Origin of the sequence: Pseudoalteromonas spongiae UST010723-006 (assembly GCF_000238255.3) — a bacterium.
Taxonomy (GTDB): domain Bacteria; phylum Pseudomonadota; class Gammaproteobacteria; order Enterobacterales; family Alteromonadaceae; genus Pseudoalteromonas; species Pseudoalteromonas spongiae.
The window spans coordinates 811,716-869,386 of record NZ_CP011039.1 but is presented as its reverse complement, the minus strand read 5'-3'; the positions used below and the strand labels follow the sequence as shown (position 1 = coordinate 869,386).

Annotated in this window: 60 protein-coding genes and 1 tRNA gene (2 of these 61 cut by a window edge); 13 read left to right on the top strand and 48 right to left on the bottom strand. The window is 40.4% G+C overall.

Annotated features, from left to right (window positions below; genetic code table 11):
• The 6 genes from PSPO_RS04080 to PSPO_RS04055 form a co-directional block, all read right to left on the bottom strand.
• A protein-coding gene (locus tag PSPO_RS04080; RefSeq protein WP_010560703.1) for a hypothetical protein crosses the window boundary here: on the bottom strand, window positions 1-106 show its start. 191 nt of this gene lie to the left of the window's left edge; only the first 106 of its 297 coding nucleotides appear in the window; its start codon is at window positions 104-106; its stop codon lies beyond the left edge, outside the window.
• Window position 107: 1 nt separating this feature from the next.
• Window positions 108-572: a cyclic nucleotide-binding domain-containing protein gene (locus PSPO_RS04075; RefSeq protein WP_010560704.1), complete on the bottom strand. Its 465-nt coding sequence runs from the start codon at window positions 570-572 to the stop codon at window positions 108-110.
• Between the two features lie 12 nt (window positions 573-584).
• On the bottom strand, window positions 585-1,493 hold the full coding sequence (locus PSPO_RS04070; RefSeq protein ID WP_010560705.1) for a M14 family metallopeptidase: 909 nt from the start codon (window positions 1,491-1,493) through the stop codon (window positions 585-587).
• Window positions 1,494-1,705: 212 nt separating this feature from the next.
• Window positions 1,706-2,761 (bottom strand): hypothetical protein, encoded by a 1,056-nt coding sequence (locus tag PSPO_RS04065; RefSeq protein WP_010560706.1) that lies wholly within the window; start codon window positions 2,759-2,761, stop codon window positions 1,706-1,708.
• 211 nt (window positions 2,762-2,972) lie between these two features.
• The gene (locus tag PSPO_RS04060) at window positions 2,973-4,421 is read right to left on the bottom strand and encodes a sigma-54 dependent transcriptional regulator (protein WP_010560707.1); all 1,449 of its coding nucleotides are present in this window, start codon (window positions 4,419-4,421) and stop codon (window positions 2,973-2,975) included.
• A 136-nt stretch (window positions 4,422-4,557) separates the two neighbouring features.
• Window positions 4,558-5,343: a flagellin N-terminal helical domain-containing protein gene (locus PSPO_RS04055; RefSeq protein ID WP_010560708.1), complete on the bottom strand. Its 786-nt coding sequence runs from the start codon at window positions 5,341-5,343 to the stop codon at window positions 4,558-4,560.
• A gap of 182 nt (window positions 5,344-5,525) precedes the next feature.
• Here PSPO_RS04055 and pseB point away from each other — a divergent pair, with 182 nt between their 5' ends.
• From pseB to PSPO_RS04015, 8 genes are all read left to right on the top strand, one after another.
• Window positions 5,526-6,527 carry a UDP-N-acetylglucosamine 4,6-dehydratase (inverting) gene (gene pseB, locus PSPO_RS04050; RefSeq protein ID WP_010560709.1) on the top strand — a complete coding sequence of 334 codons (1,002 nt, stop codon included), beginning with the start codon at window positions 5,526-5,528 and terminating at the stop codon, window positions 6,525-6,527.
• On the top strand, window positions 6,524-7,681 hold the full coding sequence (pseC, locus tag PSPO_RS04045; protein ID WP_010560710.1) for a UDP-4-amino-4,6-dideoxy-N-acetyl-beta-L-altrosamine transaminase: 1,158 nt from the start codon (window positions 6,524-6,526) through the stop codon (window positions 7,679-7,681). The genes pseB and pseC overlap by 4 nt, the downstream gene beginning before the upstream one ends.
• Window positions 7,674-8,525, top strand: a complete 852-nt coding sequence (locus PSPO_RS04040) for an aldo/keto reductase (RefSeq protein WP_010560711.1) — start codon at window positions 7,674-7,676, stop codon at window positions 8,523-8,525. Before pseC ends, PSPO_RS04040 begins: the two co-directional genes overlap by 8 nt.
• A gap of 12 nt (window positions 8,526-8,537) precedes the next feature.
• The gene (locus PSPO_RS04035) at window positions 8,538-9,290 is read left to right on the top strand and encodes a cytidylyltransferase domain-containing protein (protein WP_010560712.1); all 753 of its coding nucleotides are present in this window, start codon (window positions 8,538-8,540) and stop codon (window positions 9,288-9,290) included.
• A gap of 3 nt (window positions 9,291-9,293) precedes the next feature.
• A complete protein-coding gene (locus PSPO_RS04030) occupies window positions 9,294-10,574 on the top strand; it encodes an aminotransferase class III-fold pyridoxal phosphate-dependent enzyme (protein ID WP_010560713.1) in 1,281 nt (426 codons plus the stop codon).
• Window positions 10,575-10,578: 4 nt separating this feature from the next.
• The gene (gene pseI / locus PSPO_RS04025) at window positions 10,579-11,634 is read left to right on the top strand and encodes a pseudaminic acid synthase (protein ID WP_010560714.1); all 1,056 of its coding nucleotides are present in this window, start codon (window positions 10,579-10,581) and stop codon (window positions 11,632-11,634) included.
• Between the two features lie 285 nt (window positions 11,635-11,919).
• A complete protein-coding gene (locus tag PSPO_RS04020) occupies window positions 11,920-12,624 on the top strand; it encodes a TylF/MycF/NovP-related O-methyltransferase (protein WP_010560715.1) in 705 nt (234 codons plus the stop codon).
• A 3-nt stretch (window positions 12,625-12,627) separates the two neighbouring features.
• Window positions 12,628-13,944: an MBL fold metallo-hydrolase gene (locus tag PSPO_RS04015; RefSeq protein WP_010560716.1), complete on the top strand. Its 1,317-nt coding sequence runs from the start codon at window positions 12,628-12,630 to the stop codon at window positions 13,942-13,944.
• Window positions 13,945-14,175: 231 nt separating this feature from the next.
• On the opposite strand, the gene PSPO_RS04010 is transcribed toward PSPO_RS04015, so the two are convergent.
• The 27 genes from PSPO_RS04010 to PSPO_RS03880 form a co-directional block, all read right to left on the bottom strand.
• Window positions 14,176-14,763: a formyltransferase family protein gene (locus PSPO_RS04010; RefSeq protein WP_010560717.1), complete on the bottom strand. Its 588-nt coding sequence runs from the start codon at window positions 14,761-14,763 to the stop codon at window positions 14,176-14,178.
• Window positions 14,760-15,818 carry a UDP-2,4-diacetamido-2,4,6-trideoxy-beta-L-altropyranose hydrolase gene (pseG, locus tag PSPO_RS04005; protein WP_010560718.1) on the bottom strand — a complete coding sequence of 353 codons (1,059 nt, stop codon included), beginning with the start codon at window positions 15,816-15,818 and terminating at the stop codon, window positions 14,760-14,762. Before pseG ends, PSPO_RS04010 begins: the two co-directional genes overlap by 4 nt.
• Window positions 15,819-16,478 (bottom strand): class I SAM-dependent methyltransferase, encoded by a 660-nt coding sequence (locus PSPO_RS04000; RefSeq protein ID WP_010560719.1) that lies wholly within the window; start codon window positions 16,476-16,478, stop codon window positions 15,819-15,821.
• Between the two features lie 5 nt (window positions 16,479-16,483).
• On the bottom strand, window positions 16,484-18,487 hold the full coding sequence (locus PSPO_RS03995; RefSeq protein WP_267890926.1) for a motility associated factor glycosyltransferase family protein: 2,004 nt from the start codon (window positions 18,485-18,487) through the stop codon (window positions 16,484-16,486).
• A 133-nt stretch (window positions 18,488-18,620) separates the two neighbouring features.
• Entirely contained in the window at window positions 18,621-18,950 is a 330-nt protein-coding gene (locus PSPO_RS03990; protein WP_010560721.1) for a hypothetical protein, read from the bottom strand.
• A gap of 8 nt (window positions 18,951-18,958) precedes the next feature.
• On the bottom strand, window positions 18,959-19,381 hold the full coding sequence (gene fliS / locus PSPO_RS03985) for a flagellar export chaperone FliS (RefSeq protein WP_010560722.1): 423 nt from the start codon (window positions 19,379-19,381) through the stop codon (window positions 18,959-18,961).
• Window positions 19,382-19,390: 9 nt separating this feature from the next.
• The gene (gene fliD / locus PSPO_RS03980; protein ID WP_010560723.1) at window positions 19,391-20,788 is read right to left on the bottom strand and encodes a flagellar filament capping protein FliD; all 1,398 of its coding nucleotides are present in this window, start codon (window positions 20,786-20,788) and stop codon (window positions 19,391-19,393) included.
• A 12-nt stretch (window positions 20,789-20,800) separates the two neighbouring features.
• Window positions 20,801-21,202: a flagellar protein FlaG gene (locus PSPO_RS03975; RefSeq protein ID WP_010560724.1), complete on the bottom strand. Its 402-nt coding sequence runs from the start codon at window positions 21,200-21,202 to the stop codon at window positions 20,801-20,803.
• Between the two features lie 110 nt (window positions 21,203-21,312).
• Window positions 21,313-22,128, bottom strand: a complete 816-nt coding sequence (locus tag PSPO_RS03970) for a flagellin N-terminal helical domain-containing protein (protein ID WP_010560725.1) — start codon at window positions 22,126-22,128, stop codon at window positions 21,313-21,315.
• Between the two features lie 208 nt (window positions 22,129-22,336).
• The gene (locus PSPO_RS03965; protein ID WP_010560726.1) at window positions 22,337-23,155 is read right to left on the bottom strand and encodes a flagellin N-terminal helical domain-containing protein; all 819 of its coding nucleotides are present in this window, start codon (window positions 23,153-23,155) and stop codon (window positions 22,337-22,339) included.
• A 211-nt stretch (window positions 23,156-23,366) separates the two neighbouring features.
• Complete coding sequence (locus PSPO_RS03960; protein ID WP_010560727.1) at window positions 23,367-24,185, bottom strand: flagellin N-terminal helical domain-containing protein; 819 nt, start codon at window positions 24,183-24,185, stop codon at window positions 23,367-23,369.
• 331 nt (window positions 24,186-24,516) lie between these two features.
• Window positions 24,517-25,332, bottom strand: a complete 816-nt coding sequence (locus PSPO_RS03955; protein WP_010560728.1) for a flagellin N-terminal helical domain-containing protein — start codon at window positions 25,330-25,332, stop codon at window positions 24,517-24,519.
• A 206-nt stretch (window positions 25,333-25,538) separates the two neighbouring features.
• Window positions 25,539-26,357 carry a flagellin N-terminal helical domain-containing protein gene (locus tag PSPO_RS03950; protein ID WP_010560727.1) on the bottom strand — a complete coding sequence of 273 codons (819 nt, stop codon included), beginning with the start codon at window positions 26,355-26,357 and terminating at the stop codon, window positions 25,539-25,541.
• Window positions 26,358-26,493: 136 nt separating this feature from the next.
• A complete protein-coding gene (locus tag PSPO_RS03945) occupies window positions 26,494-27,315 on the bottom strand; it encodes a flagellin N-terminal helical domain-containing protein (protein WP_010560729.1) in 822 nt (273 codons plus the stop codon).
• A gap of 167 nt (window positions 27,316-27,482) precedes the next feature.
• The gene (gene flgL, locus PSPO_RS03940) at window positions 27,483-28,718 is read right to left on the bottom strand and encodes a flagellar hook-associated protein FlgL (protein WP_010560730.1); all 1,236 of its coding nucleotides are present in this window, start codon (window positions 28,716-28,718) and stop codon (window positions 27,483-27,485) included.
• A 5-nt stretch (window positions 28,719-28,723) separates the two neighbouring features.
• Window positions 28,724-30,733, bottom strand: a complete 2,010-nt coding sequence (locus tag PSPO_RS03935; protein WP_010560731.1) for a FlgK family flagellar hook-associated protein — start codon at window positions 30,731-30,733, stop codon at window positions 28,724-28,726.
• On the bottom strand, window positions 30,733-31,722 hold the full coding sequence (flgJ, locus tag PSPO_RS03930) for a flagellar assembly peptidoglycan hydrolase FlgJ (RefSeq protein WP_010560732.1): 990 nt from the start codon (window positions 31,720-31,722) through the stop codon (window positions 30,733-30,735). The genes PSPO_RS03935 and flgJ overlap by 1 nt, the downstream gene beginning before the upstream one ends.
• A 134-nt stretch (window positions 31,723-31,856) precedes the next feature.
• Window positions 31,857-32,951 (bottom strand): flagellar basal body P-ring protein FlgI, encoded by a 1,095-nt coding sequence (locus tag PSPO_RS03925; RefSeq protein WP_010560733.1) that lies wholly within the window; start codon window positions 32,949-32,951, stop codon window positions 31,857-31,859.
• Between the two features lie 8 nt (window positions 32,952-32,959).
• Complete coding sequence (flgH, locus tag PSPO_RS03920; RefSeq protein ID WP_010560734.1) at window positions 32,960-33,643, bottom strand: flagellar basal body L-ring protein FlgH; 684 nt, start codon at window positions 33,641-33,643, stop codon at window positions 32,960-32,962.
• A gap of 12 nt (window positions 33,644-33,655) precedes the next feature.
• Entirely contained in the window at window positions 33,656-34,444 is a 789-nt protein-coding gene (gene flgG, locus PSPO_RS03915) for a flagellar basal-body rod protein FlgG (RefSeq protein ID WP_010560735.1), read from the bottom strand.
• 18 nt (window positions 34,445-34,462) lie between these two features.
• On the bottom strand, window positions 34,463-35,209 hold the full coding sequence (locus PSPO_RS03910) for a flagellar basal body rod protein FlgF (RefSeq protein WP_010560736.1): 747 nt from the start codon (window positions 35,207-35,209) through the stop codon (window positions 34,463-34,465).
• 152 nt (window positions 35,210-35,361) lie between these two features.
• Window positions 35,362-36,684, bottom strand: a complete 1,323-nt coding sequence (flgE, locus tag PSPO_RS03905) for a flagellar hook protein FlgE (RefSeq protein ID WP_010560737.1) — start codon at window positions 36,682-36,684, stop codon at window positions 35,362-35,364.
• A gap of 79 nt (window positions 36,685-36,763) precedes the next feature.
• Window positions 36,764-37,450, bottom strand: a complete 687-nt coding sequence (locus tag PSPO_RS03900) for a flagellar hook assembly protein FlgD (protein WP_010560738.1) — start codon at window positions 37,448-37,450, stop codon at window positions 36,764-36,766.
• 12 nt (window positions 37,451-37,462) lie between these two features.
• Window positions 37,463-37,885 (bottom strand): flagellar basal body rod protein FlgC, encoded by a 423-nt coding sequence (gene flgC / locus PSPO_RS03895; RefSeq protein ID WP_010560739.1) that lies wholly within the window; start codon window positions 37,883-37,885, stop codon window positions 37,463-37,465.
• 2 nt (window positions 37,886-37,887) lie between these two features.
• The gene (gene flgB, locus PSPO_RS03890) at window positions 37,888-38,292 is read right to left on the bottom strand and encodes a flagellar basal body rod protein FlgB (protein WP_010560740.1); all 405 of its coding nucleotides are present in this window, start codon (window positions 38,290-38,292) and stop codon (window positions 37,888-37,890) included.
• A 63-nt stretch (window positions 38,293-38,355) separates the two neighbouring features.
• The gene (locus PSPO_RS03885; protein ID WP_010560741.1) at window positions 38,356-39,180 is read right to left on the bottom strand and encodes a CheR family methyltransferase; all 825 of its coding nucleotides are present in this window, start codon (window positions 39,178-39,180) and stop codon (window positions 38,356-38,358) included.
• Window positions 39,181-39,197: 17 nt separating this feature from the next.
• On the bottom strand, window positions 39,198-40,130 hold the full coding sequence (locus PSPO_RS03880) for a chemotaxis protein CheV (RefSeq protein WP_010560742.1): 933 nt from the start codon (window positions 40,128-40,130) through the stop codon (window positions 39,198-39,200).
• A gap of 140 nt (window positions 40,131-40,270) precedes the next feature.
• Here PSPO_RS03880 and flgA point away from each other — a divergent pair, with 140 nt between their 5' ends.
• The 3 genes from flgA (at window position 40,271) to flgN (ending at window position 41,856) form a co-directional block, all read left to right on the top strand.
• On the top strand, window positions 40,271-40,987 hold the full coding sequence (gene flgA / locus PSPO_RS03875) for a flagellar basal body P-ring formation chaperone FlgA (protein ID WP_010560743.1): 717 nt from the start codon (window positions 40,271-40,273) through the stop codon (window positions 40,985-40,987).
• Window positions 40,988-41,118: 131 nt separating this feature from the next.
• A complete protein-coding gene (gene flgM, locus PSPO_RS03870; RefSeq protein ID WP_010560744.1) occupies window positions 41,119-41,439 on the top strand; it encodes a flagellar biosynthesis anti-sigma factor FlgM in 321 nt (106 codons plus the stop codon).
• Between the two features lie 3 nt (window positions 41,440-41,442).
• Window positions 41,443-41,856 (top strand): flagellar protein FlgN, encoded by a 414-nt coding sequence (gene flgN, locus PSPO_RS03865; protein ID WP_010560745.1) that lies wholly within the window; start codon window positions 41,443-41,445, stop codon window positions 41,854-41,856.
• 28 nt (window positions 41,857-41,884) lie between these two features.
• Here the strand turns inward: flgN and PSPO_RS03860 are convergent, their stop codons facing one another.
• Entirely contained in the window at window positions 41,885-42,352 is a 468-nt protein-coding gene (locus PSPO_RS03860) for an LPP20 family lipoprotein (protein ID WP_010560746.1), read from the bottom strand.
• 111 nt (window positions 42,353-42,463) lie between these two features.
• Here PSPO_RS03860 and PSPO_RS03855 point away from each other — a divergent pair, with 111 nt between their 5' ends.
• Window positions 42,464-43,612 (top strand): flagellar assembly protein T N-terminal domain-containing protein, encoded by a 1,149-nt coding sequence (locus PSPO_RS03855; protein WP_010560747.1) that lies wholly within the window; start codon window positions 42,464-42,466, stop codon window positions 43,610-43,612.
• Between the two features lie 186 nt (window positions 43,613-43,798).
• Here PSPO_RS03855 and PSPO_RS03850 read toward each other — a convergent pair.
• The 10 genes from PSPO_RS03850 to rppH form a co-directional block, all read right to left on the bottom strand.
• Window positions 43,799-43,875 (bottom strand) — tRNA-Arg (locus PSPO_RS03850).
• Window positions 43,876-43,955: 80 nt separating this feature from the next.
• Window positions 43,956-44,516, bottom strand: coding sequence for a FlgO family outer membrane protein (locus tag PSPO_RS03845; RefSeq protein ID WP_010560748.1), 561 nt, complete (start codon window positions 44,514-44,516; stop codon window positions 43,956-43,958).
• 10 nt (window positions 44,517-44,526) lie between these two features.
• Window positions 44,527-45,168, bottom strand: a complete 642-nt coding sequence (locus PSPO_RS03840; protein ID WP_082428491.1) for a FlgO family outer membrane protein — start codon at window positions 45,166-45,168, stop codon at window positions 44,527-44,529.
• An 11-nt stretch (window positions 45,169-45,179) separates the two neighbouring features.
• Window positions 45,180-45,779, bottom strand: coding sequence for a FlgO family outer membrane protein (locus tag PSPO_RS03835; protein WP_010560750.1), 600 nt, complete (start codon window positions 45,777-45,779; stop codon window positions 45,180-45,182).
• An 88-nt stretch (window positions 45,780-45,867) separates the two neighbouring features.
• On the bottom strand, window positions 45,868-46,746 hold the full coding sequence (gene galU / locus PSPO_RS03830) for a UTP--glucose-1-phosphate uridylyltransferase GalU (RefSeq protein WP_010560751.1): 879 nt from the start codon (window positions 46,744-46,746) through the stop codon (window positions 45,868-45,870).
• 24 nt (window positions 46,747-46,770) lie between these two features.
• The gene (locus PSPO_RS03825; protein WP_010560752.1) at window positions 46,771-47,622 is read right to left on the bottom strand and encodes a thymidylate synthase; all 852 of its coding nucleotides are present in this window, start codon (window positions 47,620-47,622) and stop codon (window positions 46,771-46,773) included.
• Complete coding sequence (gene lgt, locus PSPO_RS03820; RefSeq protein WP_010560753.1) at window positions 47,619-48,410, bottom strand: prolipoprotein diacylglyceryl transferase; 792 nt, start codon at window positions 48,408-48,410, stop codon at window positions 47,619-47,621. Before lgt ends, PSPO_RS03825 begins: the two co-directional genes overlap by 4 nt.
• 19 nt (window positions 48,411-48,429) lie before the next feature.
• The gene (locus PSPO_RS03815; protein ID WP_010560754.1) at window positions 48,430-49,233 is read right to left on the bottom strand and encodes a sulfite exporter TauE/SafE family protein; all 804 of its coding nucleotides are present in this window, start codon (window positions 49,231-49,233) and stop codon (window positions 48,430-48,432) included.
• A gap of 14 nt (window positions 49,234-49,247) precedes the next feature.
• Entirely contained in the window at window positions 49,248-51,524 is a 2,277-nt protein-coding gene (gene ptsP, locus PSPO_RS03810; protein ID WP_010560755.1) for a phosphoenolpyruvate--protein phosphotransferase, read from the bottom strand.
• 14 nt (window positions 51,525-51,538) lie between these two features.
• Window positions 51,539-52,048: an RNA pyrophosphohydrolase gene (gene rppH / locus PSPO_RS03805; protein WP_010560756.1), complete on the bottom strand. Its 510-nt coding sequence runs from the start codon at window positions 52,046-52,048 to the stop codon at window positions 51,539-51,541.
• A gap of 421 nt (window positions 52,049-52,469) precedes the next feature.
• Here rppH and mutH point away from each other — a divergent pair, with 421 nt between their 5' ends.
• Window positions 52,470-53,147 (top strand): DNA mismatch repair endonuclease MutH, encoded by a 678-nt coding sequence (gene mutH / locus PSPO_RS03800; RefSeq protein ID WP_010560757.1) that lies wholly within the window; start codon window positions 52,470-52,472, stop codon window positions 53,145-53,147.
• Window positions 53,148-53,341: 194 nt separating this feature from the next.
• On the opposite strand, the gene eno is transcribed toward mutH, so the two are convergent.
• The 4 genes from eno to relA all read right to left on the bottom strand — a co-directional run.
• The gene (gene eno, locus PSPO_RS03795; RefSeq protein ID WP_010560758.1) at window positions 53,342-54,634 is read right to left on the bottom strand and encodes a phosphopyruvate hydratase; all 1,293 of its coding nucleotides are present in this window, start codon (window positions 54,632-54,634) and stop codon (window positions 53,342-53,344) included.
• 105 nt (window positions 54,635-54,739) lie between these two features.
• Window positions 54,740-56,374 carry a CTP synthase gene (locus PSPO_RS03790; RefSeq protein ID WP_010560759.1) on the bottom strand — a complete coding sequence of 545 codons (1,635 nt, stop codon included), beginning with the start codon at window positions 56,372-56,374 and terminating at the stop codon, window positions 54,740-54,742.
• Window positions 56,375-56,479: 105 nt separating this feature from the next.
• Window positions 56,480-57,271, bottom strand: a complete 792-nt coding sequence (gene mazG, locus PSPO_RS03785) for a nucleoside triphosphate pyrophosphohydrolase (protein WP_010560760.1) — start codon at window positions 57,269-57,271, stop codon at window positions 56,480-56,482.
• Window positions 57,271-57,671, bottom strand: the end of a protein-coding gene (gene relA, locus PSPO_RS03780) for a GTP diphosphokinase (RefSeq protein WP_010560761.1). 1,786 nt of this gene lie beyond the right edge of the window; 401 of the gene's 2,187 nt are visible here — the last part of the coding sequence; its start codon lies beyond the right edge, outside the window — the gene reads right to left on this strand; it ends in the stop codon at window positions 57,271-57,273. Before relA ends, mazG begins: the two co-directional genes overlap by 1 nt.

Genomic DNA, 57,671 nt, shown 5'->3' with positions numbered 1-57,671 from the left:
AACGTTCACCATTACATTCGATTTGATTGCTATTTCTTGGCGCAGTACTACACGCACTTAACGCGACAATCGCGCTTACCAAAGCCAATAATTTATATAATTTCATGCTAACTTCCTTGCAGTTTTTCAATCACTACGCCAAGTTTTTCAATGCGTTGGCTCATGCCTAAAATAATGCGATCTTTTATCTTATCGCGAATTGCGTAAGGCAATTTTTGCATCGCCGTATGTGAAATAGCCAACACGATAGTTTCTGCGTTCGCTTTGGCATTAATACTGCGATTATGTGTTTCGACAAATGATCCTTCACCAACAAAATCGCCTGGCTGAATAGAAACAAGCGATGGTTTATGCTGCTGTTTATACAACACTAGCTCACCGGACAACACAATATATAGGTGGTTATCGTGTTCATTTTGCCTAAATACCATTTTGTCTTTTTTGAACAAATGCAATTCAGAAAATGACTCAACCACCATTTGCCTTTCTGCTAATGTAAGCGTTTTAAAAAATGACAGGCGATTAACCAACTCCATTTTTTTGATTAGGGGAATTTGTGTGATCAGTGCCACTAATTCTCTCCGTTACAACGCGTTCAAGTAGTTTAACCCGCCACGAATTGCGGCAACTTGTGCATCAATGCAATTTTGCTCATCCGCTTTAGGGCTATCCGGATAAACTTCTGTGGTAGTGACATATGTCGCATCAGTAATACCAGCGCACAGAGATAAACCTTTACAGTCGTAGTTGCATACACCAAATTGTGAAATCGCTACGCCGATTAATTCACCATTTTCATCCGCTGGCGCAATATGAGTGACTTGTTCAACAGACTCGATAATGGCTTTTTGAAACGCCGCTTCTGGACGTTTAGAATCGCCTACCAAATAAAACCCATCAGGAATATTCCAGTTGGTGTGCTGAGCGCCATCACGCGCTGCTAATGCTGGGCGAAATTCAGAATTGTCGGTGTCTGTGGTTTCATGCAAATCGATATGCATTAAGAAGTCACAATTAAGTTTGCTTAGGTAATTTAATACCGCCTGAGATTCGGGAGCAGGTGAATCATTAAAGAAAGATCGATTTGGATCGACGGCATAGGAATTCCAACGATTAATGGTTTCAAATCCCCACGGGCTAATACAAGGTAAAATCACAAAATTAAACGCATCTTCAAAGTCTTTGACATCGTTTTTAGCAAATGCCAGAGCCCCCATTACGCCGCTAGTTTCGTAGCCATGTACTCCACCTGTAATTAATACACATGGCTTATCTTGTTGCCAAGATTTAGAGCGCAGAGCAAAAAGAGTAAGATCATCACCGTAAGGCAGCTGCCCATAACTTTCAATATCAAATGCATCGGTTAGTTGGTTTATTTGTAAAACCACCAGCTGATTGTAATCACGCTTTTTTTGTTGCTGATTTAACCATTGTGACTTTTCTGCGTCATTCCACTTTTGGCCAGGAATACCAATTGGATAATGTGAACTCAAACTACACCTACTATTCAAAAATACAGAGTTACTATCATATCAACTGGCTGAATAAATGACATAAAAAAAGCGGCCATTGCCGCTTGTATTAATATCTGTCGCTTTTTACTGCACTACTTTTGCTTTGTTTTAATGCATTTGTATTGCAACGTTCGATGTTTCGCCTCACTGCGTGCGTGCAACAAAAAGAAGACTAAGCTCACTACTACCTGCTATAAGATGCCAATATTTGGCGTTGCACGATACATATCTTTTTTCAACGACATCATCAGTGAGTTAAGTTGGTCATTCGGTTTTAAATCAGACTTCTGCACTTTTTCGCTGTAGTTGTAGCGTTCTTTTAATTCTTCGGTCACGGCCGCTAACTTGTTACGTGCCATACGAGATTTAGCCGCGAAGTTTGAAAATTCATCAGGCTCGATTGTGTAACCTTCGTATGCCTTTAATAAACGATGACAATCTTTTGCGATGGCGTAATCTCTAATTTTTTCATCCAGTACCATGCACGTATTATTAACCAGCTCGTAGCGCCATAAGTTCTTTTGCTGCCATGCGTACATATCTGGTTTTAACATTTGTCTGGCTTTTTCTGCACGAACACCTGCTAGAATGCGGTCTGCGTCTTGTTCAATTTGTTTTTTATCCGCATAAAAATCTTCCTTATTGGTCTCACTAGCCTGAACCAATATAAAAACGATTTCTTGTAGTTCTTGATACTCACGTGCAATGGCTCTATCTAACCACTTTCTTAACTCTGGGTTGTTATTTTTCTTCTTAACATTTTTACCTTCATCAACCGCATGTAAAACCTGCGCATTGTATTTTACTTGCTGTATTACCGAGTAAATATCCCATGTATCTGCCGTAGTGGTATAAATAAAGTCCGCTGTTTGTTCGTTTTTAAAATAAGGCTCAATGCGACGATATAGCCCAGTGACGTCCTCTAATTTCTTGGCACTCACTACGGCTTGATAGTCAGATTCATCGGTATAGTATGCATCACGGGCAAGAAAACTATGATGGTACGAGGAAAAGCGGTCTTTCTCAGTTTTACTTTGCTCAAGTAATTTATAGCTTGTACTAATTTTTTGATACAGCTCTTGGTGCTGCTTCGAGCGATCTTTCGTAAGCTCAATTGTCAGTAGCTTTTCGTGTAGGTTTTTATTTTCTAAATTACGTTTAACAAATTCAATGTTATCCAAGCTGTCGGGATCGCCACAACCAAGTAAAGACAAGGCTAAACATGCCGTAATTGTTAATTGTTTCATACTACCAACCTTATAATTATTATTTTCCTCAACCTCGATACAAAAAATTAACAATTATTACAGTTGAATTCAATATAATTTATCTTAGGTACAATAAATATAGAGTCTAGACTCTAATTATCGTTTAGATTTATATAGGGGAAATGCCGACTAAATGGCCTACTGTTAACGCCAAAATGAATTAACAAGCAAGCCATTACTGTGAACTTATTTAGTTGTTTAGATTATACTTTTTCATCTTTTCAACTAACGTTGTGCGCCTTACACCAAGCACTTCAGCAGCGCGCGCTACCACGTTTTCATTGCGCTCAAGTGCTTGTTCAATTAAACACACTTCTAACTCTGCTAAATAGCTTTTTAATTCGATACCTTCAGCAGGCAGTACTGCAGGTTGACTTGTATCAAGTGGAACATCAAAAGTATCTCTGTCGTTTTCTTCAAATTCACCAAAGCCTTCACTAAAAATATCGTTGAGGGCCTGACGCTCTAAAATCTCTTCTGGATACTCTGGAATATACTCTTCCACATCAATATGCTGATATTTTTTTGGCAGATCAGACACATCAACCACTTTTTCCGGAAACATAATTTGCATACGTTCCACTAAATTAGAGAGCTCCCTAACGTTACCTGGCCAACCATGTTCTTTTAAACTATCAAGCGCTCGCTCGGTAAACTTTACATTTGCACCACCAACTGCAACGTTGCGCTTAATTAACTCTTGTAATAATAAAGGAACATCATTTTTACGCTCACGCAATGATGGATTTTCAATGGGAAATACATTTAAGCGATAATATAAATCTTCACGAAACGCGTCTTCTTCAATCATGGTTTCTAGATTACGGTGCGTGGCAGCGATGATACGAACATCCGCTTTTATTGGCTTACCGCCACCAACGCGCTCGTATACACGCTCCTGCAAAACTCGTAGCAGCTTAACCTGCATTTGGCTTGGCATATCACCGATTTCATCAAGGAATAAAGTTCCTCCTTGTGCCATTTCAAATCGCCCTTTGCGCGTAGAAATAGCCCCAGTGAAAGCCCCTTTTTCATGACCAAATAACTCACTTTCCAGTAAATCGCCTGGAATCGCGCCACAGTTAACCGGAATAAATGGCCCGCTGTTGCGATTAGACAATAAATGAATATTGCGTGCGACAACTTCTTTACCTGTGCCCGACTCACCTAAAATAAGTACATTCGCGTTTGTTTTCGCAACTTGTTGGATTAAAAAACGAATATGCTCAATTTCAGACGTCGCGCCAATTAAGCCGTCAAAGCGCTTTTCATTCTGCGAGCTCGTTAAATTAGGTAAATGACGTTTGTATTCTTGGCAGTCGCGTAGCAACTCAGTGGTTGGCGCATAAGCGAAGGGCTCCGCTAAAATGCCTATCACATTAGCCAACGATAATAGCGGTCGTAGCGTTTCACCAATTAGAATAAAAGGAGTCTCTGGCTGGCTTTTTATCAGCGTTTCATGGTCATGACCTGTTAACGCACCTAAAAAAACCGTTTCCACATGATGCAATGCTGATTCTTGCACGTCTGTTGCTGTTGCCACTTTCGCGTGTTCACCAATAAAACACAGTGATGCAACTAACTTATTTGCTCGATTCTCGTTTTCGTCAATAACCCAAGTGGAATTGGTAAAGCTCATATACGGGCACAATTATAATGTTATTCTAATTATTGTTTTATTGTAACGGCTTAGACCGATGTTGCAAGGTACAAGTGGCGGGATTTTGGCGTCAATTCAAAAAATTGACACCAAAGTTTGATATATCACAAGCAAATTAAAGCAAGCCCAGTACTTGGCTGGCATTCTGATTTGCCTGCCCAGCAAGCGCTACCGATGCCTGAGATAAAATATCACTAGCAGTGCGTTGAGAAATTGCTTGAGCAAAATCAGTATCTTGAATACGGCTTTGTGACGCAGCAATGTCAATTACACTGTTTGTATTGCTGCGTATTGACTGTTCAAATAGATTTTGACTAGCCCCTAAACTTGCACGTGTATCATTGATGTCATCTCTTGCTTGCGCGGTCACCCCCAGTGCGGCTTGTGCTCCTGACTGTGTTGAGACATCAATACTGAGCACATTAGTGACCAAGTTACTATCACCTGCGTTTATCGACTGCACTTGATTAGCATTATCGCCAACTTGAAACTCAACATCGTTCCCCGAAAATACCGCCTGACCGCCAAAAGTCGTATCACTCAAGGTATCGCTAATCAAATCTTGAAGTTGCGTAATTTCTTGTTGAATTGCACTGCGATCTGAATCTGTAAGCGCGCCATTTGACGCTTGCAGTGATAATTCTTCAATACGAAGTACTGATTCATTGACTCCTGACAACGCACTTTCAGCCACTTGCGAATATGATACCCCGTCATTGGCATTACGAATTGCCTGACTTAGTCCAGATTGCTGCGCTTGCAAGCGTTCAATAATATTTAATGCGGCAGCGTCATCTGACGCACTATTAACACGCTTACCACTGGCTAACTGTTCAATTAACGTTTTTTTTGACTCTTCGGCTTTATTCAAGAAATTAAAACTTTGATTCTGCACTTTCATGTTTAAGTACCTTCAAATTGGATTGAGAGCAAAACACCTCGTTTAATTATAGTACAGCACGATGCTTTTTTAACCACCAATCAAGGAATTATTGACAAACCATTGGCATAAATACTGCTTAGTAAGCTAAAGTAATGAAAGTACTCTTTTATTTAAAAACTCTTGGATGCATGGGACACACTATGTTTAACAACAAAACAATTTTAATAACTGGTGGTACGGGGTCGTTTGGCAAAAAGTACGTTAATACGTTGCTCAAACATTTCCAACCCAAGAAAATCATCGTTTTTTCGCGCGACGAACTCAAGCAGTTCGAAATGCAACAAGAGTTTAATCAAGATTGTATGCGTTACTTTATAGGTGATGTAAGAGATAAAGAGCGCCTAAACAGAGCAATGAGAGGCGTAGATTACGTAATCCACGCAGCGGCACTAAAACAAGTTCCTGCAGCCGAATACAACCCAATGGAATGCATTAAAACCAACATAAATGGTGCTGAGAATGTTATTGATGCAGCACTTAATAATGATGTTGAAAAAGTCATTGCTCTTTCAACCGACAAAGCTGCAAACCCAATAAACCTATATGGCGCAACCAAGCTTGCTTCAGACAAATTATTTGTAGCCGCCAATAACATTGCAGGTGGCCATAGAACTACATTTTCAGTAGTGCGTTACGGCAATGTTGTTTGTTCACGAGGTTCGGTTGTACCAGTTTTCGAAAAATTCATTAACGAAGGCAAAGACCACATTCCAATTACCCACGAAGATATGACACGCTTTTGGATCAGCTTGCAAGAAGGGGTAGATTTCGTTCTTAAAAACTTTGAACGTATGTTAGGTGGTGAGATTTTCGTGCCTAAAATTCCATCGATTAAAATAACCGATTTAGCATCTGCAATGGCCCCGAATTTACCTCAAAAAGTCATCGGCATTCGCCCAGGAGAAAAATTGCACGAAGTAATGTGCCCTGCCGATCTATGCTATGACACATTTGAATATGACGACCATTTTGTTATCGCGCCAGGCATAAAATTTAGTAGCCGAAGCAACGATTTCACAATTAATGCAATTGGTGAAAAAGGACGACCAGTAAAACCTGGTTATGAATACAATTCAAAAGATAATCCACACTTTTTAAGTGTCGATGAAATAGCCGAATTCAATGCACAGGCTGTAAAATGATCCCATACGGCAAGCAGCACATTGATCAGCAAGATATAAATGCAGTTGTTAAAGTTCTAAAGTCTGACTTTATTACACAAGGGCCTGCTGTTTCATTATTCGAAAATGCTATTGCAGAATATGTCGGTGCAAAACATGCGATTGCTGCCAGCAATGCAACAGCTTGTTTGCACCTTGCGTGTCTAGCGTTGGGGATCGGTAACAACGACACAGTTTGGACATCACCTATTTCGTTCGTAGCATCAGCCAACTGTGCATTATATTGTGGTGCGCAAATTGACTTTGTAGACATAGATCCGCAAACAGGCCTTATGAGTGTTGAATCACTCGCAAAAAAGCTCGCTGACGCCGAACAACAAAATGAATTACCAAAAGCGATTATTCCCGTACACTTAGCGGGTCAATCGTGCGATATGCAAGCGATTTATAATGCCGTAGCGCCATATGACATTCATATTATTGAAGATGCTTCTCATGCCATTGGGGCAAGTTATCAAGATAGTAAAGTCGGCAATTGTAAGTTTTCTGATATATGTGTATTTAGCTTTCATCCAGTTAAGATAATTACAACTGGCGAAGGCGGTATCGCAACAACCAACTGTGATGTATTAGCGAAAACGCTAAAACAATTATCAAGTCATGGGGTTACACGAAACCCAGCTGAACTCACCGAGGATCACGGCCCTTGGTATTATGAGCAGCACATTCTTGGATTTAATTACCGCCTAACCGACATTCAAGCTGCTTTAGGGCTTAGCCAATTAAGCAAGCTCGATGAATTTGTTGCTAAGCGCAATAAACTCGCTTCATTGTATGATTCGCGTTTAAAGCACGTCGACGTAACTCAATTACAGCGTGATAAACAATGTTATAGCAGTTTCCATCTCTATATTATCAATTTAAATAATCCAGCTAAACACAAGCACTGCTTTGAGCAATTACGTCACAATAAAATTGGCGTAAACCTACATTACATTCCGATACATATACAGCCCTATTACAAAAAATTAGGCTTTAAATTAGGTGATTTCCCTCATGCTGAGCGTTACTACCAAAGCGCGATAAGTTTGCCGCTCTACCCTGATTTAACCGAGCAAGAAATCACTTATATTTGTAATACCCTTGATAAAATACTAAATACCTGCGATGCCTAAGTTAGCACTTGGAACAGTACAGTTAGGACTTGATTACGGGATCAGTAATAATCAAGGTAGAGTCTCAATTAAAAACGCTCAGCAATTACTTATGCAAGCTGAAAGTTTATCTATTGATATGCTTGATACTGCAGCAATGTATGGCAGTAGTGAACGTGTTTTAGGCCAAATTGCTAATGATAGTTTTAAGCTTGTTACAAAACTTGCTATTGACACCGATGCAACGATCAACGTGAGCCAATTGCTTCAGGAATCTCTTATTAAACTAAGAAAACGAACAATTTACGGTGTAATGTTGCACGATGCAAACGTGTTAAACAGCCCACAGTCCATTGAAATCGCTTTGCAACTCGCTGAATTAAAGGCAAAAGGATTAGTGCATAAAATTGGAATGTCACTTTACTTTCCAGAACAAATAAAGCTATTTGAAATACTCAAACCCGATATAATTCAAATACCTTTAAATGTATTAGACCAGCGTTTTTTACAAGATGGTTTATTAACCAAAATGAAAGAGCAAGGTATTGAAATTCACGTACGTTCCGCATTTTTGCAAGGATTGCTCCTAATGTCACCAAAGTCACGCAGTCATTTTTTTTCGCAATTCAGCGAATTAAATGCCTTCGACAGCTTTGTTGATTCAGTATCTCACTCTAGGCTCGAAATTTGCTTAAGTTTTCTAAAATCAATTGATGAAATTGATCGAGTTGTTGTTGGCTGTTGTTCGGCATCAGAGTTAGCACAAATTCACACCGCCTGGCACATCAAAGTTAATGTCAGTTACCACCAATTAGCTTGCACCAATAACTCGCTCATTATACCAAGTAACTGGCCAAACCTTTAAAATAGAGGAAGTATGATAGGCATTATTGTTCAAGCTCGAATGAGTTCAACACGATTACCCGGAAAAGTATTACTGCCTATTAATGGCGTACCAATGCTAGAGATTCAACTTAAGCGTCTTACACAGACAAAAGTTGTGGACAAAGTTGTTGTGGCGACATCAAATGAAGCGCTAGATAGTCCTATTGAAACACTATGCCAAAAACTTAATATAGAATGCTACCGTGGCGATTTAAATGATGTACTAGCACGATTTTATCATTGCGCTAAAGCGTTTAATTTTTCTCATATTATACGCATATGTGGAGATTGCCCACTGATTGACCCCGAGTTAATTGACCAAATAGTTAGCACACATATTACAAACAACACAGACTATACTAGCAACTGTGTTACAAGGTGCTTTCCTGATGGGCAAGATGTCGAAGTGTTTAGCTTTAATGCGCTAGAAACCGCTTATGAGAAAGCAAAAAAACCTTCAGAGCGTGAACACGTAACACCTTTTATTCGCGAATCTAATTTGTTTTCATTGGAAGATTTCACCATAGATCAAGATTATTCTGAATTTCGAATTAGCGTCGACCATCCACAAGACTTTGAGGTCATTTCAGCAATCTATCGTCATTTCGATGGGCAACAATTTGGTTATCAACAAATCGTTGAGTATTTACAATCACACCCGCAAGTTAATGCGCTCAATGCCGATATAGAGTTAAATGAAGGCTACAAATTGTCGCTGCTACAAGACAAAGAACAAGGTTTCTAATTAATGACTATCAGCTTTTCTGAATCACTAAATTGGTATGAAAAGACGCAAAACATCATACCACTAGCAAGCCAAACCTTTAGTAAAAGTAAAATGGCTTTGCCTTTTAAAGCTGCACCACTTTTTATTAAGTATGGTAAGGGCGCTCAGGTTACCGACCTCGATAACAATATTTATACCGACTACATTAATGGCTTGCTCTGCGTTAGCTTGGGCTACCAAGACCAAGAAGTTGATGATGCAATCAAAGCACAACTTTTATCAGGCATAAGTTTTTCACTTCCCCATACTTTAGAAGCTGAAGTGGCAGAGCTCTTAGTTGACCTTATTCCCTGTGCTGAAATGGTTCGCTTCGCTAAAAATGGCAGTGATGTTACCAGTGCTGCCGTGCGTCTAGCACGAGCTTATACAGGACGAGAACACATTGCTGTGTGTGGTTACCATGGTTGGCAAGACTGGTATATAGGTTCGACCACACGTGATATAGGTGTGCCTGAAGCCACTAAAAAGCTAACTCATGGCTTCACTTACAACGATATCTCTTCACTAGAAGCGCTCATTGAAAATCACCCAGACGAACTTGCAGCAGTCATTATGGAGCCACTTAATATAGCGCCTCCTGAAGACGGTTTTTTAGAGAAAGTACGAGAAATATGCTCTCGTAATGGCATCGTGCTTGTTTTTGATGAAATCATCACTGGGTTTAGATATCACTTAGGTGGCGCTCAAAGCTACTTTGGTGTAACACCCGATTTAGCAACCTTTGGTAAGGGGATGGCTAACGGTATGCCGCTATCTGCAATCGTTGGTAAACGTGAAGTTATGATGTTAATGAATGATATCTTTTTTTCAGGAACTTTTGGGGGCGAAACTTTATCTCTTGCAGCAGCTAAAGCAACTATCGGAAAGATGAAGAAAATTGAATTCAGTCAATATATTTGGACGTTAGGTAATTACTTGGTAGAGCAATATCAAAAATATTGCTCAGAGTTTACAATGTTTGAATTAAAAGGACTCGCCCCTTGGACATTTTTAAACATTACTAACGACAGAGTTAACTCTGCAGACACAATTAAATCTTGGTTGATTCAAGAGCTCTGCAAACGCGGTGTTTTATTTATCGGAACACACAACCTTTCCTACGCGCATAGTTTTGAAAACATAGATCAACTTATAATGCATTATCAGGAATTATTTACTCAATTAAATGATTTGGATAAACAAGGTAATTTAGCAGCGCATCTTGATGGTAAACAAATAGAGAATGTCTTTAAGGTCAGATAACACTATGAAAATTGGTGAAAGAGAAATATCAAGCAACACGCCTCCTTACATCATAGCGGAAATGTCAGGGAATCATAATGGCGACATAAATAGGGCATTAAAGCTAATTGATGCAGCAGCAGAAGCAGGCGCAGATGCTGTTAAATTACAAACATATACCGCGGATACACTAACGTTAAACTCTAATAAAAAAGATTTTTGTATATCTGAAGGATTATGGCAAGGTAAGAGCCTCTATCAATTATACGATTGGGCACATACACCTTGGCAGTGGCATCAAGCGCTATTTGATCGAGCAAATAAGCTAGGAATTGATATTTTTAGTTCACCATTCGATGAAACTGCTGTTGATTTTTTAACTCAATTTGACCCACCTGCATACAAAATTGCTTCATTTGAGTTAATTGATCATGAGCTAGTTAAAAAAGTTGCTGAAACAAAAAAGCCAATGATTATGTCTACCGGTATGGCAAATATTCAAGAAATTGAAGAGGCGCTTGCTGTTGCCTTAAATTATGGTAACGGTCAAGTAACACTACTTCATTGCGTGAGTGGTTACCCTACCCCGATAGAGCAAACTAATTTAGCAACAATAAAAGCCCTTGCAGAAAAGTTTGATCTCCCAATTGGCTTATCAGACCACACGTTGGGTAATACAACCGCTATTGCATCAGTAGCTTTAGGTGCAAAAGTTATCGAAAAGCACTTTACGTTAGCACGAGCAGACGGGGGGCCAGACGCAGCATTTTCTTTAGAGCCCGAAGAACTAAAAGCTTTATGTAAGGATGTTCGTGACGCTTGGCACGCGATTGGTAAACCAAATTTTACCCTAGCGCAATCAGAACAACCTAACCTTATATTTCGACGCTCGCTATACATCAGCAAAGATATAAAGAAAGGAGAAGTGTTCTCCAAAGACAATGTTCGCTGCATTCGACCGGGCTATGGACTTGCTCCAAAATACCTAGATGTTGTTTTAGGTTTGGAAGCTACAATGGATATAGAAGCCGCTACAGCATTGACATGGGATATGGTCAATAGGCAGACGACAAATATATAAGTTATTATATCATGGTTTAATTTTGTCTTAGGCCCATTCAACCTGTACTTCAGCCAATCGACAAAGGTATTCAGTTTACTTTCAGGTTTTGTGGCTCTGTTGTTAGCAAAGCTTATTCATATTGAATCAAGCCTTGATACCATAGACCTATTTAAGCACTTTATAGAAAAGACTGACTGTTCTCTATATTAAGGTTGAGCGGTAATATAATTAAGCTCAGTCTAATTTCATTTAATGGCGATATAAAATTAAAATTTAATTATTGTTCTAAAACAGGATCCAATTATGAAACCAGATAGCTTTATAGCTAATAGAACCAGCTTCGCGGAAGATATTGGCCAACCGAACCTTTACGATATGATCGATCACTATGCTTTGTATGCAGGCGTACATACAATAGCAAATAAACTTTGGACTTTTGAATTACTGAAAAGTACTCAAGGAGTTCCTGGAGACATCATAGAGTTTGGCTGTTGGAAAGGTGCAAACTTAATGTTTTTAGCGAAAATGAGCTCTCTCTTAGAACCATATGCGCCAAAAACAATAATTGGGTTCGACAATTTTTCAGGCTTACCGACAGGTGTAAAAGAAGACGGAGAGTTCGCTAACACGCAAACAGGCAAGTACTGCGGTGATGAACAGACACTAAAAAAAGCGATTTCATTATTCGAACTGGAAGACAAGGTAAAACTTATCCCTGGCGATGCGCTAGTCACTATTCCCGAATACGGAAAAGAAAATCCACACTCTTTAATTTCTTTTGCTTACTTAGATTTTGATTTATACGAGCCAACTCGTGCTGCATTAAAGTTACTCTCGGATTCAATTAGTATTGGTGGTGTAATTGTTTTTGATGAAGCATGTACTACAGAGTGGCCTGGAGAAACGTTAGCAATGAAAGAGTTTTTAAAAGAAACAAACAAAAAGTTTGAAATGCTTAGTAACCCCTTAAGCAAACAACCTACCGTTGCAATCAGACGAGTGGCTTAAAAGATGATCGTTACTCACCTACAAAGCTCAACACAAATTGTTGAGATGGGAGAAATCCGAGTTTTAACAGATCCATGGCTAACGGAAGGTGAATATTATGGCAGTTGGTATCATTACCCACCATTTGCTGAATCTGAGCTAAGCTTACTTCAATACGATTATATCTATGTATCTCATATCCACCCGGACCATTTAAGTGAAGCGACATTAAACAAATTACCTTATAAAAAACCTATACTTATTCACAAATACAGTTCCCCGTTCTTAAAACGTAAATTGGAATTATTGGGTTTTGAGGTCATTGAGTTGAACAACACTACACCCTATAAATTTAAGAATGGTAGTCAATTAACTATTTATGCCGCTGACAATTGTAATCCAGAGCTCTGCTCAAAATTTTTGGGGTGTGGACATATTGAAACTAAATTTGGCAGCACTCAAATTGATTCCCTAGCACTGTTTTCACATGGAGGTAAACATTTACTTAATTTAAATGATTGTCCTTATGAATTAGCTAGTCATACAATTTTAAAGAATGGTCTTGATCAACTGGATATTGACCTCTTAATGGTCGGCTATGCTGGTGCAGGCCCTTATCCACAATGTTTTCAGTTTGACTCAATCGAGCTAAAAAACAATGCTGCAAAGGCTAAACAAATACAATTTTTGCAACAAGCGCTAAACTTCATTGAACTTGTTAAACCTAAAGCCTTTGCACCATTTGCCGGTACTTATATATTAGGCTCCCGTTATGCCCATATGAATGAGCATCGTGGCGTGCCGAGCCTAGGAGATGCCACCTGCTATTTAGAAGCCAACACCCCGAGCAATTGTAAGGGGTTACTGTTAAATCAGCATGATAAATACGATTTAACTATTCAGCAGTTAATAAAAAGCACCAAGGCAGTACCAACATTAAAGCAGTATATGAACCACATTACCAAACAGCCTCTCGCCTATGATAATGATGTCTGGGATGATAACGAGCTTGAGGACTTAATGTTAAACTCCTATTTTCGCTTTAAATCCAAAGCTGATGAAATTAACTACTCGTCGACCACTTATTTAGTGATCGAAAGTGAGAAAGTATGTTTTACTATGTCTCTTGATAAAAAGCCCACCCAAACATTCAAAGGCTCTCAGGTACCGCAACCATATGTTCGATTAACGGTAGAGCATAACTTGCTTCACCGTCTACTTCGCGGTCCAAAATATGCGCATTGGAACAATGCTGAAATCGGTTCACACATTCAATATGAGCGAAAGCCCAATACGTTTGAGCGTGCTCTCTACCATTGCCTTTGTTTCTTCCACCAATAAATAGAAGTCATTCAATTAATCTCGCTTGTGCTTTGTTATAGGTTAATAAGTGTTGTGGTCAATTAATCGTGGCCACAATCTAATTTTTTTACCTACCACTTTCTATTTAGGGGAGTTCACAATAGACATATAACTAAGAATGGACGTATTCAAGTGTCGACAGATTTGCAACTAAGGAAAGTAAGATTATAGTTTATATGAATATCACAAGTGAAATGAACTAGTTTGTCTCTACTTCTGTTCTAACTGCTTTTTCAAAAGTACGATGTCGCATAATCGTGTATCCCAACTAATATTATGCTTTTCAAAAATCTCATTTTTGTCAGAGGTGTTATGATAAGTACCTACACCTATTTGCGGTTTAGCTATAAGTTTACCAGTGACAATATCTTGCCACGATTGAATAAACAAATTTAAAATCGACTTCTGCAGTATCGCGTATGATGATGCTAGTGTCTCTTTTTGTAAATTAAAGTCAAGTTCACATTGTGCCAAAATATCACCAGTATCCAGCTTATCATCAACTAGATGAATAGTTACGCCCTTTGGCGTATTATCGTAAAAGCTCCAAAAATTTGGATCTGCACCTTTGTTCCAAGGTAAATAACTAATGTGTAAGTTAATTATTTTACCAAAATACTCAGCAACAATATCTGGTCCAATAATGTGGCGATAACCATGACTAACGATAAAATCAGGCTCGATTTGGATTACTTTTTCAATGCTTATAGCAGTGGATGTAAAAAGCAACTCGTAATCGAAATGCTTTAACCATTGATACACCGCAGTTTTTTCAGTGCCTAAAAAGAGTACTTTCAACCTATCGCTTCCATTACCTTATTATATATCTGCTCAACCCCTTTGGCGTCACAAATTTTTAGGCCATTAAACTTCAAATCATCATATTTTTCAATCAGTTCAGATACCGCGAAAGGGAGTTTATCTTCTATTTGTTCAAGTTTAATTTGAATCGCAATGTTCTCTAAAGCAAGGGCATCACAAATATCGCGCTGATTATCAGCAATGGGCACGATTATGCTTGGTAACCCGATACAAGCACGCTCCCAACATGAAGATCCAGCGGCACCTATTGCAACATCGTGTTCTATCATAATTTCTGCCATATTATCAATATGGTCAAAATGTTTAATAAACTTAGGGTATCTGTTTACAAACTCTTTAACCAATTGATAGTTTATTGCACTAGGTCTTAATAAGACTGTTGCCTGAAAATTAATGCGAGCTGCAACCAGGGTTTGTAATACACGCAATGTACCGTTAGGCTCATCACTTGCTCCAAAACTAATTAGCACTCTGAGAAAACCATCAAGTGAAGATTTAGTCACAGTGTTACGATAATTTAGCAGCTTTGGATTGAGCATTGCGTATCTTGTGCCCGTTAAGATACACCTGCTGTCAGAGTCGGAATAAGCGGCAGGTGTGCAATTAAGAGTTTGGTCAATTACCACATCGGCAACATGTCGTCTTTTTAAATCATCGATTGCAACCATTTTACAATTAAAATGCTGCTGCACTTGTGACTGCCATTTATAATCAAGGGCATAATTATCAACAATTACTATATCAACCTGCAGATTATATGAACAAAACTGTTTAGCATCTTGTTGCCAACTTACCCCTATCCAGTTTTCATATGAAGAAAGTAACTGAGAAGATGATGGCTCTTGATTGTGCAGTGTAACCACCTCAAATTCAAGACTCTTCAAAAAGGGGGTTAAATTACCGGGCAAATCTCTGCATACAAATGCGATTGTGTGACCATGCTCACGAAAGCAACGAGCTAAGTTAAGACAGCGCATAACATGCCCCGCACCAATTTGACTTGACGAGTCAACTCTAATCGCTATGTGCATCTATTTTTGCTTATTTGGATATGCATCGTCGATTTGTTTATATAGTAAGCTTATACCTACACGCTCATCTACATCTGTTCTCAATTCACGCGCAGAGTGAGTAGAAATATCTGTTGCTAGCGTCGAATAAAGCGGATTCCATGTAAACATTCTACTATGATCAAATTTGTAACTATATAGCCCTTCACAGTGGCTATATTTATTTTTATAAGGGTAAGGAGGAAGAAAGTCTTGAATAATAATATACCCACCATTCTTCAAAACCTTATCAACCTTTGCTGCAATGGTAAATAAATCTTCTCTGTCACATAGATAGAGACAAAAGCCAAGAATTACAAAATCAAAACTGTCTTTTTCGAAATCAATTGAATCAGCTGTCGCAACCGACAAATGTAAATGTGGATAATTTTTTTTACCAGTTTCAATTGCGAAAGATGACGGATCTACGCCGTACCCGTCCGAACCGAACTCCTTGTACAAAGAATGAAGCCTTAGACCACTCGCACAACCAATCTCAAGTACACGTTTAGGGGTCAACTCCTGTGCTTTAATAAAATCGATTACCTTGTCTTCATGAGTCTCACTATAAACTTGTTTATTCCGTTCAAACCACTTATCCCCTTCTGAGGAAAGAAAAATATCACGCTGATCTATTTTCATAATATTTACTCTATCCAAATGTGAGAATCATCGACAAGATCAATTTTAAATGGACTTTCTAAATATTCTTTTTTCATTTCAAGTACATATTCTTGAACAATTTTTCCTGCTTCAGTGAAACGCTGTAAACTTTCTTGCTCACTGTTGTATGAATTTAAAATGTTCAAAAGCACAGAGTGCGTATGTAATAAACTGCCACGGAGTAAATCGTTAAAATGAGATACATTACTAGCGTTAAAACCTTCTAATCGTTGTAATTGCTCTTCTAAAACAGCAATTGCGGCATCTTTTGAATCTGGTATTTCATCAAACTTTTCAACAATGAGATCACATAAATCTGCAAACATCTCTTGCTGTAAATTATTCTCAAATGTTTTCAGATCTGTATCTGAAATTGGCTTTGTGAGCTTAGAGAATATACTCTCAACAATTGTGTTTTTATCAAGTTCTTTTAGTTCAGGTAGATCTCGCGAATGTATTCCTTGAGTGCCTTTAATGTTCGCACCGTTGCTGCAGTTAACTACATTTAAATGAGGCTGTAATCTAAGAAACTCTTCTATAACCATTCTAGAATAGTTATAGATTAAGTCAGTGTTAACCGTGTCAACAAAGTTACCCGCAACTTGCAATTCAGAGCCCGACGCATCATAAAGTTTACGATCACTGCCTGAGTCAGTACTATAATAGATACTCTTTTTTGAGTGATGTTGTGAACCTACATAGCCCATATCAACACCAAACAAATAAACATTTTCAAACCCCATCTTTTCAACAAATGCTAATGCACAATTTGACACTGTAGGGTTACAATAATTTAAGTACGCTAAACTGCTCGGATTTGATTCTTTATTTTGTATATATAAAGCAGTTCCCGCCTCACCCGTCTTCATTGCTTGAATTGAGCGTTTAAATAACGGAAAAACTTCGGGCTGTACTGTATTTAGTGCCAGCAGATTAATTGATTTAACGTATTCGGGATCATCAACTGCATCAATAACCGTTTTCGTAATTAAACAGCGTTCCATTTCACAATGAAAGTCTGGTGTAATTTGATATTTATGCAATGCACCGATTGCGGAACCACACCTAATAATGATTGCGTGATTTTGCATGGCTCGCACCACTTCTATGTCATTATCTAGTGATGGGCCATTCGCTACTAAGAAAACAGGGACTTGTTTTAAGCTTTCAAGCGGACCACTTTTTAATAAAGGCACCGAATTTTTCATATTGTAGTAAAAATGCCCAACACTCATCAAAGCGTCATCATAAAAGCCAAAGCCAAGCATATTTTCATGAAAGCGCTTTGTTACCTCGGCAACGGCCTCTGTTAATATTTTATCGGTATAATGAACATAAATATAAGAGTGAGCCGCATGAAATCGCCCTATTTTAATAAACACATCTGCAATTTCTTTAACTAACTCTTTATCACTTTCAGCCTCACCCAAGCTTAAATGCAATTGAGCTTCATCGGCATTTAATTGTTCTAAAATTTTTGTCCAATCTGTTAAAAATAAGCTTAAATAAAATAAATCCAAATGTGGTTCGTAAAGGTACAAGTTTTTAACGCGATGTTCTTCAAGCATTGCCTCGATATGGCTACCAGCACCAATACCAAATATAAGCATTGACGAAATAGTATTTGGCAGCTTATCCAACTCTTCTTCTTCCAGCCCTTCTAGATAAAACTTAGTAAGTTTTTTTAAATACCTAGTATGTAAAAAGCGATCAATTTTTTCTTCTCGTTCCGCGAAGTTATTCTTAATATATTGCGGTTCACTTTTAAATCGCTTGTATTGTAAATAAGAGCTTTTAAACACGTTTTCTGCATACATGTACTTATTTGTTTGTGTATCAAATATATTGACACCGAACTCTTCATCAAAGCGTAATTCGTATCGTTCAAGCTTATAATTTAAAAAGCTATGGTAAATATCTGGGTAAAAACTCAAAAAGGAGTTCATATTGCTTTGAAAGCGCGCCTCGAGATCGAAATCAGGAGACATAAAATTATCGGAAAGTGATTGCAGTTCGCGCTCGAGCTTTACCCTCTTTTGCAATACTTTTTGAACACCTTCTAATCGCTCAATTTGTGCTTGGATATTTTTATCTAAACTATCTTTCATTTATAAAAGCCCTTTACACCTTGTGGTCTAGGTACGTTAAGATTGCTTTTTGCGCTTTCACGCCAGCACTTAACTTAGTTTGAATCTCTTTTTTCTGATTAGAAGCATTTTTTAAGCCAACACTATCAATATGTTCAACTTCATTCAGCATTTCAACTGCTTGTTCAAGTACATTATTTGAAATTGTGAGTGATTCTAATGGGGGGATAGTCTTGAGCAGAATTGAACGCTCAACCAACACAGATTCAGCATAAGTTATATTTCTATCGTAAAGGGCTGTTTTTATATCTTGAGATAAAGTATTTACCTTTGTCAAAGCGTCAATTAATTGTCGTTCATCCATAGCTTAGATTACTGCTTATGTTCTGCAATTAACTGGAATCCCTTTTGTTTATCTTCTTCGCTGATCCCATCCCACGCCTGCTTGATAGGTAAAAATAGGTTTTTCACTTCTTCCACCATATCCGCTGAGCTATTCAAGTTTGCCTCACTTAAACGAATAACCATATAGTCATATAAATTGTTAAGATTATCAGCAATCTCTCCACCTGCTTCCATGTTTAGTCCACCTTTGAGGCCACCAATCAAATCAATCGATTTATTAATGGCCTGCGAGCGCGCTTCGATGTCTGCACGATCAATGCTTGCTTTCGCAATATACAACTGTGTCATCAGTTCTTTCATTAACACTTGAATAATTTCATACGGATTAGCTGCAAGCAATGACAGCTCATTTTGCGCTTTCTTGTATTTATTGACCTGATGATTAACCATACTTTCCTCTTAATCTTTACTGCTTTTTGTAACAGGTAATATATTTGCTATATACGAACCTGCCACTTGATACTGAGCCATAACGCGATCTAGGGCTGCATATTGGCTTCGCAACGACGCTTCTAACTCATCGAGCCTGACTTCCAGTTTTTCTCGCTCTATCGTAATGTCTTCCATTGATTCGTTTAATGTGGTCTCACGTTCAACTAGCGAGCCCTTTTTACCAGTAAACAATTCAACATAATCGTTAACCTGCTTACCAAGACCTGTATCACCAACAAATAAACTTTGAACTTCTGAAAAATTATCAGATAAGGCTGACTCAAAACGTTCTGTGCCACTTGGATTAGTTCCCAGTGCAATACTGGAAATTTCCATTTTACCTTCACGGTCAAAGGTAATACCTAAATCATAAAGTGATTTAACATTAGTATTTGTACCAGATATTTCACCTGTAAACATTCTCTGCAATTGCTGTTCCACAATTCGAATACTGCCATCAGCTGCAAGTAATCCATTTTCAGGATCAGATAGTCCGTCTAACTGTGATTTAAGTTCGTTATATGCATCAACAAACCCTTTCAGTTTTTCCTTTGCTTCAGATTGGTCAACACCAATGGTAACCGTTTCTGCACCTGTTGTTGTTTCTTTAAGAGTTATGACCGTGCCCTGAATTTTATCTGATAACTTATTATCACTATCAGTGACAAGCTGGCCATTTATCAATGCTCGTGCATTTCCCGCGGCTTGCGTCTCTGTAAGACCTGCTGCGGCTGTAGGTGCAGATGTTGCAATTGAAGCAAGCGAATCATCATCCGCAGTTACTGTAAGTGAATTACCGTCACCGGTCACGTCTGAGTTAAATGTGAGAACAGCACCGGCATCTGAGTTAATAATGTTGGCACTTACACCAAAATTATCGCCTGCAGCATTAATTTTCTCACGAATATCTTCTAAAGTGTCAGCCGCATCAACTGCAATCGAAAAACTGTTTCCGCCTGCTGCAAATGTCAAGTTGCCACTTCCTACCGGATCTGTCGCACTACCTAACGCAGCAGATTCAAGTTTTGAGCCTTGAGCAAGAGCCTGCACTTCAATGGCAAACTCACCCGATTGAACAGTCGAACTAGCAAAAATCTCAAACGCCTGCTTATCTTCTTCAAGGCCGTTTTTAAAACTCACCGTGCGTGCAGTAAAGGTTTCTTCTTTAGCTAGTTCAGCCAAAGCAGAATTAAAGTTGTCTAACGCCGATTTAAACGTACCAACACCTGATAGCTCAGTTGCATATTGAATTTCACGTTTATTTAATTGTTGCTCTTTAGGCGTCTTTTCAGCAAGAAGCGTTGTTTTTATTATCGTTTCGAGATCAAGACCTGAGCCAACACCTGCCGCTGTAATACCAGCCATAAATCACCTCAATTACACTTTTTTATCAAATAACATACCTGAGCTCGCGCCTAGGATTTCTGTTTGCAACTGTTCAATCTTTTTCGATACTTCAATCATTTCTTCTGATGGGATCTGCCTTAACACTTCCTGTGTTTGTGAATCAGAGACCACAACCACTGATAGCCCATCAAAACGTTCGATTGAAAAATCTACATTTTTTGATTGCAATTGAGCAAATTGCCTTACTTTATCAATAGTTTCAAGCAAGGTTTGCGCCAATTCGTCATCAGATAGAGGTGTCGGTACCTCTTCGATAACACTTTTATCCTTAGCCTCAACATCATTTTTAGGCTTGACCATTGTATCTTGATTAACGGCATCTACAGGGTCACGGATTGGATTGGCCGTCATTGAAATATCACTTAAATTCATAGCAACTCCAAAATTTGGAATGAGCAGCTTTAAACACAATTATAGTCCTATAACGTGCTTAAAGCTTACTTACATTTCTGTAAAGTGAAAGCTACCTCACTTTACCTGAATTACAGCAGTGACAACGCTATTTGCGGCTGCTGATTAGCCTGCGCTAGCATTGAGCTTGAAGCCTGTTGTAATACTTGGTTACGCGCCAATGCCGCACTTTCTGCTGCAAAGTCTGTATCCATAATACGTGACTTAGACGCTGCTACATTTTCTGCTACGTTGTTTAAATTACGAATAGTCGAACTAAAACGGTTTTGTTTCGCACCAAGATCAGCACGTACACCGTTCACTGTTGACAACGCATCATCAAGAGCGGTAATTGCTGTTTGAGCTTGTGAGGCTGTTGCAATAGTATCATCATTTAATGCAAGGCCTGTTGCGCCCATACTAGTACCAATACTTACTGTAATCGTTTGACTTGCGTCTGCACCCACTTGGAACGCTGCGGTAAATGAACCATCTAAGATATTCACACCACCAAAGCTCGTATCTGTAGCAACGCGGTCAATCTCGCTCGACAGTTCAGAAAATTCTTTTTGCAGTGCTGCGCGGTCAGATGCTGTATTTGAACCATTCGCTGATTGAATTGCCAATACACGCATACGTTGCAACATATTTGAGGTTTCTTCTAACGCACCTTCTGCTGTTTGCGATAGTGAAATACCATCGTTTGCATTACGTGCACCTTGGTTTAAACCTTGTACCTGCGCGTTTAAACGCGTACCAATTTGTAAGCCAGCCGCATCATCTGCTGCACTGTTTACACGTAAACCAGACGATAAACGCTGGAATGATGTTGATAATGCCTCGCTCGAACGAGAGAGTTGTCTTTGAGAATTCAAAGACATTATATTTGAGTTAACACTTAAAGCCATGAGAGCCTCCAATAATAATTAACATAGGAACTATCAGTAGCAAGAGAGAGAGTAAGCTACAGATAGTTTTCTGTCCCATCTTCGTTATCGGCGCCCGTCTAAAACCCTTTAGCTTTTTTTTAAACTTTTTAACAAAAAGTAAAAAGCGGCCATTAGGCCGCTTTTTTTTATGAGAGGGAGTACTAACTTGATTAACTAGGAGAGAGTATTAACCAATTAGCGACAATGCTATCTGAGGCTGTTGATTTGCCTGAGCTAACATTGAGCTCGATGCTTGTTGTAACACCTGGTTACGCGCAAGACTTGCACTTTCAGCCGCAAAGTCCGTATCTAAAATACGTGACTTAGACGCTGACACATTTTCAGAAATATTATTCAAGTTACGAATAGTCGAGCTAAAACGGTTTTGCTTCGCACCGAGATCTGCACGTATACCATTTACCGTAGACAAAGCGTCATCAATTGCGGTAATCGCTGTCTGAGCCTGAGATGCAGTCGCAATTGTGTCATCGTTTACAGCTAAACCTGTTGCCCCCATACTTGTTGCGATAGCGACATTGATCACTTGGTTCGCATCTGGACCAACCTGGAAATCAGCTGTAAATGTTCCATCTAAAATATTTACACCACCAAACGTTGTATCACTTGCTACACGGTCAATTTCACTCGATAGCTCAGAAAACTCTTTTTGCAGTGCTGCACGATCTGATGCTGTATTTGAACCATTCGCTGATTGAATTGCCAGAACACGCATACGCTGCAGCATGTTCGAGGTTTCTTCTAGTGCACCTTCCGCTGTTTGCGATAGTGAAATACCATCGTTTGCATTACGTGCGCCTTGGTTTGCACCATTTACTTGCGACTGTAAACGTGTACCAATTTGAAGACCGGCCGCATCATCTGCTGCACTGTTAACACGTAAACCAGATGACAGCCGTTGGAAGGACGTGCTTAACGCATTTGTTGAATTCGATAATTGACGCTGTGCGTTCAATGATGTGACGTTTGAATTTACATATAAAGCCATAATGTTCACCCTCTAGTTCTAAGCAATTATGCTAAAAAGAACTGTTATCTAATTAATTTCTTTAACTAAAAACTATATCGACAGTGGGAGTAATTTCTTTAGAAAAAACCTGTAATTTTTTGTACTTTTTTAAATCACACAATAAAAAAAGCAGCCAAATGGCTGCTCTTATGAGAGAGGGAGTACTAACTTGATTTACTAGGAGAGAGTGTTAACCAATTAGGGATAATGCGATTTGTGGCTGTTGATTTGCCTGGGCTAACATTGAGCTTGATGCTTGTTGTAGCACCTGGTTACGTGCAAGACCTGCACTCTCCGCCGCAAAGTCTGTATCCATTATGCGTGATTTCGACGCCGATACGTTTTCTGAAACATTGTTTAAGTTACGAATAGTCGAACTAAAACGGTTTTGCTTCGCACCTAAGTCAGCTCGTACACCATTTACGATTGATAAAGCATCATCTAGTGCTGTAATCGCTGTTTGCGCACCTGCTGCTGTACTAATTGAATCATCTGAAAGTGCAAGACCCGTTGAGTTCATGTTGGTGGTAATTTTCACCTGAATCGTTTGGTTAGCATCTGGCCCTACTTGATAGTCTGTATCGTAAGTACCATTTAAGATGTTTACACCACCAAACGTTGTATCACTTGCTACACGGTCTATCTCTGCCGATAATTCAGCAAACTCTTTTTGTAGTGCATCACGGTCTGAGTCTGTGTTTGAACCATTCGCCGATTGAATCGATAAAACACGCATACGTTGCAACATATTTGACGTTTCTTCTAGTGCACCTTCTGCTGTTTGAGCTAGTGAAATACCATCATTCGCGTTACGTGCGCCTTGATTTGCACCATTTACTTGCGATTGTAAACGTGTACCAATTTGAAGACCTGCTGCATCGTCCGCTGCACTGTTAACACGTAAACCTGATGATAAACGCTGAAAAGACGTGCTTAACGCATTTGTCGAATTTGATAATTGACGCTGTGCGTTCAATGATGTGATGTTTGAATTTACATATAAAGCCATGATTCTCGCCCTCTTCTATCTGCGGTATTTACCGCCAAACAACTCGTTTGATTAAGATATCGACACGTCAAAAAGATTCTTTAATCAATTTTTACAAGTAAGCCACTAGAAGAAAAATAACCAACAAATAAACAAAGAGTTACTTTAATAATTTAATCACAAAATGCTTTTAATTTTGAAGCATGATTCGTTCTGATTATTCTAGTTTAGAGGTGTAATTGTTTAGTTTGGGCTCTATGAATACGCTATATGGGAGGGATATTATTCAGTCAAATATTTATAGATCACACCACTCAGTGTGATCTATAAAAAGCATTACGATTACTATTTATTACAGCAATGACAACGCAATTTGCGGCTGCTGGTTAGCCTGCGCTAACATTGAGCTTGAAGCCTGTTGTAATACTTGGTTACGCGCCAATGCCGCACTTTCTGCTGCAAAGTCTGTATCCATGATACGTGACTTAGACGCTGCTACATTTTCTGCTACGTTGTTTAAGTTACGAATAGTCGAACTAAAACGGTTTTGCTTCGCACCAAGATCAGCACGTACACCGTTCACTGTTGACAACGCATCATCTAGTGCACCTATAGCTGTTTGTGCGCCTGCAGCAGTACTGATAGAGTCATCAGAAAGCGCAAGTCCTGTTGAGTTCATATTTGTCGTTACTTTTAACGTAATAGTCTGGTTTGCATCAGCACCAACTTGGAAGTCTGTGTCGTACGTACCATCTAAAATATTTACACCACCAAAGCTCGTATCACTTGCAACACGATCAATCTCAGCAGATAGCTCTGTGAATTCTTTTTGCAGTGCATCACGATCCGAATCAGTGTTTGAACCATTCGCTGACTGAATTGCCAATACACGCATACGTTGCAGCATGTTCGAGGTTTCTTCCAACGCACCTTCTGCTGTTTGCGATAGTGAAATACCATCGTTTGCATTACGTGCACCTTGGTTTAAACCTTGTACTTGCGAGTTTAAACGCGTACCAATTTGCAAACCTGCCGCATCATCTGCCGCACTGTTTACACGTAAACCAGACGATAAACGTTGGAATGATGTTGATAATGCCTCACTCGAACGAGAGAGTTGTCTTTGAGAATTCAAAGACATTATATTTGAGTTAACACTTAAAGCCATGAGAGCCTCCAATAATAATTAACATAGGAACTATCAGTTGCAAGAGAGAGAGTAAGCTACAGATAGTTTTCTGTCCCATCTTCGTTATCGGCGGCCGCCTAAAACCCTTTAGCTTTTTTTAATTTTTTTTAACGAAAAGTAAAAAACGGCCATTTGGCCGTTTTTATATGAGAGGGAGTACTAACTTAATTAACTAGGAGAGAGTGTTAACCAATTAGCGACAATGCGATTTGTGGCTGTTGATTTGCCTGAGCTAACATTGAGCTTGATGCTTGCTGTAACACCTGGTTACGTGCAAGACCTGCACTCTCCGCCGCAAAGTCTGTATCCATTATGCGTGATTTCGACGCCGATACGTTTTCTGAAACATTGTTTAAGTTACGAATAGTCGAACTAAAACGGTTTTGCTTCGCACCTAAGTCAGCTCGTACACCATTTACGATTGATAAAGCATCATCTAGTGCTGTAATCGCTGTTTGCGCACCTGCTGCTGTACTAATTGAATCATCTGAAAGTGCAAGACCCGTTGAGTTCATGTTGGTGGTAATTTTCACCTGAATCGTTTGGTTAGCATCTGGCCCTACTTGATAGTCTGTATCGTAAGTACCATTTAAGATGTTTACACCACCAAACGTTGTATCACTTGCTACACGGTCTATCTCTGCCGATAATTCAGCAAACTCTTTTTGTAGTGCATCACGGTCTGAATCTGTGTTTGAACCATTCGCCGATTGAATCGATAAAACACGCATACGTTGCAACATGTTTGACGTTTCTTCTAGTGCACCTTCTGCTGTTTGCGCTAGTGAAATACCATCATTCGCGTTACGTGCGCCTTGATTTGCACCATTTACTTGCGATTGTAAACGTGTGCCAATTTGTAAACCGGCCGCATCGTCCGCTGCACTGTTAACACGTAAACCTGATGATAAACGCTGAAAAGACGTGCTTAACGCATTTGTTGAATTCGATAATTGACGCTGTGCGTTCAATGATGTGATGTTTGAATTTACATATAAAGCCATGATTCTCGCCCTCTTCTATCTGCGGTATTGACCGCCAAACAACTCGTTTGATTAAGATATCGACAACAAGGGGGATGACTTTAGAGAAAAGTTAATAAAATTTATAGCCCCTGATAAATCAAGGGCTTTAAAGCGATTATCCCTGAAGTAGTGACAACGCGATTTGAGGTTGTTGGTTAGCTTGGGCCAGCATTGAGCTTGATGCTTGTTGTAGAACCTGATTACGCGCCAATGCTGCACTTTCTGCTGCAAAGTCCGTATCCATAATACGAGATTTTGACGCTGAAACGTTTTCAGCAACACTTTTTAAGTTACGAATAGTTGAACTAAAGCGGTTTTGTTTCGCACCCAGATCTGCACGCACTGCATTAACTGTCGATAGCGCATCATCAAGCGCTGCGATTGCAGTTTGAGCACCAGCTGCAGTACTGATTGAATCATCAGAAAGTGCAAGCCCTGTTGTATTCATATTAGTGGTAATTTTCACTTGAATCGTTTGATTGGCATCTGGGCCGACTTGATAGTCTGTGTCATAAGTACCATTTAAGATATTTACACCACCAAATGTTGTATCAGTTGCAACGCGATCAATCTCAGATTGTAATTCAGAAAACTCTTTTTGCAGTGCCTCACGGTCTGAATCAGTGTTTGAACCATTTGCCGATTGAATGGATAAAACACGCATACGCTGTAGCATGTTGGTTGTTTCTTCTAAAGCGCCTTCTGCTGTTTGCGACAGTGAAATACCATCATTTGCGTTACGTGCACCTTGGTTTGCACCATTTACTTGCGATTGTAAACGAGTACCTATTTGCAAACCTGCCGCATCGTCTGCTGCACTATTAACACGAAGACCTGATGATAAACGTTGGAACGATGTACTTAATGCATTGGTTGAGTTCGCTAACTGCCTTTGAGCATTAAGTGACGTTATATTGGAATTTACATATAAAGCCATTTTTTTCTCCTAAGTTAGAATACAGTGGCGCAAAGCTCTCTCCTTCTTTGCGCTACTGTTAGTACTCCCGGCTCTCATGACGGGAAGTGCTTTGTTAAAGCGAACTTTAACGTTTGCACTAAGTTGCGTCTTTGACGCACTAACTTAAAAGCATTAAACGTGCCAACTTATATGTAATCAAACAAAGTTAATCCTGAAACTCGGCCAAATGTCGCTTGAGCGGCCTGTAGCGCGGTTTCATTTTTCTTTAACTCGCTGATTGCTTCAGCCATATCGGCCTCTAACAAACTTGCCTTAGTGGCAACGTTTACTATTTCCTCTCCAGAATTGGCATTTTCATTCCTTGTAACGGCATTTAATCTCCCCCCAATACTTGCCCGGGTGAAAGTAATTGCCTCTTGCGCATTATCTAATTCAACAACTGAATCTGCAAGCGTCTCTTGTAACTGAACCTGCGTACTTGCAGGATTTTCAAGTACCGAAATAAGCTCTTCTAATGTGTTTAGAATGTTCTTGTTAGTTGGAGGTTCTAATGTAAAATCAGCTTGCCCTGGCGCAGCACCTTGCAGCGATATCTCCATGCCAGCAAATTCTATTGACTCACCGGTAAAGTCTCCTGTGACAGCAGGTACCAGTGGCGAGCCATTTTGTCTGATCTCGTACTGATCTGGTGCGCCAGCCGTAACGACTACATTGAAAGTATTATTTGCGGGTGTAAGCGGGTCATAATAGTTAGCGTGAAATTGGTCAAATTCAGCTTGTTGCTTAACATACACACTGCCCGCGGTAATTGCCCCAGGCAATATCGTCATCGCATTACTGGCAACATTTAGCCGCGCTTTGGTTTTTTCAAACAAATCTGCGCCATTGTCAGTAGCTTGAATATAAGTTGAAGTAGCAACTTGAATCGAGTGGTTACCCTGATCGCCGTTGTATGTATAAGTTTGACTAGCACTATCGTAAGAATAAGTCGCTTTACTATCTTGAAAACCAGAGAAAATAAAACGCCCATCTTCAGAGCGCGTATTCATCAAATCAAGTAAACTTTTTTGAATTTCAGCTAATTCTTTACTAATACCCTCACGATCAGTGTGAGTATATGCACCATTACCAGCTTGAATAGAAAGTTCGCGTGCTCGCTCTATTTGCGTATTCATACTTTTTAGCGCATTTTCTTCTACTTCTAAGCGCCCGCGCAAGAAACTCATATTCTTGTCAAACTGGTCATTCAGTTCTAGTTTTTTCGTAATCAAGTTCGCTTGTGCCATAGCGGCGGGATCATCCGCTGCTGTTAGTACTTTTTTCTGCGTATTCACTCTTAGTTGAGAATCTACAAGTTTCTCTTGGCCACTTAAAATACTATCGAGGCTATTTTGATACATAATATTATTCGATAAACGCATCTCGACTACCTCGCTGCATTAAGAATTGTGTCAAATACTGTGCTTGCGGTACTTAAGATTTTTGCCGCTGCTGCATAAGATTGTTGATAACGTAATAAATTAGCCGCTTCTTCGTCTAAATTGACACCTGAAATCGACTCATACCACGCATTAGATTGATTAGCTAACGCATCAAATGCCACTTGATTGGTTTTAGCTTGCGCAGTTTTCATACCAACATCAGTCACTATATTACCGTATGCTTCATTAATCTTAGTGAGGTTATCACCATTGGTTACGATAGCACTTGACCTAACTAACTCTCGATTTTGAATTTCTGCCAGTAAAAGACCGTTTCGGCTATCGTCAAAGCCATCAGTATTAAACTCAATCGTAAATGAGTCACCCGTTTCTGCTATACCTTCAAGGTTAAAATCAAAACCATAGGTATTGTATGGTGCACCTGCTTGTGCCAAAACATTGTCATAAGGCGGTGTTAAAACAACCGTATTCGTTACGGGTGGTGCACCATCTGTAATTGTAAACTCATTAGGGTTTGCCGTTTTAGTTAGTGTAATGGTGCCATTGGCTAAAGCTGGCGGTGGACCTGGATTAAATCCTGGTGCAGTGGTGTCAGAAACAGTGCTTGACGCTATATTACCTGATCCTCTGTTAGCTAAGTCGCTGTTAGTGCGTATCGGTGAAGCTAACGCTAAATCTTCCGGTCGCATGGTTGCAAGCTCGAAGCTCGTCGATGCCTCTGAGTTAAGTTTAAGTTCAAATTTATCACCAACTGCAGCGCCAGCTCCTACATTAATTTGCAAACCAAAAAGCTCTCCGCCTACCGCTGTGCCCGAATTAGCCTGCCCAGCAGCAACAGCTGCAACAATAGGTGTACCAATTGGATCGCCATATGAATCAAGCGCAGTAACTGTAATTTGGTTCACTGCTGTATATTCAATTAAAAAATCATTTGGCGGTAATTCACTACCTTTACCCGGTTCAATGGTTCCACTTACTTGAGCCGTACCCGTGTTTGCTGCATAGGAATAAGCACCAGCGGTTGGAATGGTAAATAAATCGCCACCAAGTTCGCCATCGCCGTCTAATCCAAGCCTATTTTGCTGATTGAATGCATCCGCCATTGCTAGGCTCAATTGGCCTAACTTGTTTTGTGACGAAATCAGTATTTCCTCACGGTAAGCTAGTAGCCCACCAATTTTTCCTTTTAGTACACTGGTATTGACTTCAAGCGGAATGGCTTTGCCTGAATCCACATCTAATTTTAAATCTTTAAAATTGGGATCAGGATCACCAGAAATTGAAAATAAGTTAAACGCGCCATCTTCCATTACAACAGCTTCACCCGTGCCCATAAACACCAGTTTTTCACCATTTGGACCATCAAGTGTTTCAATGTCTATATATTCAGATAGCTCTTTAATTGCCAAATCACGCTGATTGATAGTGCTATTTAGAGCACTGCCATCAGGCCCCGATGTTCCCGATGCAATTGATAAGTTTAGCTCGCTAATCTTAGTGATAAGTGAATTAGCTTCATTCGCATAGATCTCGAGCTGATCGTTAACGATGGTTTTTTGATCAAAAACGATACCCGATAATCGGTTAAGCTGATCGATGTAACCTTGGGCATTACTAAAAAACAGGGAACGGCTAACATTAGACGATGGTTGGTTTAAACTATCTTGTAACGAGCCAAACAACGAGTTGATGCTCGTTCCGAGACTATTAGACTCTTCAGCAAATAGACTATCTACTCGCGCGGACTCGCTAACGATTTGGTTGTAAAAAGCCGCATTGGAAATATCGCGATTAAGCTGCTCTTGTGCAAAACTATTCACTAAGCGGAAAGTTTGCCCAAGTCCAACTTGATTATCGAACAGTGTTCTATGTTCTGTGCGCTCTCGAACATAACCTTCGGTATTGACGTTGGTAATGTTTTTACTGGTAGTTTGCAGTAACTCTGAGCTTGCACGTACACCTGAGTTTGCAATATTAAGTAGATTAAAAGACATTAGTTAGTGCCTCCTAAACTTGTTATCGAACTTTTCATCATATCGTTTACATTTATTCCTGAAGCGACAGCGTTGAGTGCTTGCGTAAATTCACTGCGCTTTAGCACATCTTTAATTTTGTCTGCATAATTAGGGTCAGTGGCATACCCTGCTTTTTGTAATTCATCAAGATACTGAGATGGGTCTGACGTTGTTTTAAGTGCTGATTGATAGCGTGGGTTTTGCTGTAAAAAGTTAACAAAATCATCAAAACTTTCAGCAATGCTGTTATACGCTCTAAAATTAGATTGTTTTTTAACAGCGACGCCTTGTTCAAATTCAAGCGAAGCTTTAGCAGCTTTATCACCTTGCCATGCGCGGTCAGCTTTAATATTGAAAAAATTATTTGAGCTTTGCCCATCACTTTTAGTAATCACATGTTTTCCCCAGCCTGTTTCAAGCGCAGATTGCGCCAACATAACAGCAGGACTTAACCCTATTTTTTCAGCTGCGCTTTTAGCGTGCTGCCAAAGCTCAGAAACAAACGACTGCTCATTATCAAAGGCTGTTTCTTCACCTGTAGTATTTATCTGTTTTGATGAATCTGTATTTGCAGTATTCAATGAAGGCTTTTGCATTGGCGCAATTTGGCTTGATGAAAACAAACTTGCAGGGGTGTATTTTCCTGGCGTGGGTGAAAGTTGCTGGACAATAATATCGGCAAGCCCTAATGCACCACTTTGTGAAAGTTCCATAGAAAGCTGTTGATCGTGCATATCACGATAAAATTTAACGCTGCTTTCATTAAACGGGCTATCTTCGTCTTCAAATGCTTCGTTGGCTTTACGCATACTTTTAAATAGCATTTGGGTAAAAATCGATTCAAACTGAGCTGCGACTTGCTTAAGCGCTTTTTTATCAGGATCGCCCTGCAGCGCTTCTTGACGTAAAGAATCTAAGTTACTCAAGTCAAAGAAACTTTGTTGATGATTTATGTTGTTACCATCCATAAGTCAGCTCTCATTCAATAAATTGGCTACGAAACACACTGATAAACCAATGCAAAAATCAAGCCAAGGAAATAAAATTAAAGCGCTAAACAAAAAAGCCCTGCAATGCAGGGCTCAAGTAACAATCTGTAAACTTAAATCACGATTAGTTGGCCACTTATTGCGCCCGCCTCTTTCAACGCTTCAAGTATTGCCATTAAATCACCTGGCGCCGCGCCGACTTCGTTAATCGCTCGCACGAGATCATCTAAACTCGCACCTGGGTCAAACACAAAAGCACGGGTATCATCGCGGGCAACATCAATAATGCTTTGTTCGGTAACAACCGTTTGCCCACCAGCAAGTGCGTTGGGTTGATTAACGTTTTGCTGCTCTGCAATCGTGACAGTCAATCCACCATGGGTGATTGCTGCGGGTTCTAAAGTAACATTTTTACCAATCACGATAGTGCCTGTACGCGAATTAACGATAATTTTTGCACTGTTATCAGCTGGTTCGAATTCAAGATTTTCTAAAGTAGCAAGGTAAGCTACGCGCTGCGCTGGGTCGCGTGGCGCTAACACTTTAACCGACGCTGCATCCATTGCTGTGGCAGTATTTGGGCCTACTAAATCGTTAATCGTATCAGATAAGGCTTTTGCAGTAGAAAAATCAGGACGGTGCAAATTAAATGTAATGTGATCACCTTGGTTGAACGGCGATGCGACCGCACGTTCGACAATCGCGCCATTTGGAACACGTCCTACAGTTGGTGTATTTACTAATACCTTGCTGCCATCAGCACCCTCGGCGCCTAATCCGCTAACCACCATGCTGCCTTGTGCAATTGCATACACATTGCCATCAACGCCCTTTAGAAAGGTTTGAATTAATGTACCACCGCGCAAGCTTAATGCGCTGCCAATTGACGATACGGTTACATCGATTGTTTGACCCGGTTTCACAAACGGCGGTAAATCTGCATGTACAGCTACTGCTGCCACATTCTTAATCTTAGGCTTTAAGTTTGCTGGTAACGTGATACCAAAACTGCTTAGCATGGCTTTAAAACTTTGCTCGGTAAAGCTACTTTTTTCACCTGTGCCAGGCAAACCAACAACTAAACCATAACCAACAAGCTGGTTACTACGTACCCCTTCAACAACAGTCACATCTTTAATGCGTTCTGCTGTTGTTGGGAAACTAAAAAGGCTAAGAAGCGCGATAAAACCAATAGCAAAATTACGCATGCGACCTCCTAAAAAGGGTTTAATGGGCTTAAGAAGAACTGGGCTAACCAGCCTGCTTCTTGTGCATCTGCCAGTGCCCCTTTACCAGAGTACTGAATACGTGCGTTTGCAATACGGGTAGACATCACCATATTGTCAGCACTAACATCCTTCGGACGAACGATGCCTTCTAAACGAATAAATTCTTCACCGGTATTAAGCGTAAGCCACTTTTCACCGCGAATAACTAAATTACCGTTTGGTAATACACGCATCACATTAACTGAAATATTACCGTTTAGACTATTTGACTGATCTGACTTCGCATCGCCTTTATATGAGCCCTCTGAACCAACACCGTATTGCAACGCATCACCATTGATCGTAACTGCATTACCGCCAAATCCAGTAACCGGTGATAGTGCAAAGTCCGTTTCTCGGTCAGTTTCCGTTTTTGCAGTTTTTGACGCCTGAGTTGATTCACTCAGCACTACGGTAATAATGTCACCTTGGCGCAGCGCTTTTTGGTCTGAATAAAGGTCATTTGAGTAATGTATATTATAAAGTGACCCCGTGTTTACCTGCGACACATCGGTATCTTCAGGATACAGCGGTGCATAATACGGATCATCACGTTCGACGAAGCGGTTTGCTGTTGTCACACAACCGCTTAAAAGTACGCTGCCGATCAATGTTAATAGTAACTTACTCATGCTAACCACCTATTAAAGCTGCTGATTAATGTAACTCAACATTTCATCAACCGAAGAGATGACTTTTGAATTCATCTCATAAACGCGCTGCGTCTCAATAAGATTTACCAACTCTTCGGTTACATTCACGTTTGATGTTTCAAGAGAGCCCTGCACAATCACACCTAGTCCATCCACGCTCGGGTTACCTTGCACAGGTGCGCCACTTACTGCGGTTTCTGTATAGAGGTTTTGTCCCATAGGCTCAAGACCTGATGGATTAATAAAATCAGAAATGGTGAGCTGACCAATTACTGCATTGTCTGCTTGCCCAGCGATACGTACTGACACTTCGCCATCTTGCGATACAATAATCTGCTGTGCATCGTCAGGGACATTCATTTCTGGCTGCAATGGATAACCCGCGCCCGATGTTACAATGCGACCTTCTTCATCCGTAGTAAATTGGCCATTTCGCGTATAGGCAAGACTACCGTCCGGCATCGCAACTTCAAAAAAGCCCTGACCTTGAATCATCCAATCCATCGAGTTATCAGTTGTTAGCATATTTCCTTGTGAGAAATTCTTTTGCGTGGCAACTACTTTAGAACCCGCACCTAACATTAAACCCGATGGCAGCTGCGTATCTTGCGATGAGCGCCCCCCCGGCTGATTAATGTTTTGATAAAGCAAATCTTCGAAAATCGCACGGCTTTTTTTGTACCCTACGGTGCTCGCGTTTGCTAAGTTATTTGAAATTACAGACGTATCGGTTTGCTGCGCATCGATACCTGTTTTACTGATCCACAATGCAGGATGCATACTAACCTCCAAAAACCATTAATAAATTCGCATAAGAGAACTTTGGCTTTCGTCAATTTTCTCTGCGGTTTTCATCATTTTGACTTGCAACTCAAACTGACGTTGGTGTGAAATCATTCCCACCATCTCATCAACTGGGTTCACATTAGACATTTCTAATGCACCGCTGGTTACTGTCATATTTGGGTCGGTATCCAGTTCCGCCCCATCTTTATTTCTAAACAAGCCATCCAACCCTTTTTCTAAAGGTTGAACACCATACGCACTGACCAACTTTAAGCGGTCGATATCTTCAATAAAATTTGCTGGTGCGCCTTGCGGCCTAACTTGGATCATGCCGTCTTTGGCAATTTGTACTTTTTCAATCGGCACTGGCAAAATAACAGGCCCCGCTTCACCGATTACTGGTAAGCCATTAGCTGTAAATAGCTGCCCTGTTTCACTCATGCGTAAATTGCCTGAACGAGTGTAGGCCTCGTCACCATTTGCATCTTGCACAGCGAGCCAACCGTTTTCACCAACTGCAATATCAAGTTCACGTCCGGTCATAGATAAGGCTCCAGCACTCAAGCGTGAACCCGGTCTTTCTTCCATCGCAAACACGCGTGTTGGCAAGCCTTCACCAAAAGCCTGCATAGAACGAGCTTGCTCTAAATCAGCTTTAAACGCAGTGGTTTTTGCATTAGCTAAATTATTAGCTTTAACTGCAATGCCCAGCATATTTTGTTTAGCGCCCGATGCAGCGACATAAAGTAATTTATCCATCGACTCGACCTAAAAATGATCACTAATAGTTAGGTAGAGCAAAAATGATGCCAATCGCAATGATTGAAAATTGACGCTATTAAGAAATAACAAATAGAATAAAAAAGGGCTGAAAAATCAGCCCGATAAAGAAGTGAATTACGCTAACTAAATTAGCGGATCTGTAAGATATTTTGTTGCAGTGTTGAGTTAACTTCTAAAGCTCGTGAGTTTGCTTGGAAGTTTCGCTGCGCGGAAATTAAATCAACAAGTTCGTTGGTTAAGTTTACGTTAGATTGCTCGAGCGCACTTGAATTAATCGTACCTAATGTACCCGAACCCGGTTCACCTGCTATTGGCTCGCCTGATGTTAAACTTTCTTTCCACGCTGTATTACCTACCTGAGATAAACCTTGTGAATTAGCAAATCGTACCATAGACACTTGGCTAATATAGGTTGAATCACCGTTACTGTATGACGCAACGATCTTACCATCGGTACCAATATCAATACCCGTTAAACGCCCCACCGTCGCACCATCTTGTTCAAGTGCTTTTACCTCAAAACGGCTGGCATACTGAGTAGGTTGTTTCTGTGCAGTACCTACTTCGTCGCGCCAATTGATATTTACATCATTTGGAAAAGCCGCACCGTTTGTTAAAAGGCTTGATAAGTTAGTCGCTGTTAATGAAACAGGGTCAAATGTGGTATTAGGCGCAGTAACAGGAGCTTGAGGCAAACCGCTTGAATCAAATGTAAATGTTGCAAGTGGCCCTGCCGGTGGGTTAGTACCTGTACTATCAAACTCTTGTCCGCCTAATGTAGCGTGAACATTCCACTGATTATTTGTACCTGTTTTTACAAAATAGAACTGCATAACGTGCGGTTCACCAAGTGAATCATATACCGTCGTAGACGTTGATGCGTTAAACGTAGCAGAGTCTTTTGGATTAAATGGCGCTACTGTAGGCTGGGTTGCACCGGCATCTAAGTTAAATGAAGTATACACATTATTGGTTGCACGTGGTGCACCTGATGCATCAGGAATTTGAATCGGAGTTGCCGTACTCAAACTGACGGATGTTGTATCTCCGTTCGATGGGTCTACAGGGAAACCACGTAAAAAATTCCCTTGTGCATCTACAACGAAATTATCTTTGTTAAGTTTGAATGCACCAGCACGCGTGTAAGTATAATCTTGCGATGATAATGAATCAGTCATCGCAAAGTAACCTTCGCCGGTAATCGCAAGATCAAGCGCATTCTGAGTAAACTGTAATGAACCTTGGTTAAACTGTTGTGCCACAACCGTAGTTTGCACACCATCACCATTTTTTGTTTTGCCCGAACTAAATACCGACGCAGCATATACATCTGCGAATTCAGCCCGTGACTCTTTAAAACCTGTTGTGTTTACGTTCGCAATGTTGTTTGCTGTTACATCGAGATCTTTTTGTGCCGCAGCTAATCCCGTCAATGCAATATTAAAACTCATAATTCACCTCTTAAACTCGCAGTCCTGATTGTTAGGAAACTGCTTACTCGGAGTTATTTATTCAACTTTAATGCCAAGATTAACCTTGAGCGATTTCGACAACATCACTTAAATTAATCGAACCAGCGCCCGTGTTAAGTACCAAGCCATGTGTGCCTTTTAAACTAACACTTGAAATGTTCAAAAACGCTCCAGTTGGAAAGCTCATATACTCACCATCTGCGACTCGTCCTTCCGCTGTCATCGCGTAATTGCCAGGTGGCAACGGATTACCGCTTTCATCTTTGCCATCCCACTCAAACTTTGCTGCGCCCGCAGTCTTCGAACCAATATCCAGCGTGCGAACAACCTCACCCGCTGCATTTTTGATTTTTACGGTGACATCATGAGCAGAGGTATCCAGCGCCACACTACCTGTAGATGTTTTGCCATCCCTCAGTTCAAGTACCGTTGATGGCACCAGTGCATCTTTACCAACCAATGTTGATGCTTGTAGTGCAGAATTCGAAGTCATCGTTGAAGCAAAGCTTTCAAAGTTTGCATTCAGTTGGCTAATACCATCAGCCATCGAAAAGCTTGTCATTTGCGCAATCATCTGATCGTTATCCGCAGGTTTTGTCGGATCTTGATACGATAACTGCTGCGTTAACAATGCAAAGAAATCTTCTTGTTTTAGCTGATCGTTATCATTTTGTTCAGGAACACCTGTAGGTGTTTTCCATTTAACTGAATCAATAAAACTGTCGTTACTAACGTTTGTTGTCATGATCAGCTCCTATTAGTTTTGACCCATGCGCAGAGTACGAGACAGCATTTGCTTCGCTGCATCAGCTACTTGAACATTGGTTTGGTAATTACGTGATGCCGAAATCATATTTGCCATTTCTTCCACAACATTGACATTCGGCTTATAGATAAAGCCATCTTTATCAGCCAGCGGATGCTCTGGATTGAATTCACGCTTAAGCGGTTTGTCACTTTCAACAATACCAAGCACCTTTACTCCAACCGCTTCACCTTGTTGCGCGTTAACCGCTTTGCTCAATTCTGCAGAAAAAACAGGATGACGCGCACGGTAGGTTTCGTCCGCACTTGAACTCACTGAGTTAGCATTAGACAAATTACTTGCAGTCGTATTTAAACGCACAGATTGTGCACTCATGCCAGTACCAGAAATGTTAAATACATTATATAGACTCATAATTATGCCCCTTGCCCACCTAGTGCTTTTTTCAAGCCTTTAAACTTACCGCCTAAAAAGTTAATACTCGCTTGGTACTCCATTGCGTTTTGAACATACTTACTACGTTCTTCCTGCATATCCACAGTATTACCGTCACCGGTATCAGGCTGAGTGGGTACTCGATACAAGGTGTTACTTTCTAAACTATTAATAGAAAGATCGAAGTGTTTTTCGTGAGTGGTCGACAAGCGCTTGGATTGGCTCGATTTAGCCTGTTCAAGGGCTTTTGAAAAATCAATGTCTCGCGCTTTGTAGTTTGGCGTATCTGCGTTAGCAATATTAGTTGCTAGCACTTCTGCTCTTTGCGAACGAGCAAGAGTAGCTTGCGGATGAATGCCGAGTGCTCTGTCAAAACTGATAGCCATAACTTCTCCAAAAAAGTGACTTTGAAGAAGTTATGCAAATAGTAAGCCAGAGCTACTGACTAATTATTTTTTTTGATAAATGATACCTGGATTACAGCGGATCATTTCAAAATCCTCGCTTAATCCGGTCATAGATTCTGACGCGCCTAGAAATAAATACCCTTTAGGGCTAAGGGCTTGGTGGAATTGTTTAATAATTTTTGCTTTAACTTCCGGTGAGAAATAAATCAATACATTACGACAAAAAATGATTTCAAATTTCCCCATAAGTGCATACGAATCTAACAAGTTTAAGTGGCGAAAGCTCACCATCCGCTTTATATCATCGTTCACTTTTGCCATACCGTGATCTGAATCCGTAAAAAACTTGCGACGCCTTTCAGGTGAAAGGCCACGTGCCAGCGCAAGCGAATCGTATTCAGCATTTTTACAGATATCTAACATGGTGTTAGATATATCTGTACCAACAATATTGACACCCGCTAGCGCCCCTGGCTTTGACTGCTTAAATTCAGCGGCACTCATAGCGATTGAATACGGCTCTTGCCCTGAAGAACTTGCAGCAGACCAAATTTTAATAGGTCTACGCAGCTCCGAAAGTTCAGGGAAAAGTTTATTCTTAAGCAATTCGAATGGATATGTATCACGGAACCACAGGGTTTCATTAGTTGTCATTGCATCAACAACTGCAGCCCTTAACTGACGTTCACGCGGGCTAAGCGTTTTAGTCACTAATTCTGATAAAGAGTCGACATCAAACCTTGCCATTAAAGGTGCAAGACGACTCTTTACTAGGTACTGTTTATTGTCACCTAGCACAATGCCACATTGCTGCTCTAAAAAGCTTTTAAATTGCTGATATTCTTTATCATCTAAGTTTTTGTTCAAGTTTATTACTCGCTGGTCTAATCTTCATGAACCCACTTTTTAACCGCAGTAGCTAACTCATCTGGGTTAAACTTCGCAATAAAATCATCAGCTCCGACTTTTTCAACCATCGCCTGATTAAATACACCACTGAGTGATGTATGTAATATAACATGAAGCGGTGCTGTTCTGGGATCAGCCTTTAGTTCGGCTGTTAGCGTATACCCATCCATTTCTGGCATTTCTACGTCTGAAATAAGTAGCGCTACTCGTTCAGTGACCACACTTTGACAATCTTTCTCGGCAATTTCTTTCAGGCGAACTAGCGCCTCGCGTCCATTTTTTGCCACCTCAGTTTGCACGCCTAATGGCTCAAGCGCCCGTTTCACTTGGTTTCGCGCAACTGTCGAATCATCGGCAATAAATACAATACGTTCGCCAAGGTCTTTTTGCATCTCACCATCTGAAACCAAATCAGCACTCACCTCAGTGTTTACTGGGCAAATTTCATTCAGGATCTTTTCTACATCCAGTATTTCAACCAGTTCCTTTTCGATTTCAGTTACTGCAGTTAAATACGAATAACGGCCCGAACCTGACGGCGGTGGCATAATTGATTCCCAGTTGATATTAACGATACGCTCAACCGAGTCGACTAAAAAGCCCTGCACTGAACGGTTATATTCAGTGATGATAATAAAACAATCTTTTGTATCTTGGATCCCAGGGCCACCGATAGCTAAAGAAAGATCGATAACTGAAATTGTTTGCCCACGTATGTGCGCCACACCTTTAACATAATGATTAGATTTTGGCATTGCCGTTAAGTTAGGACATTGTAAAACCTCACGTACTTTAAATACGTTAATTCCGAACCGCTGCCTGCCTTTTAACTTAAACAGCAACAACTCCAGCCTGTTTTGACCTACGAGTTGCGTTCGCTGATTAACCGAATCTAAAATGCCTGCCATTTCAATCTCCTAACTTGAAGCAATGAAAAGGAATACTTCTTGCTTCTTTGTTATTGTACTACCGTATAACCTTGATGTGCCATAATTTTGACACTCGCTAGTTATACCTTGTTTTACCCATAAAGCATAGTCGAAACATTATGAGTTTGTTTAAAAAAAATCTTTATTTCTTTATTTTAATACAAATTGCTGCGCTTGCTATGACTTCACTCAAAGCAAAGGTTTACAGTAAGTTAGAATTGCAGCAAATCGCAATAGATTATGTTGCCGATAACAAACAACCCAACTCTAACCAACACCCTAATTCGCAGTTGTCGATTACGGCGTTACCGCTCGACACTCGTATTAAAACGCGAACATGTCAGCGCGAGTTGCAAGTAAGTGCCGCAAATCCTATCAATACTAATCGGCAATCTACTATAAAAATTAAGTGTTTAGACCAAAATAATTGGCAAGTTTTTGTGCATGTAAAGCAATTAGAGCTCGTTGAAGTGATTACGGCAGCAAAAGGGATCAGTAAAGGGCAACGAATTACCGCAAAACATTTAACCAGCAAGCAAGTTGCAAAACACTTAACGCGTTCGAATCAATTTAAATCGAGTACTAACTTAATAGGTAGCCGCAGTAAACGAAATGTTCGTGCGGGACAAACTATCAACTACAATTATATTTGTACTATTTGTAAAGGCGATAAAATTACTATTTTGGCAAGCTTTAAAGGCATGACAATTAAAACACAAGGTGAAGCGCTTGAAGATGGACGCATAGGCGACAACATTAGTATTCGCAATGTAAAATCTAAAAAGAAAATTCAGGCAAGAGTTTTAAACACTGAGCTGGTAATAGTCACAATTTAGCGCTGTACTCTAGTAGAAATTTCAGGTTAAATAAGAGGTTACAAATTTAATAAAAATAGTGCATTTTTTATTAAAGGTTGTACCCGAGATGCCGATACATAAGATGTGAAATCTTAGTAGAGAGAACTGTCATGGTTAATCAAATAAATCAAGGCTCAAACAGCCAAGCAAACGTCAGGCTTGAAAGCTCTAAGCAGCAAGCGTCTGAAACTGCTAATAAACAAGTGCAAGTGAATACTGCTACTGCAAAGGCAACTAGCGATTCAGTGAGCATTACACCGCAAGCTCAACAGCTTAAAAAGCTAAATGAAAAAGCGGAGCAATCATCAGGTATTGATGAGAAAAAAGTAAACGAGCTTAAAAAAGCGATCGCTAACGGCGAATACAAAATTGATGCAGAGAAGCTTGCTGAAAACATCAATAAGCTTGAATTTAAACTTTTCGGTCGATAGTTTATGAATCTAGAACAGATATTAGCGCAACAACTTGATGAGTTGAATACTATGGCTGACATCCTAAAGCAGGAATTAGAAGCTATAGTTGCGCGCGATCATGAATCGTTGATATCTGTTGTTGAAAGCAAAGTTGCATCGTTGCAGTCCATTCAGCAACGTGACCAACACATTGCCAAATTAATCGATCAAGACGGTATTGATAAAGCTGAATATCAGCCAACAATCAACCAAATTAATCAGGTATTAGCTGACTGCAAAAAACAGAATGATGTGAATCAAGTAGCAGCAAATCAAAGCCAGATTGCTTCACAAAAATTAAAGAATATCCTATTTGGTAAAAGTCATACCGGATATGACAAAACGGGCAAATCTTTCTCTCTACCTAACCCGATTGCTCGCGGGCTAAAAGCGTAATTTGAATTTACTAATAAAAAGTAACCTGCTAGTAGTAGGTTACTTTTTTAACGTTTCTTGGTTTAGTTTGACCAATATATAAGTCATGTACCAATTTCATATCTAGCTCAACTTCTGTTGCATACGTATCACCCACAGCGTAGCTTTTTGTTACTTTCGCACCACGTACAACACCTTGTACACGTACTTTCAAAGTATCATTACTAGCGATAAGGCCTTTAACGCTCGTTTGCGCGTCAACTTTTTGTCCGTAGACTTGTTCCGCGAGCTCACGATAAGCCTCAAGCTTTGATGCCTTCATTGCCATAATCGATTTTTGCTCTGTTGTTGTACCGGGTTGCAAACTGATCGGTGCATACCCTACCGCATACAGCACCGGGTAGTTATCTGGTGTTTGGTATTCATATTCAATATGTTTATCAAACAGTTGGCTACAGCCACCTAATAAATATAAGCTCGTTATCAGAGTTGATGTTTTGAAAATTGATTTCAACATATTGCCACCATACAAATGCATATTACATTTGAATTAGCAATTTTCGCGCCACTGTATGGTTTGGTACAGAAATTGAATATACAGACTAAGGTTTAAATTGAGAGCTGCGCTATGCGACATCTAGTATTACTTCTTTTTATTGTGAGCTTTTCGTCTCATGCAATTTGGTATGAATCAACCGGTCAAGCCAAAATACGCAACGGTAATGTTGAACAAGCTCGAATGATGGCAACCGAAAATGCTATTCAGCAAGCTCTACTTTTTTCAGGTGCGCAAGTTACTAGTCTACAGCAAGTGGTAAATGGCATTTGGCAAACACCAAGTACCCAAGTTTACTCTCATGGAGCAATCGATCAGATTGAAGTAATTGATGAAATTCAATCAGACAACACGCTCTCAATTACACTAAGACTTGATATTTTAGATAATAGCGAGACTTGCCAAAATTCATCGATTAAAAAGAATGTAGCTTTAACAAGAACCGGTTTCAAAACTCCGAGCCATGCAACTTATGGTCAAATTTTTGAATTACCAAAAGCATACAGCGAAAAGCTCGTAAAACATTTGTATCAGTTTACCCATTTATTCAACACAAAAGCCGATATTAACCGTAAGCTTAATACCAAAAACCTGTTCACCGCGCATTTTGATGCCAACTCAAGCGCGCTTATTCAACAAATTGCCGACCAAAATAACAGTCAGTTTGTCTGGATATCGCAAATAGAAGACTTATCTCTTGGTGAGCAACAGAGTTCATCGTTAGCATTTTGGCAAAATAAAGCTTATGAACGTTTTTTCTCGATCAATACGGCGCTATACAATGGCTTAACTGGCGAACTGCTGAAACAAACACACTACGATACATTTGCCACCTGGCAAACCAAAAAAACAGCCCGTATCGATGTGAACAGTGAAAAATTTTGGACCATGCCTTATGGACAAGCAATATCAGATATCAACTTAAAGCTTGGCCAAGATTTAGCAAGCTATCTTGCCTGTATTCCAGCGCAAGCACGTATTTTAAGCGTCGATCACGATACCGTGATCATTAGCCTTGGCGCTGAGAATAATCTAGTGAAAGGACAAAAGCTGCAAATTGCACTGCGCAAAGGGTTTAATCAAAAGCAGCTTATTATTAATACTGATTACCAGTTGAGAGTCACTCAGGTAAATCAAAACACCGCAATTGCCCAAGTGATAGGCGACAAACTCCTGGCAAACGTACAAATTGGTGATTTGGTTACGTTAGCAAGCTTCTAAGGAGCTAGAGCCAAGAGAAGCTTAGCATTTAGTATTAATGACCAATAACTCGGGTTAACCGCGTAACGCTCAAGAAATACTTTAATCACATTGCTACATAACAATAAAAGATAGCTCGATTTAAAGATTATTTAATGACGTTCAAATAACAATTAAAAAGGCGGGTTAAAACTTAATAGCCGTTAATGGCGTTCCCGGCAGGAGTCGAACCTGCGACCCTTCGCTTAGGAGGCGAATGCTCTATCCAACTGAGCTACGAGAACAATATCATTTATTCAAGATTATCAAAGAGTAAAAAGAGAAAGCAAGCCACTTATAGGAAACAAAAGTTTACCTTTGCGTGCTATTCATCAAATGCAACACTGTATGGGATTGTGTATTTGGCACTGGCTATTATACGCTGGTCACTCAAGCTAGTAATGCGAGAGTTAATCACCACACCGTTACTTTTATATAGTAACGTACCACTTAACACGGCATTTATAACACCTTGAGAGTTTAGTTGCTTAACATCACGAGAATAGGTGTAATCACCATTACCATCTATGCGAACAACTGGCATGACTTTATGATCTACTACATTTAAACCATATGCCTGAACTTCTGTCAGCATCGATTCAGCAAGTTGATTTCCAAATCGACTTGCATACTGTAGGTTATCATCTAAATCGACAAATGATGTTACGGCTAAGCGAACCAGTTCTGGCTCTGCATCAAGGTTGGCCATCAATTTCATTGCGATTTGTTCCGCATATTCATCAAGCAAATAGTCATTAATTGGTGCAATTCGATTCGCTGGTTGATGTTGTGCAACAGGATACACTTTTTTCTGTTCTTGAGATTGTTGCACTGTAGTTTGACAACCAGAAGCAAGTATTGCTACTCCCGCAATTAAATGTTTCATAAATACTGCCCTAACCTTTTCGTAACGGAATACCATCGTTGTTTTTGGTATTTTGCAGTGACTTTATCGCATAATCTGGCACGAGCCCTTGCGCTGACGCCACGACTGCTTTTGATTTTATGCCAATGATTCGTGCATTGACTAAATACCCCTTCTGATGCTTCGTTAGGGTACCTGATAACACATAATCTATTGGTAAATCCGAACGCAACTCCATGTAGTCCCGACTAAAAATATAGTCTCCTTCCGTACTCACTCGGAAAAAATCAGTGGTCTTGTAATCCAAAACAGGTAAACCTAGCTTATGAATTTCATGAATAAAACTTTCAGCAATCTGATTACCAACTAAATTAGTTTTTTGTAAATCACTATCAAGCAATACGAAACTAGTCACAGCAATTGGGGTGCTTTGGTTAACGTATTTAACATTATCCGCAAGTTGATGCATTAATCCTCGCACATAATGGTTAATATTTTTAATTTCTTTAACCGTCCCCTTATTCGCCATAAACGAATCTGCACTGTAAGCTTGAAAGCGACTATCTACTTGCTCTGTTGTTTCGTCACTAGCTGCAACCGTTGTATTGTTACCCAATGTAGTACATCCAACCACAACAGCAGCTATTGAAGCGACTCCGATTGATTTAACCATGCGAACCTTCATTAGTATGTACTCCTATAAAGTTTTCCATCACGTAACGATATCTTGCTTTGCTGCCAATTAACGTTAGCTGGGAACATTTCGGTTGCTGCCGAAACAACCCGTTTATCAGATAAGTCTATTAATCTTGCACTCACTAAAAAGCCCGTTTCAATCTTGCTGATTGTACCTGTTAAAAAATAATCAACAGCCAAGTTATCAGACAACTGTGATTTGTCGCGTGTCAGCATAATGTCTTGGGTATCGGCAATTGTGATATATTCTGAAGTTTTAAATTCTATAACGCTTGCACCAACTTGCGTAAAAAGTGTCTGTAGACTTGCCTGAACTTGATTGCCAAGGGTCATCAATTGCGGGTCTTGTTTATCTTTGAGATCTTGCTCCGGCAAGAAGGTTCCCACTGCAATGCGATTATCTGCATTTAACTTAGGCATGGTATCAAACATAGTTACGGCAAGCTGCTTTGCAAAGCTATGCACATTTCGTTCAGATACATTGGTTTGATTAAATACTTTAGCTTCAATTGGTTGTGTGATTACAGGCTCACTTGAGCAACCCAACAGTACAAGGCTAGTAAAACCAATGCAAAAAATTTGTTTCATTTGTGACACCTTCAAACACATTGACATCACAAAAATAAAGCAAAAAAAATGCCACTTTGAAGTGGCATTCTCAAAAAGCATTGAAAAACTAAAGTAACGACTGAATATGCGCCTTTAATTCATCTTTAAGGTCATCACGACGCAGTGCATATTCAATATTAGCTTTCATATAGCCAAGCTTTGAGCCACAGTCGTGGCTTTTACCTTTCATGTAGTAGGCATCGACTTGCTGCTCTTTCATTTGCATTGCAATGGCATCGGTAAGTTGAATCTCATTTCCAGCGCCCAATGGCGTTTTCTTAAGGAGCGGCCAAATGGATTTATCTAAAACGTAACGCCCTACCACAGCAAGATTAGAAGGCGCTTCATCGCGCTTTGGCTTTTCAACAATATTTTTGATTGCTGTACTGCCACCAGGTAGTAGTTCATTGCCGTTAATATTCACAATACCAAATTTATCGACGTCTTCATCAGCAACCTTTTCAACCATTATTTGACTGTGGCCAGTTTCATTGAAACGGGTAATCATGTCGGCAAGATTATCTTTATTTAAGTCGCAGCTCGCGTTATCTAAAATTACATCAGGTAACACCACGACAAACGGCGCATCGCCGACAATTGGTCTGGCACACTCAACAGCGTGCCCTAACCCCTTTGCTTCACCTTGGCGTACGTGAATAATCGTTACATCTTTTGGACAAATCGCCTGAACTTCTTCAAGTAATTGACGTTTAACACGGCGCTCTAACGTCGCTTCCAACTCAAAGCTCGTATCAAAGTGGTTTTCAATCGAGTTTTTACTCGAGTGCGTTACCAATACGATTTCTTTGATGCCAGCTGCGGCAACTTCTTCAACAATGTATTGAATTAATGGTCTGTCGACGATCGGAAGCATTTCTTTTGGAATAGCTTTGGTTGCTGGCAACATACGTGTGCCTAAGCCTGCTACAGGAATGACTGCTTTCATTATTATTCTCTTCCTTAATTGTAGTTATACGGCAAATGGGTATTTAATCGCCTCGTGATATTGATAGCCTTCCACCGTAAAATCATCGGTAGTCACCCATGTTTCAATATCTTCTAGCGTTTTAATATTTGGGTTAATGGTTAAGCTTGGTGATTCAAACGGCTCGCGTTTTAGCTGCACATCACGCATTAACTCAAGTTGGTTTTCATAAATATGGGCATTTACAATTTTATGGTACGCCTTACCCGCTTTTAATCCGCAGATTTGTGCCATTAATGCTAATAGTACAAAACACTGAATCTGATTGAAGTTAAGACCAAGCGGCACATCACAGCTACGCTGGTAAGATGTTAAGTAAAGCGTATCACCTAACAACGAAAAGGTATGAGTATGCATACATGGACGTAAACAGCCCATATCAAACTCACCTGGATTGTAAAAAGTTAAGATTTCGGCGCGATCATCAACGCCATTTTTAAGGTTATCAACAATTTTTTTCAGCTGATCAAGCGTTGTACCATCAGGCTTTTGCCAAGCACGCCCTTGCACACCATAAACACGGCCCATATCATCTTCACCTTTACGGTGCGGATTGTTTAGCCACGCACTATTTTCATTCGCATTGGCGTTCCAGGTATTACAACCAATTGCTCTAAATTGTGCGGCGTTATCGTAGCCACGTAAATAACCCAATAACTCGGCAATCGCCGCTTTATAAAAGCTTTTACGTGTCGTAATTAATGGGAATTTGTTGTTGGCAACATCGTACTCTAAATCAGCATTTACCACCGTTAAACAACGAATTCCCGTACGTTTATTTTCTACCCAATGGCCTTCATCAACAATACGCTGACATAACTCTAAATACTGTTTCATGCGTTACACTCTTTTTGTTGGCGTTTTACAGCCCAGAACATTAAACCAAGGCCAGCTAAAATCATTGGAAGCGACAAAATTTGCCCCTGCGAAATAATACCGCCATACAGGCCTATATGTGCATCGGGTTCACGGAAATACTCAACAATAAATCTAAAGAAGCCGTAGCCAAATAAGAATAAGCCACCAATAACACCTTCAGGGCGCGGCTTTCTATTTACAAACTGGATGATCGCAAAAAGCACTAAACCTTCTAAAATAGCTTCGTAAAGTTGCGACGGGTGGCGCGCCACAGGGCCACCTGTTGGAAATACCATCGCCCACGGCACATCAGAGGCGCGGCCCCATAACTCACCATTAATAAAGTTACCGATGCGGCCGAAAAACAAACCAAGCGGTACAAGTGGCGCAACAAAGTCACCTACTCCCAACAAGGTTTTATTTTGTTTTTTGGCAAACCAGGCAATCGCCGTTACCACACCTATAACACCACCATGGAACGACATGCCGCCTTCCCAAATTTTAAATAAGTACAGTGGGTTTTCTAAGAAGTAGCTAAATTGATAGAAGAATACATAACCAAAACGGCCGCCTAAAATAACGCCAAGCATACCGTAAAATAATAAGTCACTAGTTTGCTCTTTAGTCCAACCACTATTTGGTTTGCTTGCCGCGCGAGATGCTAAAAATGAAGCCGTTACAAACGCAATCAAATACATCATGCCGTACCAGTGCACTTTTATTGGACCTATCTCAATAAATACTGGATCAATATTTGGAAAATCCACTTATTTCCACCTTTCCTTTTTAACTACTTAACATTCTAATTGCGACAATCACTAACAGTGCCGCAAAAATACGTTTTATTATTTTTACTGGTAAATACTGCGCCGCTTTTGCGCCAAACTGTGCAAAAAACGCCGACGTTAATACAATTCCGATTAATGCGGGTAAATAAACGAAACCAATAAAGCCTTCGCTTACATCATGGTATTGCAAACCTAAGCTAATATAACCGACTACGCCAAAAGTAGCGATTAAAATGCCACTCAATGCCGCACAACCGATGGCTTTTCGCATATCGAGTTTAAAATGCGTTAAAAATGGCACTAATAACGCACCACCACCGATGCCCACCATGCCAGACACCGCGCCAATAACACTGGTTCCTAGGGTTAAAATACTGCCGTGAGGCAATGCTGATTGTGCTTTTGGTTGATGCGGTAAAATCATCCGTAGTGCGATAAAAATTACGCAGCTGGCAAAAATCAACTGTAGCGTATCGTTACTAATACCTGTGGCAATCACGCCACTTAATAATGCACCAACTGATACACCAACTAATACCCAAGGGGCTATTTTCCATGGAATATTTTGATTTTTATGATGTGCGTAAGCGGAGCTTGAAGAGGTAAATATAATCGATGCCAGCGATGTAGCGATAGCAACGACCATGGCTTGATCGGCTGGCACTAAATTTAGCGCGAGTAACAGGTAGCTCAACACAGGTACAATAATTAATCCACCACCAATACCAAGCAGTCCAGCCAAAAATCCAACTAAGCAGCCAAGCGCCATACAACTAAAAAAAACTATCGAAATATCAGACATGAACAACCTAGGTTTTAGTGGACTGCGCTAGTATACAGAATTTGGCTTAATTTGTGATGAATTATAAATTCCCTTAATAACCGATGCACTTGTTTTGCGTTTTTTGCCGCCAAACAGGTTACTAACAGCTGTTCCATGTCGCTGGCGTTTAAGCGTCGTAATACGTATTTCACTTTATTAATCGCACTTGGACTCATACTTAAATCACGATAACCCATAGCCACTAACAACAACGCGCCTTCAGGGTCGGCAGCCAGCTCACCACACAAACTAAACGGTAACTGATAATCGATACATTGAATGGCAATATCGTTAAGTACGCGCAGTATTGCGGGGTGATAACTATCAAATAAATTTGCTACCCGCGCGTTAGTTCTATCTACCGCCAGCATATATTGCGTTAAGTCATTACTTCCCACCGAGCAAAAATCAACGCACTTAGCCCACTCAGGTAATAAATAAACACTCGAAGGTACCTCAAGCATAATACCGACTTGCGGCATTTCTAACTTTCCTTGCTCAGGAAGCCACTCATCTTGCAACTCAAAAAAGGCTTGTTGAATAAGGCGCTTTGATGACTCCACCTCATTGACGTCAGCCACCATAGGCAACATAATTTTTAAATTACCAAGCCCCATATTGGCTTTCAGCATGGCTTTTACTTGCTCTAAAAACAGTTCAGGGTGATCTAAACTAATACGAATACCACGCCACCCTAAAAATGGGTTTTCTTCCGAGAAACTAAAATAGCTTAAGCACTTGTCACCACCAATATCCAAGGTACGCATGGTCACCGGCGACGGGTGATAGGCAGCTAGTATCTCACGATACCAGGCTTCTTGTTCTGCCAAACTTGGAAATGTATTTTGTTGCATAAACCAGGCTTCGGTACGGTATAAACCTATGCCATCCAAATATTTGGCATTTATCAGATCATTTGAAACTTCAAGCCCAGTATTGGCATATAAGCTTATTTCTTCCCCATCAAGCGTAACCGCCTCAAGCTGATACTCGGCATCAAACGCATCGTGTAAACGCGCATCTTCTCGCTTTAACTTAGCATATTCGCTTATAAGCGCTTTGGTAGGCGAAATATAAACACGGCCAGCATACGCATCTAAAATTAAAAACTTATCTGCCACATGGGAAATCGGTAAGCCAGATAACCCCCAAATTGCGGGAATACCCATTGCACGCGTCAAAATAGACGCATGTGAGTTCGCCGCCCCACTGATGCTCACTACCCCTGCTAACATCTCTCTTGGGATTTCCGCAAGCATGGTAGGCGTTATGGTATCGGCGACCAAAATAATTGGCGCATCAAAATGATGCTTTTTATATTCGCTATTAAGTAAATGATGTAATACGCGAATACCAATATCTTGAATATCAATGGTGCGCTCACGAATGTAGGTATCTTGCATTGCCATAAATTGAGCAACCAAGCCTTCAATCACTAACTTTAATGCACTTTTAGCACACCAGCCTTCATAAATTTTAGCTTCGACTTGGTCGCCTAAACTCTTTGCTTCAAGCAGTTGTTCATAAACGGTAAACACCGCCAACGTTTCTTGACCAAGATCGCTATCAAGTTGCGCGGCCATGCGGCGAAACTCTTTACGCGTGGTAATGACCGCGTGATGGAAAAGTCGAATTTGTTCGCTATGAGCGTCGCATTTCATCAACTCTAATTGACTAAAATCGATACTTGGCGCCATCACATAGGCTTTACCAAGTGCGATGCCTGGGGCTGAGCTTAATCCTTTTAAACAGGTAGTCTTTTGCTCAGATTCACTAAATTCGAGTAAATGCTGGATTTCCGCATTCGCTAACTGCGCTGCCAATTGAGCTGATAAGGTAACTAAAAAAGACTCTTCATCTTGGCTGAATACTCTTGCAAGTTGTTGCTGCACCACAATAACACCGAGGATCTTGCCTTGATGCACAATCGGTACTGCTAAAAACGCGTTATAGTTTTCTTCGTCAACTTCAGGTGCAAGTTTGAATCTTGGGTGGGATTTTGCAAAAGCAAGGTTGATGGCTTCTTCGCGCTGGGCAACTAACCCAACTAAACCTTCGGTGAAACCAATTCTGAATTCACCAACCGCTTTAGGGTTAAGACCATCTGTTGCCATCAAAACAAATGCGTCTTGTGCGTAATCAGCAAAATAGACCGAGCAGCACTGTGTTTTCATAGTGCTTTTTACACTTGAAACAAAACACTCAAGCGCCGCTTTCAAATTACTTTGCTGCGACACTTTTTGTGCGATTTCTCGTAATGCTGTTAGCACAGTTACCTCATTAATTAGCGCCTGTTCCGCCAGCCTTGGTCTTTTTTATGAAATGGCATTGCATGAGGTGCAAACTCTTTCATAACGCGGCGGTAAACGTCTCGTTTAAACGAAACAACTTGGCGTACTGGATACCAGTAACTGACCCAGCGCCAATCATCAAATTCAGGATGATTGGTTTTAGACAAATCAACGTCTTCATCGGGACAGCGTAATTTAAGTAAAAACCACTTTTGCTTTTGACCAATACACACTGGACTTGAATCTCGGCGAATTAAACGCTTTGGTAACTTATAACGTAACCAGTGTTTAGAGCTTGCAATGATTTCAACGTCTTCGGGTTTTAATCCAACTTCCTCATTCAGTTCTCGGTACATGGTTTGCTCGGCAGTTTCACCTTGGTCAACTCCACCTTGTGGAAATTGCCACGAGTGTTGACCATAACGTCTAGCCCAAAATACCTGTCCCTGATTATTACAAATAACTATTCCAACGTTGGCACGGAACCCTTCGGCATCTATCACCCGCATGTGCCTCTTTTAATTCTTAATATAGCTCGATTGTTCCATAATCCGTATCTAACAGCAAATGAAAAACCAGCATATACTCAGGTTACCCACAAGTTGTGAATAAAACTAAAAATAAACGCACATTTCTCAAACAAATCCACAATCACCTCTTCAAAAAGCACACTTCTCCACAGATTCTGTGGATAACATTGTTTATATTTGTGTATTTAGTGCATAAATACAGCAGAACAGTTGGTAAAACCGCAACACCATAAAAAATATTTCTTTATATATCAGTTAATTAAGCGAGTTAAACACAATAAAATAGGCACACTCAAAATACAGTGCATTTTATAACCAAATAAAACAATCCTTTAAGGTTATCCGTAATCGGTAAATTTGCTAAACTGCGATTTTAATTTATCGCGCTTACTGTATGAATAAACCCTTACCACCTGCTAGCACCTCTGAACTTATGACGCGCGTTAACGATATCGCTGGTTTAACGTTAGGAGAAGTAGCAGCAAGCTATGCATTCAACACACCGGAAAACTTATTAAGAGAAAAAGGCTGGATAGGCCAACTTATTGAATATGTGTTGGGCGCGACCGCAGCTTCAAAACCTGAACCTGACTTTGAGCATTTAGGTATAGAGCTTAAAACATTACCCATTTCATACAGTGGCAAACCGTTAGAAACAACTTATGTCTCAATTACACCGCTTACCAATTTACACGGTGTAACGTGGCAAAACTCAGTTGTGAAAAAAAAGCTGTCGCATGTTTTATGGTTACCGATTTTATCAGAGCGCGACCTGGCACCAACAGACCGCATTATTGGCAATGGATTTTTATGGCAACCAAGTGCGTTGCAAGAGGCACAGCTTAAAAAAGACTGGGAAGAACTGACCGAGATGATTGCGCTTGGCAACATTGAACAGATTAACGGTCATTTTGGTCAAGTACTGCAACTGCGCCCAAAAGCAGCCAATAGCAAAGCCCTTACCCAAGCAATTGGACCTGACGGCAAGGAAATTATGACTTTGCCACGGGGGTATTATTTAAAAACAGAATTTACCCGGCAAATATTAGCCGAACAGTTTGGTGCTGGGTAAAAAAGCGTTTAGAGTTCAAGATTAAGAGAGAAAACCTGAAACCTGAAACCTGAAATCTGAAACCTGAAATCTGAAATCTGAAACCTGAAATCTGAAATCTGAAACCTGAAATCTGAAATCTGAAATCTGAAATCTGCAAAATAAAAAACCGCTGCAAAACAGCGGTTTTTTATTTAGCTAAAATTAAGTGTCAATTACTGACCTTTAATTTCGCTACGACCATTGTAAATCGCTTTTTCAGCTAGCTTTTCTTCGATACGAAGAAGTTGGTTGTACTTAGCAACACGGTCAGAACGACACAGTGAACCAGTCTTAATTTGGCCTGCCGCAGTACCCACAGCTAAATCAGCAATAGTTGCATCTTCAGTTTCACCTGAACGGTGTGAGATAACTGCTGTAAAGCCAGCTTCGTGCGCCATTTGAATTGCTTCAAGTGTTTCAGTAAGTGAACCAATTTGGTTGAACTTGATTAAGATTGAGTTACCAATCTTTTCATCAATACCACGCTTTAAGATCTTCGTATTAGTTACGAATAAATCGTCACCAACTAGCTGTACTTTGTCGCCGATCTTATCTGTTAGTACTTTCCAACCTGCCCAGTCACTTTCGTCTAAGCCATCTTCAATTGACACAATTGGGTAACGTGCAGAAAGATCCGCTAGGAAGTCAGCAAAACCTTCTGAATCGAATACTTTACCTTCACCTTTCAGGTCGTACTTGCCGTCTGTGTAGAATTCAGATGAAGCACAGTCTAGCGCAAGCGTTACATCTTCATTCATTTTGTAGCCGGCAGCTTCAACCGCTTCAACAATTACAGCAAGCGCTTCTTCGTTAGATGATAAGTTAGGTGCAAAACCACCTTCATCACCAACAGCTGTGTTTAGGCCACGTGCACTCAGTACTTTCTTCAGGCTGTGGAAGATTTCTGCACCCATGCGAAGTGCTTCTTTAAAGTTAGGTGCGCCTACTGGCTGAACCATAAACTCTTGAATGTCTACGTTGTTATCCGCATGCTCACCACCGTTGATGATGTTCATCATAGGTACTGGCATTGAGAACTTACCCGGCGTACCGTTTAGTTCTGCGATGTGTTCGAATAACTCTTGGCCTTTGTCTTGTGCTGCTGCTTTAGCGTTTGCTAGAGAAACAGCTAGAATCGCGTTCGCGCCCAGTTTTTCTTTGTTTTCTGTGCCATCAAGATCAATCATGATGCCATCAATGTCTTTTTGCTGGTGAGAGTTTTTGCCGATTAAAGCGTCAGCGATTGGACCATTGATGAAATTCACCGCATTTAAAACACCTTTACCTAAGTAACGGCTCTTGTCACCATCACGAAGTTCTAGTGCTTCGCGGGTACCCGTTGATGCGCCTGATGGTGCACATGCACGACCCCAAATGCCGTTTGCTAAATGTACTTCAGCTTCAACAGTTGGGTTACCACGTGAATCCATTACTTCACGACCAATGACTTTTACGATTTCAGACATCTTATATCCTCTTTCCCATAAAGGTTGTTGTGCTAAGCCTGCGAAGGGTTCAAAATCACAGGCAGTTAAAATAAAAAAGCCGCGACACAGGTCACGGCTTAGTAATTAATTTTCGTCTTTTTGTTGCGCGTATGCTGCACCCACGAAGCCTTCAAATAAACGATGGCCATCGCGAGGTCCTGAGGTAAACTCAGGGTGGAACTGAGCTGCTACAAACCACGGGTGGTTCGGATGCTCAATCATTTCTACTAGCTTCTTATCTTCTGATAAGCCAGAGAACACCAAGCCAGCTTTCTCAAGTTGTTCTACGTAGTGGTTATTCACTTCATATCTGTGACGGTGACGTTCGAAAATTTCTGGCGCGCCGTATACTTCACGCGCTTTAGTGCCTTCAACTAAGTGACACTTTTGCGAACCTAAACGCATTGTCCCGCCAAGGTCAGACTCTTCAGAACGTTGTTCAACGTTACCTTCTTTATCTAGCCACTCAGTAATTAAGCCAATTACTTTATGTTCAGCGTCTGCATCGAATTCTGATGAATTTGCGCCTTCAAGGCCAGCTACATTTCGTGCAAATTCAATTAATGCAACCTGCATACCTAAACAGATACCTAGGTATGGTACTTTGTTTTCACGTGCGTATTGTGCAGTTAAAATCTTACCTTCAACACCACGACCACCAAAACCACCCGGTACTAAGATACCGTCAAGACCCGCAAGCATCTCAACGCCTTTTGTTTCAACGTCTTGTGAGTCTACATACTTAATATTAACCGTTACGCGGTTTTTAAGGCCTGCATGCTTAAGTGCTTCGTTAACTGATTTGTAGGCATCTGGCAATTCAATGTATTTACCAACCATACCAATCGTTACTTCACCGTTTGGATTAGACTCTTGATATAAAACTTGTTCCCACTCTGAAAGATCCGCTTCAGGTCTTTCAATGTGGAAACGACGACATACTAAATCGTCAAGACCTTGCGATTTAAGCAACGCAGGAATTTTATAAATGCTGTCGACATCTTTTAATGAAATAACGGCTTTTTCTTCAACGTTAGTGAATAACGCAATCTTCGCACGCTCATTCGCAGGAATTTGGCGATCTGAACGACAAATAAGAATATCAGGCTGAATACCAATCGAACGTAACTCTTTTACTGAGTGTTGTGTTGGTTTTGTTTTCACTTCGCCCGCAGCACCAAGGAAAGGCACTAGTGTTAAGTGCATATATAGTGCAGCTTCACGGCCAAGCTCTGTACCAAGTTGACGTAATGCTTCAAGGAAAGGTTGTGATTCAATATCGCCTACCGTGCCACCAACTTCAACGATAGCAACATCATAACCTTCTGCACCATCCAGTACACGGCGTTTGATATCGTTTGTAATATGTGGAATAACTTGAATAGTTGCGCCAAGGAATTCACCACGACGCTCACGACGTAATACGTCTTCAAATACACGACCCTGCGTAAAGTTGTTACGCTTGGTCATTTTGGTGCGAATAAAACGCTCATAGTGACCTAAGTCTAGGTCAGTTTCAGCACCGTCTTCAGTAACAAATACTTCACCGTGCTGAATAGGGCTCATAGTGCCAGGATCAACATTAATGTAAGGATCAAGCTTTAGAATCGTTACGTTTAGACCGCGCGCTTCTAAAATTGCAGCCAATGATGCTGCAGCAATACCTTTACCCAAGGAGGAAACGACCCCGCCTGTAACGAAGATAAATTTTGTATTCATGTGAACCCTAAGATGTCAGGAATTAATAGACAATATTGCCGTTAAAGGCAATCAACAAGACGGGAAAACATTATACTAAAAGTTGCCATTTTGCTCAAATGAAATTTACGCTTTCTCAAGCTTTTTAACACGCAGCCAAACCGCTTCCATTTCTTCTAGGCTTGCATCTTTCATTGGTTTTGACTTGGTAATGGTTAATTCAACCGAATTAAAACGCCTAACAAACTTATTATTAGCGTTACGCAGCACCTGCTCAGCGTTAAACCCTGAATGGCGAATTACATTTACCAAAGCAAACAGTAAATCCCCCAACTCTTCAGCTAACTTTTCATCTGGCCCGTGTGATTCTAACTCTTCGCGTACTTCTTGAAACTCTTCTTCTACTTTATCAAGCGCGCCTTTGACTGATGGCCAATCAAAGCCAACACTGGCAACACGTTTTTGAATTTTTTGCGCGCGAGTCAGCGCTGGTAATCCATGTGGAATATCATCGAGGGTATTCGTTTTTGACTTTTGTTTACGCTCAGCCGCTTTTTGTTCTTCCCAATTTGCTTTTAACTGCGCTTCAGAAAACACCTCTTCATTGGCAAATACATGAGGGTGGCGGCGCACTAATTTATCGCAAATGGCCGCAACAATATCGTCAAAGTTAAATAACTGCTGCTCTTTGCCAAGTTGGGCATAAAAGATAATTTGAAACAATAAATCACCCAACTCATCTTTAAGTTCAAGCAAATCCTCTCGCTCAATGCAATCGGCTACTTCATAGGCCTCTTCAAGAGTGTGCGGCACAATTGAGGCAAAATCTTGTTGCAAGTCCCAAGGGCAACCTCCATCGGGGTCACGCAGTTTGCTCATTATATTAAGCAGAATTTCAATATTATGGCTTTGACTCATTAGGTTCTTACCGCCGAAAAAACGCCATCAACTTGCGATAGCTTAACTAACAGTTTATTCATCTGCTCAATATTGTTGATTTCAATCTTCATTTCAAAAATCGCGGTTTGACGCGCATTATTGGTTTGCAGATTCATATTCAGCACATTGGTTTTCTCATTAGCAAGCACTGACGAGATATCACGCATTAACCCTTGGCGATCGTTTGCTTCAATGCGAATCGTTACCGCATAGTGTTCACACACTTCATCGGCCCAGCTTACATCAATAAAACGCTCTGGAAATTGGCTTCGTAAATGCTCTAACTGCTCACAGTCACTACGATGCACTGCAATGCCGCGCCCTTGAGTTATAAAACCTTGTACGCTATCGCCCGGCACTGGTTCACAACACTTGGCAA

Bases quoted from the DNA above. Each gene is read 5' to 3' on its own strand.
- PSPO_RS04065 (WP_010560706.1), bottom strand. From the start codon at position 2,761: ATGAAACAATTAACAATTACGGCATGTTTAGCCTTGTCTTTACTTGGT.
- PSPO_RS04060 (WP_010560707.1), bottom strand. From the start codon at position 4,421: ATGAGCTTTACCAATTCCACTTGGGTTATTGACGAAAACGAGAATCGA.
- PSPO_RS04055 (WP_010560708.1), bottom strand. From the start codon at position 5,343: ATGAAAGTGCAGAATCAAAGTTTTAATTTCTTGAATAAAGCCGAAGAG.
- pseB (WP_010560709.1), top strand. From the start codon at position 5,526: ATGTTTAACAACAAAACAATTTTAATAACTGGTGGTACGGGGTCGTTT.
- pseC (WP_010560710.1), top strand. From the start codon at position 6,524: ATGATCCCATACGGCAAGCAGCACATTGATCAGCAAGATATAAATGCA.
- PSPO_RS04040 (WP_010560711.1), top strand. From the start codon at position 7,674: ATGCCTAAGTTAGCACTTGGAACAGTACAGTTAGGACTTGATTACGGG.
- PSPO_RS04035 (WP_010560712.1), top strand. From the start codon at position 8,538: ATGATAGGCATTATTGTTCAAGCTCGAATGAGTTCAACACGATTACCC.
- PSPO_RS04030 (WP_010560713.1), top strand. From the start codon at position 9,294: ATGACTATCAGCTTTTCTGAATCACTAAATTGGTATGAAAAGACGCAA.
- pseI (WP_010560714.1), top strand. From the start codon at position 10,579: ATGAAAATTGGTGAAAGAGAAATATCAAGCAACACGCCTCCTTACATC.
- PSPO_RS04020 (WP_010560715.1), top strand. From the start codon at position 11,920: ATGAAACCAGATAGCTTTATAGCTAATAGAACCAGCTTCGCGGAAGAT.
- PSPO_RS04015 (WP_010560716.1), top strand. From the start codon at position 12,628: ATGATCGTTACTCACCTACAAAGCTCAACACAAATTGTTGAGATGGGA.
- pseG (WP_010560718.1), bottom strand. From the start codon at position 15,818: ATGCACATAGCGATTAGAGTTGACTCGTCAAGTCAAATTGGTGCGGGG.
- PSPO_RS04000 (WP_010560719.1), bottom strand. From the start codon at position 16,478: ATGAAAATAGATCAGCGTGATATTTTTCTTTCCTCAGAAGGGGATAAG.
- PSPO_RS03995 (WP_267890926.1), bottom strand. From the start codon at position 18,487: ATGTCTCCTGATTTCGATCTCGAGGCGCGCTTTCAAAGCAATATGAAC.
- PSPO_RS03990 (WP_010560721.1), bottom strand. From the start codon at position 18,950: ATGGATGAACGACAATTAATTGACGCTTTGACAAAGGTAAATACTTTA.
- fliS (WP_010560722.1), bottom strand. From the start codon at position 19,381: ATGGTTAATCATCAGGTCAATAAATACAAGAAAGCGCAAAATGAGCTG.
- fliD (WP_010560723.1), bottom strand. From the start codon at position 20,788: ATGGCTGGTATTACAGCGGCAGGTGTTGGCTCAGGTCTTGATCTCGAA.
- PSPO_RS03975 (WP_010560724.1), bottom strand. From the start codon at position 21,202: ATGAATTTAAGTGATATTTCAATGACGGCCAATCCAATCCGTGACCCT.
- PSPO_RS03970 (WP_010560725.1), bottom strand. From the start codon at position 22,128: ATGGCTTTAAGTGTTAACTCAAATATAATGTCTTTGAATTCTCAAAGA.
- PSPO_RS03965 (WP_010560726.1), bottom strand. From the start codon at position 23,155: ATGGCTTTATATGTAAATTCAAACGTCACATCATTGAACGCACAGCGT.
- PSPO_RS03960 (WP_010560727.1), bottom strand. From the start codon at position 24,185: ATGGCTTTATATGTAAATTCAAACATCACATCATTGAACGCACAGCGT.
- PSPO_RS03955 (WP_010560728.1), bottom strand. From the start codon at position 25,332: ATGGCTTTAAGTGTTAACTCAAATATAATGTCTTTGAATTCTCAAAGA.
- PSPO_RS03950 (WP_010560727.1), bottom strand. From the start codon at position 26,357: ATGGCTTTATATGTAAATTCAAACATCACATCATTGAACGCACAGCGT.
- PSPO_RS03945 (WP_010560729.1), bottom strand. From the start codon at position 27,315: ATGGCTTTATATGTAAATTCCAATATAACGTCACTTAATGCTCAAAGG.
- flgL (WP_010560730.1), bottom strand. From the start codon at position 28,718: ATGCGTTTATCGAATAATATTATGTATCAAAATAGCCTCGATAGTATT.
- PSPO_RS03935 (WP_010560731.1), bottom strand. From the start codon at position 30,733: ATGTCTTTTAATCTACTTAATATTGCAAACTCAGGTGTACGTGCAAGC.
- flgJ (WP_010560732.1), bottom strand. From the start codon at position 31,722: ATGGATGGTAACAACATAAATCATCAACAAAGTTTCTTTGACTTGAGT.
- PSPO_RS03925 (WP_010560733.1), bottom strand. From the start codon at position 32,951: ATGCGTAATTTTGCTATTGGTTTTATCGCGCTTCTTAGCCTTTTTAGT.
- flgH (WP_010560734.1), bottom strand. From the start codon at position 33,643: ATGAGTAAGTTACTATTAACATTGATCGGCAGCGTACTTTTAAGCGGT.
- flgG (WP_010560735.1), bottom strand. From the start codon at position 34,444: ATGCATCCTGCATTGTGGATCAGTAAAACAGGTATCGATGCGCAGCAA.
- PSPO_RS03910 (WP_010560736.1), bottom strand. From the start codon at position 35,209: ATGGATAAATTACTTTATGTCGCTGCATCGGGCGCTAAACAAAATATG.
- flgE (WP_010560737.1), bottom strand. From the start codon at position 36,684: ATGAGTTTTAATATTGCATTGACGGGATTAGCTGCGGCACAAAAAGAT.
- PSPO_RS03900 (WP_010560738.1), bottom strand. From the start codon at position 37,450: ATGACAACAAACGTTAGTAACGACAGTTTTATTGATTCAGTTAAATGG.
- flgC (WP_010560739.1), bottom strand. From the start codon at position 37,885: ATGAGTCTATATAATGTATTTAACATTTCTGGTACTGGCATGAGTGCA.
- flgB (WP_010560740.1), bottom strand. From the start codon at position 38,292: ATGGCTATCAGTTTTGACAGAGCACTCGGCATTCATCCGCAAGCTACT.
- PSPO_RS03880 (WP_010560742.1), bottom strand. From the start codon at position 40,130: ATGGCAGGCATTTTAGATTCGGTTAATCAGCGAACGCAACTCGTAGGT.
- flgA (WP_010560743.1), top strand. From the start codon at position 40,271: ATGAGTTTGTTTAAAAAAAATCTTTATTTCTTTATTTTAATACAAATT.
- flgM (WP_010560744.1), top strand. From the start codon at position 41,119: ATGGTTAATCAAATAAATCAAGGCTCAAACAGCCAAGCAAACGTCAGG.
- flgN (WP_010560745.1), top strand. From the start codon at position 41,443: ATGAATCTAGAACAGATATTAGCGCAACAACTTGATGAGTTGAATACT.
- PSPO_RS03860 (WP_010560746.1), bottom strand. From the start codon at position 42,352: ATGTTGAAATCAATTTTCAAAACATCAACTCTGATAACGAGCTTATAT.
- PSPO_RS03855 (WP_010560747.1), top strand. From the start codon at position 42,464: ATGCGACATCTAGTATTACTTCTTTTTATTGTGAGCTTTTCGTCTCAT.
- PSPO_RS03845 (WP_010560748.1), bottom strand. From the start codon at position 44,516: ATGAAACATTTAATTGCGGGAGTAGCAATACTTGCTTCTGGTTGTCAA.
- PSPO_RS03840 (WP_082428491.1), bottom strand. From the start codon at position 45,168: ATGGTTAAATCAATCGGAGTCGCTTCAATAGCTGCTGTTGTGGTTGGA.
- PSPO_RS03835 (WP_010560750.1), bottom strand. From the start codon at position 45,779: ATGAAACAAATTTTTTGCATTGGTTTTACTAGCCTTGTACTGTTGGGT.
- galU (WP_010560751.1), bottom strand. From the start codon at position 46,746: ATGAAAGCAGTCATTCCTGTAGCAGGCTTAGGCACACGTATGTTGCCA.
- PSPO_RS03825 (WP_010560752.1), bottom strand. From the start codon at position 47,622: ATGAAACAGTATTTAGAGTTATGTCAGCGTATTGTTGATGAAGGCCAT.
- PSPO_RS03815 (WP_010560754.1), bottom strand. From the start codon at position 49,233: ATGTCTGATATTTCGATAGTTTTTTTTAGTTGTATGGCGCTTGGCTGC.
- mutH (WP_010560757.1), top strand. From the start codon at position 52,470: ATGAATAAACCCTTACCACCTGCTAGCACCTCTGAACTTATGACGCGC.
- eno (WP_010560758.1), bottom strand. From the start codon at position 54,634: ATGTCTGAAATCGTAAAAGTCATTGGTCGTGAAGTAATGGATTCACGT.
- PSPO_RS03790 (WP_010560759.1), bottom strand. From the start codon at position 56,374: ATGAATACAAAATTTATCTTCGTTACAGGCGGGGTCGTTTCCTCCTTG.
- mazG (WP_010560760.1), bottom strand. From the start codon at position 57,271: ATGAGTCAAAGCCATAATATTGAAATTCTGCTTAATATAATGAGCAAA.